At 44.3% G+C, this 55,922-nt stretch carries 62 protein-coding genes; 40 read left to right on the forward strand and 22 right to left on the reverse strand.

Translation table 11 applies throughout. The annotated features are described in order from the left end of the window. Positions 1–7: 7 nt before the first annotated feature. From soxZ to soxC, 5 genes are read right to left on the reverse strand one after another with little or no spacing between them, the layout of a single operon-like run. Entirely contained in the window at positions 8–307 is a 300-nt protein-coding gene (soxZ, locus tag QWZ13_RS02540; protein WP_216000968.1) for a thiosulfate oxidation carrier complex protein SoxZ, read from the reverse strand. A 20-nt stretch (positions 308–327) separates the two neighbouring features. Beyond that, the gene (gene soxY, locus QWZ13_RS02545) at positions 328–786 is read right to left on the reverse strand and encodes a thiosulfate oxidation carrier protein SoxY (RefSeq protein WP_290280397.1); all 459 of its coding nucleotides are present in this window, start codon (positions 784–786) and stop codon (positions 328–330) included. Between the two features lie 12 nt (positions 787–798). Then, on the reverse strand, positions 799–1,143 hold the full coding sequence (gene soxX / locus QWZ13_RS02550; protein WP_290280398.1) for a sulfur oxidation c-type cytochrome SoxX: 345 nt from the start codon (positions 1,141–1,143) through the stop codon (positions 799–801). Positions 1,144–1,183: 40 nt separating this feature from the next. Further along, the gene (locus tag QWZ13_RS02555; RefSeq protein WP_290280399.1) at positions 1,184–2,152 is read right to left on the reverse strand and encodes a c-type cytochrome; all 969 of its coding nucleotides are present in this window, start codon (positions 2,150–2,152) and stop codon (positions 1,184–1,186) included. Then, a complete protein-coding gene (gene soxC / locus QWZ13_RS02560) occupies positions 2,136–3,455 on the reverse strand; it encodes a sulfite dehydrogenase (RefSeq protein WP_290280400.1) in 1,320 nt (439 codons plus the stop codon). The genes QWZ13_RS02555 and soxC overlap by 17 nt, the downstream gene beginning before the upstream one ends. 275 nt (positions 3,456–3,730) lie before the next feature. Here soxC and QWZ13_RS02565 point away from each other — a divergent pair, with 275 nt between their 5' ends. The 5 genes from QWZ13_RS02565 to QWZ13_RS02585 all read left to right on the forward strand — a co-directional run bounded on the left by QWZ13_RS02565 (position 3,731) and on the right by QWZ13_RS02585 (position 7,360). Further along, positions 3,731–4,543: a helix-turn-helix domain-containing protein gene (locus QWZ13_RS02565; protein ID WP_290280401.1), complete on the forward strand. Its 813-nt coding sequence runs from the start codon at positions 3,731–3,733 to the stop codon at positions 4,541–4,543. Positions 4,544–4,552: 9 nt separating this feature from the next. Next, the gene (locus tag QWZ13_RS02570; RefSeq protein ID WP_290280402.1) at positions 4,553–4,999 is read left to right on the forward strand and encodes an NfeD family protein; all 447 of its coding nucleotides are present in this window, start codon (positions 4,553–4,555) and stop codon (positions 4,997–4,999) included. A 1-nt stretch (position 5,000) separates the two neighbouring features. Then, entirely contained in the window at positions 5,001–5,909 is a 909-nt protein-coding gene (locus QWZ13_RS02575; protein ID WP_290280403.1) for an SPFH domain-containing protein, read from the forward strand. 11 nt (positions 5,910–5,920) lie between these two features. Further along, positions 5,921–6,862, forward strand: a complete 942-nt coding sequence (locus QWZ13_RS02580) for an SPFH domain-containing protein (protein WP_290280404.1) — start codon at positions 5,921–5,923, stop codon at positions 6,860–6,862. Between the two features lie 72 nt (positions 6,863–6,934). After that, a complete protein-coding gene (locus tag QWZ13_RS02585) occupies positions 6,935–7,360 on the forward strand; it encodes a GNAT family N-acetyltransferase (protein ID WP_290280405.1) in 426 nt (141 codons plus the stop codon). A gap of 23 nt (positions 7,361–7,383) precedes the next feature. Here the strand turns inward: QWZ13_RS02585 and QWZ13_RS02590 are convergent, their stop codons facing one another. Both QWZ13_RS02590 and rep read right to left on the reverse strand, forming a co-directional pair. After that, on the reverse strand, positions 7,384–8,937 hold the full coding sequence (locus tag QWZ13_RS02590; protein WP_290280406.1) for an EAL domain-containing protein: 1,554 nt from the start codon (positions 8,935–8,937) through the stop codon (positions 7,384–7,386). A 121-nt stretch (positions 8,938–9,058) separates the two neighbouring features. Further along, on the reverse strand, positions 9,059–11,086 hold the full coding sequence (gene rep / locus QWZ13_RS02595) for a DNA helicase Rep (RefSeq protein WP_290280407.1): 2,028 nt from the start codon (positions 11,084–11,086) through the stop codon (positions 9,059–9,061). Positions 11,087–11,252: 166 nt separating this feature from the next. Here rep and QWZ13_RS02600 point away from each other — a divergent pair, with 166 nt between their 5' ends. Further along, positions 11,253–11,504 (forward strand): hypothetical protein, encoded by a 252-nt coding sequence (locus QWZ13_RS02600; RefSeq protein WP_216000980.1) that lies wholly within the window; start codon positions 11,253–11,255, stop codon positions 11,502–11,504. A 43-nt stretch (positions 11,505–11,547) separates the two neighbouring features. Here the strand turns inward: QWZ13_RS02600 and QWZ13_RS02605 are convergent, their stop codons facing one another. Then, entirely contained in the window at positions 11,548–12,378 is an 831-nt protein-coding gene (locus tag QWZ13_RS02605) for a CvfB family protein (protein ID WP_290280408.1), read from the reverse strand. Positions 12,379–12,520: 142 nt separating this feature from the next. Here QWZ13_RS02605 and QWZ13_RS02610 point away from each other — a divergent pair, with 142 nt between their 5' ends. The 8 genes from QWZ13_RS02610 (at position 12,521) to QWZ13_RS02645 (ending at position 20,816) form a co-directional block, all read left to right on the forward strand. Next, entirely contained in the window at positions 12,521–13,930 is a 1,410-nt protein-coding gene (locus QWZ13_RS02610) for a metallopeptidase TldD-related protein (RefSeq protein WP_290280409.1), read from the forward strand. After that, complete coding sequence (locus QWZ13_RS02615; RefSeq protein WP_290280410.1) at positions 13,905–14,066, forward strand: hypothetical protein; 162 nt, start codon at positions 13,905–13,907, stop codon at positions 14,064–14,066. The genes QWZ13_RS02610 and QWZ13_RS02615 overlap by 26 nt, the downstream gene beginning before the upstream one ends. A 589-nt stretch (positions 14,067–14,655) precedes the next feature. Continuing rightward, a complete protein-coding gene (locus QWZ13_RS02620; protein ID WP_290283251.1) occupies positions 14,656–15,513 on the forward strand; it encodes a TldD/PmbA family protein in 858 nt (285 codons plus the stop codon). 36 nt (positions 15,514–15,549) lie between these two features. Further along, a complete protein-coding gene (locus QWZ13_RS02625) occupies positions 15,550–16,869 on the forward strand; it encodes a mechanosensitive ion channel family protein (RefSeq protein WP_290280411.1) in 1,320 nt (439 codons plus the stop codon). Between the two features lie 132 nt (positions 16,870–17,001). Next, positions 17,002–17,310: a c-type cytochrome gene (locus tag QWZ13_RS02630; protein ID WP_216000984.1), complete on the forward strand. Its 309-nt coding sequence runs from the start codon at positions 17,002–17,004 to the stop codon at positions 17,308–17,310. Between the two features lie 161 nt (positions 17,311–17,471). Beyond that, positions 17,472–19,013: a glycerol-3-phosphate dehydrogenase/oxidase gene (locus QWZ13_RS02635; protein ID WP_290280412.1), complete on the forward strand. Its 1,542-nt coding sequence runs from the start codon at positions 17,472–17,474 to the stop codon at positions 19,011–19,013. A 64-nt stretch (positions 19,014–19,077) separates the two neighbouring features. Then, positions 19,078–19,920, forward strand: a complete 843-nt coding sequence (locus tag QWZ13_RS02640) for a TraB/GumN family protein (RefSeq protein WP_290280413.1) — start codon at positions 19,078–19,080, stop codon at positions 19,918–19,920. 38 nt (positions 19,921–19,958) lie between these two features. Beyond that, positions 19,959–20,816 (forward strand): phosphatase PAP2 family protein, encoded by an 858-nt coding sequence (locus tag QWZ13_RS02645; protein ID WP_290280414.1) that lies wholly within the window; start codon positions 19,959–19,961, stop codon positions 20,814–20,816. Between the two features lie 55 nt (positions 20,817–20,871). Here QWZ13_RS02645 and QWZ13_RS02650 read toward each other — a convergent pair whose 3' ends face one another. Next, positions 20,872–21,993 (reverse strand): succinylglutamate desuccinylase/aspartoacylase family protein, encoded by a 1,122-nt coding sequence (locus QWZ13_RS02650; protein ID WP_290280415.1) that lies wholly within the window; start codon positions 21,991–21,993, stop codon positions 20,872–20,874. 140 nt (positions 21,994–22,133) lie between these two features. Between QWZ13_RS02650 and QWZ13_RS02655 the strand changes: the two genes are divergently transcribed. The 4 genes from QWZ13_RS02655 to QWZ13_RS02670 all read left to right on the forward strand — a co-directional run bounded on the left by QWZ13_RS02655 (position 22,134) and on the right by QWZ13_RS02670 (position 25,672). Further along, entirely contained in the window at positions 22,134–22,460 is a 327-nt protein-coding gene (locus QWZ13_RS02655) for a hypothetical protein (protein ID WP_290280416.1), read from the forward strand. After that, positions 22,457–23,458: an ABC transporter substrate-binding protein gene (locus QWZ13_RS02660; RefSeq protein ID WP_290280417.1), complete on the forward strand. Its 1,002-nt coding sequence runs from the start codon at positions 22,457–22,459 to the stop codon at positions 23,456–23,458. The genes QWZ13_RS02655 and QWZ13_RS02660 overlap by 4 nt, the downstream gene beginning before the upstream one ends. Positions 23,459–23,583: 125 nt before the next feature. Next, positions 23,584–24,471, forward strand: a complete 888-nt coding sequence (locus tag QWZ13_RS02665; RefSeq protein ID WP_290280418.1) for an ABC transporter permease — start codon at positions 23,584–23,586, stop codon at positions 24,469–24,471. After that, on the forward strand, positions 24,464–25,672 hold the full coding sequence (locus tag QWZ13_RS02670) for a quaternary amine ABC transporter ATP-binding protein (protein WP_290283252.1): 1,209 nt from the start codon (positions 24,464–24,466) through the stop codon (positions 25,670–25,672). Before QWZ13_RS02665 ends, QWZ13_RS02670 begins: the two co-directional genes overlap by 8 nt. Before the next feature lie 133 nt (positions 25,673–25,805). Here QWZ13_RS02670 and QWZ13_RS02675 read toward each other — a convergent pair whose 3' ends face one another. After that, positions 25,806–26,414 carry a LysE family translocator gene (locus QWZ13_RS02675; protein WP_290280419.1) on the reverse strand — a complete coding sequence of 203 codons (609 nt, stop codon included), beginning with the start codon at positions 26,412–26,414 and terminating at the stop codon, positions 25,806–25,808. A gap of 370 nt (positions 26,415–26,784) precedes the next feature. Here QWZ13_RS02675 and QWZ13_RS02680 point away from each other — a divergent pair, with 370 nt between their 5' ends. Together QWZ13_RS02680 and QWZ13_RS02685 are read left to right on the forward strand one after the other, a co-directional pair. Further along, positions 26,785–27,198, forward strand: coding sequence for a VOC family protein (locus tag QWZ13_RS02680; RefSeq protein ID WP_290280420.1), 414 nt, complete (start codon positions 26,785–26,787; stop codon positions 27,196–27,198). Then, positions 27,195–28,139 (forward strand): 2-hydroxyacid dehydrogenase, encoded by a 945-nt coding sequence (locus QWZ13_RS02685; protein ID WP_290280421.1) that lies wholly within the window; start codon positions 27,195–27,197, stop codon positions 28,137–28,139. The genes QWZ13_RS02680 and QWZ13_RS02685 overlap by 4 nt, the downstream gene beginning before the upstream one ends. Positions 28,140–28,185: 46 nt before the next feature. Here the strand turns inward: QWZ13_RS02685 and QWZ13_RS02690 are convergent, their stop codons facing one another. Then, positions 28,186–28,413 (reverse strand): hypothetical protein, encoded by a 228-nt coding sequence (locus QWZ13_RS02690; protein WP_290280422.1) that lies wholly within the window; start codon positions 28,411–28,413, stop codon positions 28,186–28,188. A gap of 27 nt (positions 28,414–28,440) precedes the next feature. Here QWZ13_RS02690 and QWZ13_RS02695 point away from each other — a divergent pair, with 27 nt between their 5' ends. The 8 genes from QWZ13_RS02695 (at position 28,441) to QWZ13_RS02730 (ending at position 36,967) form a co-directional block, all read left to right on the forward strand. Further along, positions 28,441–28,713, forward strand: coding sequence for a DUF4212 domain-containing protein (locus tag QWZ13_RS02695; protein WP_216000997.1), 273 nt, complete (start codon positions 28,441–28,443; stop codon positions 28,711–28,713). A gap of 4 nt (positions 28,714–28,717) precedes the next feature. Next, positions 28,718–30,421: a sodium:solute symporter family protein gene (locus QWZ13_RS02700; RefSeq protein ID WP_290283253.1), complete on the forward strand. Its 1,704-nt coding sequence runs from the start codon at positions 28,718–28,720 to the stop codon at positions 30,419–30,421. A gap of 125 nt (positions 30,422–30,546) precedes the next feature. Continuing rightward, positions 30,547–32,406: a DUF294 nucleotidyltransferase-like domain-containing protein gene (locus QWZ13_RS02705; protein ID WP_290280423.1), complete on the forward strand. Its 1,860-nt coding sequence runs from the start codon at positions 30,547–30,549 to the stop codon at positions 32,404–32,406. 19 nt (positions 32,407–32,425) lie between these two features. Further along, positions 32,426–32,974 (forward strand): 3'-5' exonuclease, encoded by a 549-nt coding sequence (locus QWZ13_RS02710; protein WP_290280424.1) that lies wholly within the window; start codon positions 32,426–32,428, stop codon positions 32,972–32,974. Positions 32,975–32,992: 18 nt separating this feature from the next. Next, on the forward strand, positions 32,993–34,042 hold the full coding sequence (locus tag QWZ13_RS02715) for a diguanylate cyclase domain-containing protein (RefSeq protein ID WP_290280425.1): 1,050 nt from the start codon (positions 32,993–32,995) through the stop codon (positions 34,040–34,042). A gap of 74 nt (positions 34,043–34,116) precedes the next feature. Further along, on the forward strand, positions 34,117–34,938 hold the full coding sequence (locus QWZ13_RS02720) for an acyl-CoA thioesterase (protein ID WP_290280426.1): 822 nt from the start codon (positions 34,117–34,119) through the stop codon (positions 34,936–34,938). Between the two features lie 11 nt (positions 34,939–34,949). After that, positions 34,950–35,792 carry an AAA family ATPase gene (locus QWZ13_RS02725; RefSeq protein ID WP_290280427.1) on the forward strand — a complete coding sequence of 281 codons (843 nt, stop codon included), beginning with the start codon at positions 34,950–34,952 and terminating at the stop codon, positions 35,790–35,792. A 2-nt stretch (positions 35,793–35,794) separates the two neighbouring features. Then, positions 35,795–36,967 carry a vWA domain-containing protein gene (locus QWZ13_RS02730; RefSeq protein WP_290280428.1) on the forward strand — a complete coding sequence of 391 codons (1,173 nt, stop codon included), beginning with the start codon at positions 35,795–35,797 and terminating at the stop codon, positions 36,965–36,967. Here the strand turns inward: QWZ13_RS02730 and QWZ13_RS02735 are convergent. Both QWZ13_RS02735 and QWZ13_RS02740 read right to left on the reverse strand, forming a co-directional pair. Beyond that, complete coding sequence (locus QWZ13_RS02735; protein WP_290280429.1) at positions 36,964–37,449, reverse strand: methylated-DNA--[protein]-cysteine S-methyltransferase; 486 nt, start codon at positions 37,447–37,449, stop codon at positions 36,964–36,966. The two genes, QWZ13_RS02730 and QWZ13_RS02735, sit on opposite strands and share 4 nt — an antisense overlap. Before the next feature lie 14 nt (positions 37,450–37,463). Next, the gene (locus QWZ13_RS02740; RefSeq protein WP_290280430.1) at positions 37,464–38,846 is read right to left on the reverse strand and encodes a DNA-3-methyladenine glycosylase 2 family protein; all 1,383 of its coding nucleotides are present in this window, start codon (positions 38,844–38,846) and stop codon (positions 37,464–37,466) included. A 242-nt stretch (positions 38,847–39,088) separates the two neighbouring features. Between QWZ13_RS02740 and QWZ13_RS02745 the strand changes: the two genes are divergently transcribed. Genes QWZ13_RS02745 through QWZ13_RS02755 form a run of 3 tightly spaced genes read left to right on the forward strand, consistent with a single transcriptional unit; the run spans position 39,089 to position 41,900 of the window. Beyond that, positions 39,089–40,069, forward strand: a complete 981-nt coding sequence (locus tag QWZ13_RS02745) for an ABC transporter substrate-binding protein (protein ID WP_290280431.1) — start codon at positions 39,089–39,091, stop codon at positions 40,067–40,069. After that, a complete protein-coding gene (locus QWZ13_RS02750) occupies positions 40,066–41,349 on the forward strand; it encodes a diguanylate cyclase (RefSeq protein ID WP_290280432.1) in 1,284 nt (427 codons plus the stop codon). Before QWZ13_RS02745 ends, QWZ13_RS02750 begins: the two co-directional genes overlap by 4 nt. A 29-nt stretch (positions 41,350–41,378) precedes the next feature. Continuing rightward, complete coding sequence (locus tag QWZ13_RS02755; RefSeq protein ID WP_435406692.1) at positions 41,379–41,900, forward strand: NYN domain-containing protein; 522 nt, start codon at positions 41,379–41,381, stop codon at positions 41,898–41,900. 16 nt (positions 41,901–41,916) lie between these two features. Here QWZ13_RS02755 and QWZ13_RS02760 read toward each other — a convergent pair whose 3' ends face one another. After that, complete coding sequence (locus QWZ13_RS02760; RefSeq protein ID WP_290280433.1) at positions 41,917–42,717, reverse strand: NUDIX hydrolase; 801 nt, start codon at positions 42,715–42,717, stop codon at positions 41,917–41,919. A 9-nt stretch (positions 42,718–42,726) separates the two neighbouring features. Further along, positions 42,727–43,485: a hypothetical protein gene (locus QWZ13_RS02765; protein WP_290280434.1), complete on the reverse strand. Its 759-nt coding sequence runs from the start codon at positions 43,483–43,485 to the stop codon at positions 42,727–42,729. Positions 43,486–43,506: 21 nt separating this feature from the next. On the opposite strand from QWZ13_RS02765, the gene QWZ13_RS02770 reads away from it, so the two are divergent. Beyond that, on the forward strand, positions 43,507–43,812 hold the full coding sequence (locus tag QWZ13_RS02770) for a DUF5062 family protein (RefSeq protein WP_435406693.1): 306 nt from the start codon (positions 43,507–43,509) through the stop codon (positions 43,810–43,812). Between the two features lie 92 nt (positions 43,813–43,904). Here QWZ13_RS02770 and QWZ13_RS02775 read toward each other — a convergent pair whose 3' ends face one another. Next, the gene (locus QWZ13_RS02775) at positions 43,905–44,798 is read right to left on the reverse strand and encodes a hypothetical protein (protein WP_290280435.1); all 894 of its coding nucleotides are present in this window, start codon (positions 44,796–44,798) and stop codon (positions 43,905–43,907) included. Between QWZ13_RS02775 and QWZ13_RS02780 the strand changes: the two genes are divergently transcribed. Next, positions 44,797–44,928 carry a hypothetical protein gene (locus QWZ13_RS02780; RefSeq protein WP_290280436.1) on the forward strand — a complete coding sequence of 44 codons (132 nt, stop codon included), beginning with the start codon at positions 44,797–44,799 and terminating at the stop codon, positions 44,926–44,928. The genes QWZ13_RS02775 and QWZ13_RS02780 overlap by 2 nt on opposite strands. Before the next feature lie 96 nt (positions 44,929–45,024). Here QWZ13_RS02780 and QWZ13_RS02785 read toward each other — a convergent pair whose 3' ends face one another. Both QWZ13_RS02785 and QWZ13_RS02790 read right to left on the reverse strand, forming a co-directional pair. Then, the gene (locus tag QWZ13_RS02785; protein WP_290280437.1) at positions 45,025–45,927 is read right to left on the reverse strand and encodes a LysR family transcriptional regulator; all 903 of its coding nucleotides are present in this window, start codon (positions 45,925–45,927) and stop codon (positions 45,025–45,027) included. Next, positions 45,857–46,087: a hypothetical protein gene (locus QWZ13_RS02790; protein WP_290280438.1), complete on the reverse strand. Its 231-nt coding sequence runs from the start codon at positions 46,085–46,087 to the stop codon at positions 45,857–45,859. The genes QWZ13_RS02785 and QWZ13_RS02790 overlap by 71 nt, the downstream gene beginning before the upstream one ends. Between QWZ13_RS02790 and QWZ13_RS02795 the strand changes: the two genes are divergently transcribed. Both QWZ13_RS02795 and QWZ13_RS02800 read left to right on the forward strand, forming a co-directional pair. Then, positions 46,068–46,931: a pirin family protein gene (locus QWZ13_RS02795; protein WP_290280439.1), complete on the forward strand. Its 864-nt coding sequence runs from the start codon at positions 46,068–46,070 to the stop codon at positions 46,929–46,931. The genes QWZ13_RS02790 and QWZ13_RS02795 overlap by 20 nt on opposite strands. Before the next feature lie 13 nt (positions 46,932–46,944). After that, positions 46,945–47,922: a glutathione S-transferase family protein gene (locus QWZ13_RS02800; protein ID WP_290280440.1), complete on the forward strand. Its 978-nt coding sequence runs from the start codon at positions 46,945–46,947 to the stop codon at positions 47,920–47,922. Position 47,923: 1 nt separating this feature from the next. On the opposite strand, the gene QWZ13_RS02805 is transcribed toward QWZ13_RS02800, so the two are convergent. Continuing rightward, positions 47,924–48,856 (reverse strand): LysR family transcriptional regulator, encoded by a 933-nt coding sequence (locus tag QWZ13_RS02805; RefSeq protein ID WP_290280441.1) that lies wholly within the window; start codon positions 48,854–48,856, stop codon positions 47,924–47,926. A 125-nt stretch (positions 48,857–48,981) separates the two neighbouring features. On the opposite strand from QWZ13_RS02805, the gene QWZ13_RS02810 reads away from it, so the two are divergent. The 3 genes from QWZ13_RS02810 to QWZ13_RS02820 are packed head-to-tail and all read left to right on the forward strand — an operon-like array spanning position 48,982 to position 51,977. Next, positions 48,982–50,433: an NAD-dependent succinate-semialdehyde dehydrogenase gene (locus QWZ13_RS02810; RefSeq protein ID WP_290280442.1), complete on the forward strand. Its 1,452-nt coding sequence runs from the start codon at positions 48,982–48,984 to the stop codon at positions 50,431–50,433. Positions 50,434–50,449: 16 nt separating this feature from the next. Beyond that, positions 50,450–51,733, forward strand: a complete 1,284-nt coding sequence (gene gabT, locus QWZ13_RS02815) for a 4-aminobutyrate--2-oxoglutarate transaminase (RefSeq protein WP_290280443.1) — start codon at positions 50,450–50,452, stop codon at positions 51,731–51,733. A gap of 49 nt (positions 51,734–51,782) precedes the next feature. Continuing rightward, positions 51,783–51,977, forward strand: coding sequence for a hypothetical protein (locus QWZ13_RS02820; protein WP_290280444.1), 195 nt, complete (start codon positions 51,783–51,785; stop codon positions 51,975–51,977). Between the two features lies 1 nt (position 51,978). Here QWZ13_RS02820 and QWZ13_RS02825 read toward each other — a convergent pair whose 3' ends face one another. Then, entirely contained in the window at positions 51,979–52,101 is a 123-nt protein-coding gene (locus QWZ13_RS02825) for a hypothetical protein (RefSeq protein ID WP_290280445.1), read from the reverse strand. Further along, positions 52,079–52,228 (reverse strand): hypothetical protein, encoded by a 150-nt coding sequence (locus QWZ13_RS02830; RefSeq protein ID WP_290280446.1) that lies wholly within the window; start codon positions 52,226–52,228, stop codon positions 52,079–52,081. Before QWZ13_RS02830 ends, QWZ13_RS02825 begins: the two co-directional genes overlap by 23 nt. On the opposite strand from QWZ13_RS02830, the gene QWZ13_RS02835 reads away from it, so the two are divergent. Both QWZ13_RS02835 and QWZ13_RS02840 read left to right on the forward strand, forming a co-directional pair. Then, positions 52,212–53,063, forward strand: a complete 852-nt coding sequence (locus QWZ13_RS02835; protein ID WP_290280447.1) for a carbohydrate ABC transporter permease — start codon at positions 52,212–52,214, stop codon at positions 53,061–53,063. The genes QWZ13_RS02830 and QWZ13_RS02835 overlap by 17 nt on opposite strands. Then, the gene (locus QWZ13_RS02840) at positions 53,053–53,877 is read left to right on the forward strand and encodes a carbohydrate ABC transporter permease (RefSeq protein ID WP_290280448.1); all 825 of its coding nucleotides are present in this window, start codon (positions 53,053–53,055) and stop codon (positions 53,875–53,877) included. Before QWZ13_RS02835 ends, QWZ13_RS02840 begins: the two co-directional genes overlap by 11 nt. 4 nt (positions 53,878–53,881) lie before the next feature. Here the strand turns inward: QWZ13_RS02840 and QWZ13_RS02845 are convergent, their stop codons facing one another. Continuing rightward, entirely contained in the window at positions 53,882–55,831 is a 1,950-nt protein-coding gene (locus QWZ13_RS02845; RefSeq protein WP_290280449.1) for a sigma-54-dependent Fis family transcriptional regulator, read from the reverse strand. Positions 55,832–55,922: the final 91 nt, after the last annotated feature.

Genomic DNA, 55,922 nt, shown 5'->3' on the forward strand with positions numbered 1-55,922 from the left:
ATTTATTTTAGCGAATAGCAAACTCTGAAGATTCAGATTCACCTTTATTATCAACCCAAGATACAGTGAACATATCTCCAGAATTTGCACCACTGAACGAGAACGACAAGTACGGGTCTTTTGAAACGGCCGGTCCAAGTTCGCCATGAAAAACGATGTCATCGTTGTGCGTAGCTTTCACTTCCGTTATGTAATGCCCAGGAATGAGTTCACCGTTCTTATCTTTACGGCGACCGGTTTCCATTGGATGTTTCATCAGCATTTTTACCAACACCATGCCGTCTCTAACGCTTGCTTTTACTTTCATGATCTTCCCCTAATTCGTTGTTAACCGCCGCAACCGCCAATGGTTACTTTCACTTCTTGAGTGGTGCGGTACAGTTGACCGTCTGCTTGCGCCAGAACGATGATCTTTGAAGTTTCGCCCATACGAATTCGCGCCGAGACATCAGCGGCCATGCGTGATTGAATGTTAAATTTACAGGCTAATGGCGATGGATTTTTCTCAACGTAAATGCTGATGCTTTCGACAGGTAGGTTTGTTTTAACAGAAATGGGCACTACAGCTCCGTTTTCAGCAATACTGGGCGCCTTTAATGCGATTGCGTCAGAATCACTGATGGGCATGTCGCCATAGGTTTCGGAAATGGCCAGATTAATATCTTCAGCTGAAAATGCACTGGCATTCCAACTGGCCCAAACCACTCTAGGGAAATTAATAACGGCAACGAGCAGCCCAGTTGCTTTGGCTAAGCGCCCTAAAAATTGGCGTCGTGAATTTTGCATAGTAAACCTCTTCTATAGCGTATATAGGTATTCAACTAACCAATGAATTTCTTCTTCGGTTAGCATTTTGTGTGCTCCAAAAGGAGGCATAATGGTTTGCGCATTTTTAGTACGCGCATCGTAAATTTGCTGATATAAATCATCTGGATTCGGATAGCGCGCTTTCATCTGGAGCAACGGTGGCCCATAGTTGCCGGGTAAATTTCCTCCGGGCATCATGTGGCACGAAATACAATTGCCCTTAGTGCGCGTATACACCACGTCTTTACCTTTTTCGACCTCTTCTGGTCCTGCCCAGCTGGGCATCGATAAAAACAGGCACAGCAGGGTAGAACCCGCGATCTTTATTTTCATCATCTCCACCTTCTCTTATTGTTGTTATTTTGAAAGCGACGTATTACTCGCTGCTTTCGACCATATAGTGCACGGCATCGGTAACCGCTTGATCTGACAACTGCGTTTGCCCTCCTTTAGCCGGCATCACACCTTGCTCACCTTTAAACCCAAATAACGCATTATTGACTAACGTATCGAAACCTTTGGTAGAGCGAAGTGTCCACTGCTCGACATCGCCTAATTTCGGCGCGCCAGCAATGCCAGAGTCGTGGCAAGCGCGACAAGCAAGCTGATAAGTTTCTAGACCAGCCAGAGCTTGGGCTGAAAGTTCGCTTGATTCTTTTACGGCAACTTCTTCTTCAGCGTAAGCTACGCCGTCGTTGCCATCTTCTTTAAAGTGATCCGTAGGCGTTACGCCTCGTAAACTGTGTACGACTGTAATTGTGCTGACATCTTTGCAATTGCTCATGCAGCGCTCATTGTTCACATCGGGTCGGTCATCGCGATAGAAACTGTCGACATTGGGCATGGTTATGTCGGCTAGGTTTTGTTGCGTTAAAACGAAGTCGTCTTCAACCAGCTCGTTTAAATACAGTACATAGGCCGTTATGGCATAAACTTCGTCATCGCTAAGCGATTGTGGCGCTGTAAACGGCATGGCTCTGTGAATGTAATCCCACAAGGTAGATGCGTAAGGCCAATAGCTGCCCACTGTTTTATCTGGACGATCATTGGTGAGTGTGCCTTGGCCGCCAGCCAATTTGGGCCATCGTTTTTCACCTTCGCCAAACACCCCATGGCAACTGGCGCATTTTTCATCGTATAAAAACTCACCTTCTTCAACGCTGCCTTGGCCCGGAGGTAAACCTAACCCATCTGGTCGAATATCAATATCCCAGCCTTTGATTTCGGCATCTGTTGGCGTGGACCCAATGCTATAAACTTCGGCAAACGCCAGCCCGCTGCTAATTACGACCGTGCAAAGTGCTGTAGTGACGAGTTTTTTTGCTGTGTTATGAGAGTTGAACATTAAATACGCTCCCATCTTCTTTAACTTGCCAAGTGTGAATCGAGTTTTTGTGGTAAATAGAATTGCCGCCGCGTTCAGCGCGCAGTTGTTTCAAAGTGGGCTGTACATAACCGGTTTCATCCATGGCACGAGATTGTATTAACAATGGCTGGCCGTCCCACTTAAACATAAATGAGAATCGCGTCAGTGCTTTAGATAAAACTAAGCCTTTCAATGGCGCGTTTTGCCAGGTTGCACCGCCATCAAGAGACACGTCTACGGCTTTAATTTTTCCGTGACCTGACCAAGCAAAACCTTCAATTTCATGCCAGCCTTTTTCCATCCACGGGTTTTCCGGGCAGGGAGAGGTTACGACTGAGTTACACTCTTGAACCCAAGTGAATTCGCGACTGCGACCGTCGGGCATTAAGTCTGTGTATTTTGAGGTTTCTTCTCTGTGGTACCAGGGTTTATCGCCGATCTCTAAGCGCCTTAACCATTTAATGCTGGTGTTGCCTTCCCAACCAGGGTTTAGCAGTCGAATCGGGTAGCCTTGTTCAGGTCTTAAGGCTTCGCCGTTTTGGGCGTAAACAATGAGGGTATCATCAAGGGCTTTTTCCATAGGAATGCTTCGAGACATTGCAGCGCCATCGGCACCTTCGGCTAAAACCCACTTTCCTTCAGGCTTTACTCCTACTTCTTCCAGCAAAGTTGAGAGTTTGACGCCGGTCCATTCACAGCAAGACACCATTCCATGAGTAAACTGCAAGCCTTCCATTTGCGGGCCGCGCCATTCCATTCCACCATTGGCAGGGCACTCCAAAAATTTAATTTCTGAAACACTGGGAAAGCGTCGCAGTTGATCCATCGTGAAAATAAGCGGGCGCTCAACCAAACCATGAATGATCAGTCGGTGTTCATCGGGATTAATGGTGGGTACACCGGCATGGTAGCGCTCAAACACTAACCCATTTGGCGTAATAATGCCTTTAAGCTTATGTAAGGGTGAAAAACTGATCGATGAAATAGGGTCTGCGGTGAGCCAAGGCACGGTTCGACGAATCGTATCGGCTTCGTATTTAGATGGCATGCCATACGGGTTTGAAACAACCCCTTCACCTAAGCTAGACGTCCAACTGGGCACATTCGGAGGCAAATTGGCATTACCCAAAGCCATAGGGGAAAGAGCCGCAACTGATGCACCGCCTAGAGTTCCAATCGCTTGTTTTAAAAATAACCTTCTATCCAACCCTTTAAGCTGATCACCATCTTTTATGAGTCGAGACAAAAGGCGGTTTTCTTCTGCTCGTTTAAAACCGGGCATGCAACCTCCAGCATAATGTTGTTTTTGTTATATTTAAAAGTTATATGCTAATAACTAAAAACTCACACTACCCTATCAAAGAATCGACTAGCGCGTTAAATTGATTACTTATATCGGAAAGGCTTTTTAGCTTGAAAAGTAATATGTATTAGAAGTTTCTGATGTAGAAACCTCTAAAGTTAAGTGCAAAATATTTAGATTATCGTTGTGACGAAAGTAACAAAATCAGGTAGTTTGAGAAAAAATAGTTTTATAGAACGATTATTGAGCGTATCTTGGGTGTTATCAGCGAAGGAGCCAGTATGGAAGAACTAGAGCAAACCGTATTGAATAACTTAGTACGCTTTCGAAAAAAAGCCGGGTTATCGCAAAAGCAGGTTGAGCAACAGTTGGCGTTACGCACAAATACGTTGTACGACATAGAAAAGAATCGCCAAAAACTGCCTTTTGTTTTAGCCGTTCAACTCTCGGCGCTTTATCACATCGATATTGGTGAGTTGGTGCGCGGTGCCAGCGAAATGAAAGATACCGAAACCGCGCCAAACAACGTAGCGCCGCTGGAGTCTCTTGGTGTGTTGAGTGGCGCGTTTCACCCTTTAACGGAGTACATAGCACAAGACCCGGTCATAGTTGCAGAGATAGGCGTGGGTGAAATGGGTGCGCAGCCCATAATGGATTTGCTGTTGGCAAAGCTGACAGACGTTCAAAAGCAATACTTCGTTTTAGATCTTTATCGTTACATAAACTCTGTGATCAGCAGTGATGGGGAAATAAAAAACTCAGAGCTGAGTTTGCGTGACACCATTTTAGCTCAAGCAAAGATTGAGCTGACCGACAGCGAAAAACAAAGTATCAGTCGGGCGTTCCGAAAACTATTTTTTGGTAAATCTATGTCGAAAAGTTTGCCACGTGATGCCTATAAGCATTTTCTTATTTGGACTCTACATCTCGTGTCTAGAATCGATGGTCAACCGCACTTTAAAACACTCGATTATATTCAGCAGGTAGCTCAGCATATTCAGCTGCCGGTCAGTGCTTGGCGGTTTATTGAAGATAAGGTAGCACAAGCCTACCAAGATGAAATTTAAGGAGAGATTATGGAAACCTTACCTCTGATTTGGGTCATTATTGGCGCTGTTCTTATCGTCATTGAATTTTTAGTGCCTGGTGCTGTTTTTGGTTTTATTGGTGCTGCGGCCATGCTTACAGGTGTATTGATACACTTTGGTCACATAGAAGGCTTTGTGAATATCATGATGACATTTTTCATTGCGTCATTTGTATTCATTCTCTTCCTTCGATCGGCCTTGCTAAAACTATTTCCTGATAATTCAGTTGTTCAAAATACTGACGAGTTACAGGATGCTATTGGCCGAATTGTAGAAGTCACCGAAGACATCAGTCCTTATAAGCGAGGAAGAATTAAATATTTAGAGACCAGTTGGGAAGCGCAAGCCGAAACTGATTTTGTAGTAGGAGAACAGGCCGTTATCGCTGGTCAAGACGGTAATTGCTGGATCGTTAAATCAATAGAAGGAAATTAAGATGACGTTAATAACATTATTGGTGCTAGCCACCTTTGTTGTACTAAAAGTTTTACTGGTGGTGGTGCCCATGCGGGAATCATTTGTGATCGAGCGATTAGGGAAGTTTCGAACGGTTTTTCAGCCGGGGCTTCACTTTATGATCCCGTTCATTGATAACGTAGCGTATCGGCATGAGATACGTGAGCAGGTGTACGACATACCCGCTCAGCACTGTATTACCAAAGACAATATTCAAGTTGAAATTGATGGTTTAGTGTACTTAAAAGTCATGGACCCACAGTTGGCCAGTTATGGTATTGGCGATTACCGAAACGCTGCCATCAACTTGGCTCAAACAACCATGAGATCAGAAGTGGGTAAGTTGTCGCTGGGTGAAATCTTTGCAGAACGTGAAACGTTGAACGAAACCATTGTAAGAGAGATTGATAAAGCTTCTCAAAGCTGGGGGATTAAAGTCTACCGCTATGAAGTTGCCAACATCAGCCCTTCTGATCATGTTGTTTCAACACTTGAAAAGCAAATGGTTGCTGAGCGAGATCGTCGAGCGGATATCACCTTAGCCACGGCCGAAAAAGAAGCCAAGATTAATATGTCTGAAGGTGAGCGCCAAGAAGCAATTAACCACTCGGTGGGTGAGCGCCAACGTCGTATCAACATTGCCGAAGGTCGTGCGCAAGAAATTTCATTATTGGCTGAAGCCCAGGCCACTGGTATTGCGATGGTCGCTGAAGCCATTAACATGCCTGGTGGAAATAAAGCCATAAAAATGCGTTTAGTTGAACAATTTGTTGGTGAACTTGGCACCATTTTAGAAGGGGCTGATATTTCGGTATTGCCTAGTGAAATGGCGCGAGTGAAAGGCATCTTTGAAGGTGTTGACCAAGTAACTAAACAGTTTAAGAGCTAAGGAGAATTATCATGGACATAAATTCAATCAGTGATATTTTTAACGTCGGTGTTTGGTCAATTGCATTCTTGATTCTAATATTACAATTATTGCGATCGCTCTTTTTTGTACCGACAAAAAATGCCTACATCGTTGAGCGATTTGGTAAGTACTTACGAACGCTAGAGCCTGGTTTTCATGCAATAATTCCTTTTATCGACAAGGTTGTAGATAAAGTTAATTTAAAAGAAATGACCATAGATGTGCCGCCGCAGTATTGTTTTTCGAAAGATGAAATTAACTTGCAGGTCGATGGTGTAATTTATATGTCGGTAGAAGACCCAAGTAAGGCTTCCTACGGTATTGTCGATTACCACGATGCTGCCGTGCAACTGGCCAGAACCACAACACGTTCTGTTATTGGTACCTTAGATTTAGAACGTACTTTTGAAGAACGTGATTTAGTCAGCTCGAAAGTTGTGGAAGTACTAAACAGCGCTGGGCAATCTTGGGGTATTCGCGTACACCGTTTCGAGATTAAGAATATTTTGCCACCAATCAGTGTCAACGAAGCGATGGAGCGCCAGGTTACCGCGGAGCGTAATCGCCGAGCCATTTTGGCGAAGAGCTTAGGGGATAAACAAGCGCGCATTAACATTTCTGAAGGTGTGATGACCGAAACCATTAATGTTTCAGAAGGTGATAAGCAGCAACTTATTAATGAAGCCGAAGGTAAAGCGCAAGAGATATTAACCATTGCTAAGGCAACCGCTGAATCCATTCAAAAAATTGGTAAAGCCATTAATGAAGAAGGTGGTGAGGAATCAATCCGTTTGCAATTAGCTGAGAAACTGTTCTCAAAAGTGGGGACCTTAGGCGATGCAAAAACACGTGTTGTGTTGCCAGCAAACGTAGCGGATTTCCAAGGTTGGTTAAAGATGACCGATTTAGAAATGCTGCCTGACAATAAATAGAAAATAATAGTAAGTAAGAGGGTGCCATAGGGCACCCTTCGTTTTTATAGTACACCACTAAAATGGAATATTATGAATATAGAGTTTTCGCTATCACCGGCTGAAGATGATATTGAACTATTGCTCGATGGACTTCGTTCGTTCAATGCCCCCATTTTTCCCAATAGGAAAACCGACAGCTTTGGCCTATTTGTTCGAAATGATGAAGGTAAAGTCGTGGGCGGTTTGTCGGGTGAAATTACCTTTACTTCGATCTTTATTAAATACTTATGGCTTTCGGAGTCGCTACGAGGCTGCGGTATCGGGGAAAGGCTGATAAAACAACTGGAGCAAGAAGCCGTTAAGCTAGGTGTCGCTAACCTGTGTGTAGACACCTATACTTTTCAGGCACCCAAGTTTTATGAAAAAAATGGATTTAAACAGGTAGGTTGCTTTAAAGATTTCCCGCTGGAAGGGGTTGATCGACTGTTCTATCAAAAGAAACTAACGGTTAGTTAATAATAACCAAAGATAATTTTCTTTTAATCATTAACGTTGTGTTTAGTTTTACAGAGTTCTGCTAAGTCTTTAGCCGTCATAGGCTTACCAAAGCCCCAACCTTGACCAAATTCTACGCCGAGCTCTCGCAGTTCATTTTCTTGCATCACGTTTTCGATGCCTTCTGCAACAACTTTCAAATTAAGATCATTGGCAATTTTTATGATGTGAGGAATTAAGGAGGATTTAATACTGCCTTCCTCCATATCCATCACAAAACTACGATCAATTTTTAAAACATTACAGTGCATGCTTTTAACTTGATTGAGGCTGGAATAGCCGGTGCCAAAATCGTCTACTGCAATGGTAAAGCCTTGGTCCTTTAACCAAGCAAGCTGGCTGATGGCTTCTGATTCTTCAAGCTTCTCATCTTCAGTTATTTCAAATTCAATATTAAATCGAGAGTTTTTAACTTCGTGAATGTCTATCACTTTTTGAATTCGCCCGGACGATATGTCACTTGGAAACAAATTAAAATTGATTTTGAAGTTGGCTGGTAGCTCAGATTGCGCCCCTAAATCTAGAAGCGCTTTTTTGATGATTTGTTCAGTAAAGAGCCAAGAAAGTTCTAATTCTCGTACTACGGGTATGAATTGATCGGGGTAAATCGCCATACGTCTATCTTTAAAGCGCGCCAATGCCTCGCACCCAATAATCTCGCCCGAATTTAAATCGACAATAGGTTGATAAAGGCTAAAAAATTGATCTTTTCGTATGGCTCGAGTAACAATGGCGCGAGTCGAATAAAACTTTTTATACGCCAATAATACGAAGGTATGAACGCGAAACGAAACAATCAGTATTAGAAAAAAACTGATCAGCATTAACTTAGAATAAATGGAGAAAAAAGTCTGATAATTCGATGTTAAAGCAACGCAATAGTTAGAAGATTGCGGTATACAGTGCTCTGAATACTGGGTGATTAAAGAAAAGTCAAAACCTTTCAAACCATGTTTATTTTGATAAAGTCCCTCTTCACCGGCCAAATGATTGGGCCGATTATTACCATGATAAATTAGCTGCCAACGAAAGTCTTTAGGTGCAATGGCTGCAAGAACGGCTAAATCATAAACCGCGTTAAAGTCACCCTTCTTAGCAATAAGTGCATTGTATTTTTTATCGAACATTACTAAGGGTTGATCAACCCAAATCTCGAACCCCTTCTCAGTGACAAAGCTTGGTAACGAGGAAGGATAAGGATTATCAAGTACACCAATACCTGTAGTACATACTAATTCGAAATTCTTTAAGTAGCCTATATCTTTGATTGAGGCAGCAACGAATAAGGCCTGGCGCATGGCTAATAAAGTTTTAGGCGAGCAATCATTAAAACCATTCGAGTTCAAATTGTTTAAGGTAATTTCTATTTCAATGGCTGTTGCCGCGATCTCTTTAAAAATTTCGGCCGCATATTCAGTGTGAGTGCGTTTAAAATCCCAAAGCATGCCCCCAAAAGCTAATAAGGTGCCTAAGAGTAGTACGCTGATCGTGGCTAAATTGGCGCTTGAACGCATCCAATTTGAATAGTTAAAACTCATCTTTTATCAGAAGTAGGCACTTTAATGGAGGTCTATTTACTAAAGCTTATAAACCACTGTTTTGTCAACAAATGGTCTGATTTTAAACGGCTTTAGTTGTAGGGCGTTACTCATGTGTGTCTTAGTTGTTAAGTAGTGCTCTTAAATCGGATAAGGTTTGAGCGTTTTGCTCCTTATTAGCCGTTTGGCCGCCTTCTTCTTTGCCACCCACCCAAGTTACGTCCTCTTCAGGAAGCTCGTCTAAAAATCGGCTGGGAGTGCAATCAACCAGCTCGCCAAATTGTTTGCGCTTTGCCGCAAAGGTTAGGGTTAAGTTTTTCTTGGCTCGAGTAATGCCGACGTACATGAGTCGACGCTCTTCTTCAATGTCATCGCTTTCTATCGAGTTTCTGTGTGGCAGCAGCTCCTCTTCTAAACCGAGAATATAGACATAAGGGAACTCCAGCCCTTTAGAGGCGTGAAGGGTCATTAACTGAACCGCGTCTTCAACTTCATCTTCTTCTTGGCGATCCATTAAATCTCGCAACACTAACTTGCCGATGGCTTCTTCGATGGCAAGGTCTGAGTCATCCTCATCATTGCCGCGTTCTAACATGGATTGTAAGCCGTCTATCAATATATGGACATTGGCTAAGCGTTTTTCAGCTTGGCGATCCGTTTGACTGTCTTGACGCAACCATGCCTCGTAATTGATGTCTGTAATCAGTTCACGGATCACCATGACTGGGTTTTCATCGGTGTGCAGTTTTTTGATGGTGCGACTTAACCAACTTGAGAAACGCTCTAAACGTTCACCCGCTTTCGGTGTTAAATGTTGGCGCAGGCCAAGTTCTTCAGAAGCCGCAGCTAAGCTTACGCCTCGCACCGTAGCGTAATCGTTTAGCTTTTCTAACGTAGCTGCACCGATCTCCCGTCGCGGCGTATTGATGATGCGCAAAAAAGCGGCGTCATCATCAGGGTTAATCAGAAGGCGCAGATAGCTCATGACGTCTTTAATTTCTGCCTTAGCAAAAAATGAAGTACCACCATTTATTTTATAAGGAATGCGATTTTGTTGAAGCTTTAGTTCCATAATGCGAGCTTGATGGTTGCCGCGATAGAGTACGGCAAAGTCACTGTAACTGCCTTTAGTGACTAAGCGTTTATGGAGAATCTCATTGGCCACTCGTTCAGCTTCGGCCTCATCAGAAGGGCAGCGAACAATACGAATTGGGTCGCCAAAGCCCATCTCGCTCCATAAAGTCTTCTTAAATACGTGTGGGTTGTTGTCGATTACCGTGTTAGCGGCCTTTAAGATAAGCCCTGTTGAACGATAATTTTGCTCCAGCTTTACCAGCTTTAAATTGGGGAAGTCATCTTGCAGTTTGACTAGGTTTTCAGGGCGAGCACCACGCCAACTGTAAATAGATTGGTCGTCATCGCCAACTACGGTGAAACGAGGCTGGTCGCCAACAATGAGCTTGACTAACAAGTACTGAGAGATATTGGTGTCTTGATACTCATCCACTAACAAATATCGAATTCGGCGTTGCCATTTACCCAATACTTCTGGGTGGTTTAAAAATAATAGCGTGGGCAAACGAATTAAATCGTCAAAATCAACAGCGTTATAGGCCGTCAGCATGCGGTTATATTCTTCATACACAGAGATAGCCAACACTTCGCGGGCATCGTCTACTTTGCCGACCAATTCATTCGCTTCTATTAAATCGTTTTTCCAGAGGCTGATGGTGTTTCGAAAATAATCTACTTCATCAACCGCATTTGGTGCCGTTCGCAAGACAATATCTTTAATTAGGGCTTTTGAATCGTGGTCATCAAAAAGCGTAAAGGAGCTTTTTAAGCCAAGGTGCTCGGCTTCTTTACGTAAAATATTTAAACCAAGGTTGTGAAAAGTAGACACAATTAGACCGTGAGCCTTTTTACCGCTGACCAGCTTCATCACGCGGGCTTTCATTTCGCGTGCGGCTTTATTGGTGAATGTCACTGCAGCGATATTTCGGCCCAAATAGCCGCATTCTTCAATCAAATAGGCGATTTTAGTGGTAATAACCGACGTTTTACCCGAGCCAGCACCGGCCAACACCAATAATGGACCACTGATGTAGTCTACGGATTCTTTTTGACGCGGGTTTAAGCGGTTTGCCATGAATTTGGATGTCTTTAACGGTGGGCGGGCGATTTTAGCAGCACAGGTTCAATAGCCCAAGTGTTCATATGTAAATTACCGAGGTTACAAAAATACACTCAATTAGACCGCTACCAGGGCGTTAATCGACTACTTTGATAGGTGTAAACAGAGAAGGAGTTCAATTATGTTACCTAAGCCAGTCTATGAGGTGTTACCTATTGCCTATGTAGTTGGGTCTATCATCGCACTTGCCGTGGCAGATCATTTTATCGTTGTATTGCCAGTTGCCTTGTTGTTATCAACGGCAGCTTACATTATTTACTTACGGTACCATTTTCGACATTTAACGGCTCGAGAGCGAGCGGCGATGATGTCGGAGCGATTTAAATCACACACCAAACCGAAATATGTGCGTAAGCGCCATCACTCTTTTTAGTACCTACCGCAAATAGGGCTCACCAGTGAGCCCATATGCGTATTTACGGCAGTAAAATTCGGTCTGGCTCTATGATGATTTGCTTCTGTTTATATAAGCGGCCAATGGCTTTTTTGAAATTGCCTTTGCTGACTTGAAAGTGGGCATAAATATCATCGGGCGAGCTTTTATCGGACAGTAATAAGCAACCATCATGCTCTGCTAAGCGCTGTAAAATACGATCGCCAATATCAACACGTGCTTCATGGCCTTGCAGTTGCATTTGCACATCGAGTTTATTATCACTGCGCACATTCTTAATGTAACCCATTAACTTTTGGCCAGGTTTGAGTGGCTTTAAAACATCATCATTAAAGATTACACCCAAATAAAGTTGATCAATAATGACCTTGTAGCCGATGTTTGTGCGATTAACGACCATTAAACTGACGCGATCGTTCTTTTGATAATTGGTGGTTTCTTCACGCAAGAAGTTACTGAGTTTTGCCGTAGCGGCAACTCGATCAGTAAAATCATCTAAGTACAAATACACCACATGGCGTTCACCTACTTCCATGGGTTTACGCATTTGGTTGCTCGGTACCAGTAAGTCTTTATCTAAGCCCCAGTCTAAAAATGCCCCAAATTTGGTGACATCCTTAACTTCTAAGCAGGCGCATTCATTGACTTGGGCTTTTGCTTTAGCGGTTGTTGCAATGAGTCGATCTTCAGAATCGTGATAGATAAAAACGCTAATTTCATCGCCCACTTCGCAGCCTTCGGGTACTTGTCGCTTTGGCAATAACACGGTGTCTAGCGGACCCGCATCTAAATAAACGCCAAAATCAGCTTTGCTTACCACCGGAAGAGTATTGTATTTACCTATTTGCGCCATGAACAACCTAAATCTAAAACAAGAATTTGAATGCTCCATTGTAGTACGGAATGAACAGCGACGTAACAGAAAATCATTTGGCTAGGAGTTTTTGCTTTTCGAGCACTGTGTTAGTCTGGATTTATTCAATTGGAGAGCTGTTATGAATTGGTCGGAAGATTCAAACTACAACCAAATAGAACGACAAATAGAGCGGTTAACAGATCAGCATAAAGACTTAATGGGTTGGGCTATTAACGCTAAAGCCACACAATCGGTTCAAAGCCTAATGATGGCAAAAAAGCGTAATGAAATGCGGGTTTACCAATCCCGTGATGTTGACGATACCAGCTACAAAGTTACGCTTTATGTCACCGGAGAAGAGGGGGCAAAAACGGGTGCGTCCACGGCAACGATTCAACCGGCCGATGCGGTTGAGTCACAGCTTTTGCAAATTCTGGCGAATGCTCGTTTAGCGATGAACGCAGCCTACCCATTGGCCGAAAAACCAGACCAAGAATACCCCAATGTAGAGTCTTCTTGTCCGGAAATCAGTGCTAACATTGTCGAATCTCACCAGTCTATGGTGAAGCGAATTGAAGCGCACGTTGCAAGCTTGACTAATGTTCAGGTCAACAGTGCTGAGCTTTATTCTAACGTTCACTATCATGGCTTAAAAACCTCGACAGGTATCGAAGCGCAAAAAACCACCACCGATGTTTATTTTGAAGTGGCCATGGAACGAGTGCCGGGTCCAAACCTTCAAGAAGTTTTAAAGTATTGGCACTTTGTGGGCGTGGGAGATGCTAACCTAGAAGAGCGACTAGACGCCGTTGCTGAAGAAACCCAATTAACGACCGGGGCGTTGATGCCGCCCGCCCGTACCAGTGCGACAATACTAGTAGACAGCTACGCCATCAGTAAATTTGTTAGCGCAATCGCCACCCAATTGAGTGGAGAGGCCGAGTATGCTCAAGGTCCTCACTTAAAGCCGAACGATCAATTAACGATTTCCGATCGTGATGAACAGTCTGATACGTTGACGATAACCATCGACCCTACCTTAGCGCAGATGGCCAAATCTACGGCTTATACTGAAGAAGGCTTAGTTGCTCAGAAAGCGGATGTCATTGTTAATAACGAAGTAAAGCATCAACTACTCAATACCCGCTTTGCCCATATACTGGGAAAAGAACCGAATGGAATATATGGCAACCTAGTTGTGCCTGCGGGTTCAGCCACTCGTGAGTCGCTCTTGGAGAGTAAGGAGGAAGTTATAGAGGTATTGGACTTCTCTTCCTTATTGGTTAATCCGACTTCTTTAACGTGGAGCAGCGAAATAAAGCTAGGGCGGTTGTATCAACAGGGCAAGCCCGTAAAAACGTTAAAAGGTGGCATAGTTTCGGGCAATATACGTGAGTCTTTGGCAGGGTTTAAGTTCAGCCGTGACCTCACTCGACGTAACACCGCAGGGGGGTATTTCGAACCCGCGGGAGGTTATTTAGGGCCAGAGCATATGTTAATGTGGAAAGGCATCAGTATTGCGGGTGAATCCGAACAGGAGGCAGTATGAACAGCATAGCAACCGTGGCCGCATATCGGCCAGCCTTGCCAGAGCAAGCAAGCCAGTTAATCGAAAGCCTACAAAAAGCCGTTGCATTGATCGAAGGGTCGCCACAACCTGGCGTATATGCATTTGCCTGGTATGAGCATAAACAAACTAAAATGGTTGAAGCCAGACGAAACATAAGCACCTCGGTTGATGGCGATAGCGGCATTGTGCTCAGAGCTTATGTTGGCGGCGTTCATATTGAAAAGGCCACTAATACTATTAATCCAGAAACTATTCTTCGATCGGCGCAACAGTTGAGAGCACAAATTGATGCTTTAGCCGTGCAAACTCGTTCAGAAGAATATGAGCCAACAACATGGTCGCAAGAAATCGCCCATGGTTTACCTCAGGACATTCAGCAACAACTACCCGAAAACCTAGACGCGACTACGCCGGTGCATTTTGCGCCTCAGTGTCGCCAGCGGTTTGAAGACATTAATCTCGATTCCCTTGTTGAAATGGCCACTACATTTCGGCAAAAAATACTCAGCTTATCAACTCGTGCCGTCGAAGAAGAAAGTGTTTATAAACCCTTAGCCGACGCCATGGTGATGTTGCGTTTTAAAACCACGACACACATTTTTGTCGATCGAGAAAAAACACTGTCACAGGTATTACCTGTATCTATGTTGAATGCGATGGGTATGACCGCCAGTGGTCAAATGGCGAGGATATCCGATGGTGGTATGGGCACTTTTGAACTGATCCAGTTCGATGAAGATAAGTTACATGAACTGGCGATTACACCTTTGGAGTTATCTCAAGCTCCCAAGTTACCCGCCGGCCGCTATCAAGTAATTACGGGTCCGGGTATATCGGGAGTGATCGCTCACGAAGCCTTTGGTCACACCCAAGAAGGCGATACGTGGATGAAAGGCCGTAGTATTGCTACTCGATTGCGAGAAGAAGGCGTTCGAGTGGGAAATGACCAAGCCACCATTATGAATAATCCCGCCTTATATCAAATGGATGGAATGGCCGCGGGTTCAAATGGCAGCTATTACTTTGACCATGAAGGCCAGTTAGCTCGTCCACAAGCCATTTTAGATAAAGGCTATTTATCGACGCCGATGACAGATCTAACTTCAGCTAATGAGTTAGAGGTGGCTCGAACAGCCAATGGCAAGCGCGAGAGTTGGCGTCGTCCGTTGATGTCACGCCAAACCAATACCTATTTCACCCCCGGTGATAAATCGCTAGGTGAATTGATCAGTATGGTGCAAGATGGCTTTTTGGCGGTGCACCCGTTCGGTGGAATGGAAGATCCAAAAGGTGGTAGCTTAACAGTAGGGGCGGCCTATTTTGAAGAAATCAAAGACGGTGTCTTAACGGGTCAAAAATACCTCGGTCCGGCCGGTGGACATATTGAAATTACCGACTCCGTTTTTGATATTTTAGACCGCATCGTCGCAAAAACAAAAGTAGATGCGGACCATCAAATACCAAAGACGCAATTAGGTGGCTGTGGTAAATATCACAAAGAGTTAGTCGATGCAGGTGTCGGCGGTCCATATATACTTTGGGAAAGTGTCGCCTGTGGGTAGGTATAAGGCGAGCTGAAGCAAACAGTAGCAGAGTAGGTGAAGGTGTTGAGCATAGAGTTCCTTTTAAATTTTTATAACAGCAGCATGGCAGCGAACAGTGAACTTGTTCAATTGTTAATGGTGCTGTCATTGTGGCCAATTGCATGGTTGATGGCCATTTTTTCATCACGGCTCATCAACAAGCTGAAACAATCCAAATCGGGGTTTGTGTCGCAAATTTATGATTTTTTAGGCCACTCTTCAATTTTATTTTCTTGGTTTTTCTTAATCATCTTTCTGATCTATGGGCTAGAAGCTTACAAGCAGCCAACAAAAATTGTGCAGCTTTGTCAGTCGCTCATTCTGTTACTCATAGTGGTTAAATACAGCTTTACGTTTATCAAAACTAAGGCGTTTGCTCGGGTATTGTTGTACACCATCGCACCTCTGATTCTATTAGATGCCTTTAATGCATTAACACCCTTAACAACAGCGCTCGATGCCTATGATTTGAATCTTGGCAATTTCCATATATCCCTTTTTGATATCATTCGAGTGATCTATTTCGGGGGATTACTTTTTTGGTTGGGTAAAGAATCTAGCCGAATAGGTAAACAGGTTATTCGCAACCAATCGGGTGTCGATTCCAGCACACGTGAAGTCATTGCTAAGTTATTTGAAGTAGCCTTGTACGTGTTTATGTTCTTAATACTGCTTAACGTATTGGGCATTAACCTAACCACCTTAGCCGTTTTTGGTGGCGCAATAGGTGTAGGTATTGGCTTTGGCCTACAGTCGATCGCGTCAAACTTCATTTCAGGTTTAATTATTTTATTGGATCGATCGTTATCGATAGGCGATTACATTGAATTTGAAGACGGCCGTTCAGGCACCATTCGTGAGCTCAACTTACGCGCCATCACGCTTGAGACTTTTGATGGGAAAGACATCGTGGTTCCAAATGATGTGTTCTCGACAGAAACCTTCATTAATTGGACTCATAAAAACGATCGTCAACGCTACTCCATAGATTACAGTGTGGCCTACCATACAGATCTCGATCAGCTGTTTCCTTTAATTAAAGACATGTTGTGCGCTCACCCAAAAGTATTGTCGGGAAGTGACTATAGTTTCGAGGAACAACCCGATGTTGAAATCTCAGGGTTTGGTGATAACGGCATAGATTTGCATATTGAGTTTTGGATGGAAGCCATCGACGATGGTGAGCATCGAGTAGGGGGAGATTTACTGTACGAACTTTGGAAATTAATGAACAAGCACGGGTTCGAATTTCCATTCCCGCAACGCGAAGTGCGGTTGCTCAAAGATAAACCTAATGATTCAGCCGCCTCCTCGTTTAGAGAGCCTTCAAACTAGAAAACTACCCTTTTCGAGGTAGTCGCTGTGATTTATATTATTATTTTCTAAATTAAGTGCTTAAACTGTTTGAATTTTAAATAGGATTCTGGAACAGTAACGGTTCAACTTTTATTTCTTTTAGGATGGCCAATGAAAAAATTATTGTTATTAGCAGCCGCGAGCTTATTTGCAGCCACCACTTTTGCCGCTGATATCGAAGCGGGAAAAGCCAAAGCCGCGGTATGTGCAGGTTGTCATGGTGCTAACGGCATTTCTGCTATTCCTACTTATCCAAACCTTGCTGGGCAAAAAGCAGCCTACTTAGTGTCTTCTATGAAAGCTTACAAAGCGCAAGAACGCACCGGCGGCCAGGCACCTGTTATGTACGGCATGGTTGCAGCCTTGTCTGATGCAGACATTGAAAACTTAGCCGCTTATTTTGAAAGCCTAGGTAATTAACCTCACTGTTCAAGAGAAATAGCCTTTCAAAACCCTAGCTAATGCTGGGGTTTTTTCTGCGTCTTAAATGTTCGTTTTTTGATTAACGAACATAAAGCGAAAATATATTGCTAATATCGAACATCTCCGTAAGCTCTGCTAAAAACAATTAGGGAGTGAACATGTCGGCAAAAGCACCATATCAGCCTTGGTCTCGGGCTGAGCAATTGGCTCAAATCGCCAACAATGAGTTCGATGTATTAATCATTGGTGCTGGAGCCAGTGGTGCTGGCGTATTTTTAGATGCGCTCAGTCGTGGTCTCAGTGCGGCTATCATAGATAAGCAAGACTTTATGGCGGGTACCTCAAGCCGTTCAACTAAGTTGGTGCATGGTGGCGTTCGTTACTTAGAGCAAGCGGTAAAAGAACTGAACATCGGTAAATATCAGTTAGTTAAAGAGGCCTTAAGTGAGCGTAAGCGGATGCTGAATATGGCGCCGCATTTAGCGTGGCCATTAAACTTAGTAACGCCGGTTAAAGGTTTCATTGCGTTGCCATATTTCCGAATTGGCTTAGGGGTATACGACTTTTTATCGGGCAGCGAAAAGATCGGGCCGTCAAAAATAGAAAGCAAAGCCACGTTAAGCCAAATTTGTCCCGATTTAGATACCCAATCTTTATCTGGCGGGGTGAGTTACTTCGATGGTCAATTCGACGATGCGCGTTTTGGTGTTTCTATGATAAGAACTGGCATCGAAATGGGCGGAAATGCCGCAAACTATATTGATGTGCTCGAGTTGAAAAAGACCGATGGACGAGTTTCAGGCGCCCGTTGTAAAAACCTAAAGAGCCAAGAACAATTTGAGGTCAACGCAAAGGTTGTTATTAACACTACAGGCCCTTGGACAGATAAGCTAAGAGCTATGGCAGACCCCGACTATAAAAAATTGATGACAGTGTCCAGTGGCGTGCATGTTCTTGTTGATCGTGAATTATTACCGCAAGGCCGGGGTATCTTAGTCCCTGAAACGCCCGATGGACGAGTGCTGTTTATATTGCCATGGCTTGGTAAAACTCTTATTGGCACCACCGATGACCCTGCAACCTTATCCGAAGAACCCGGGGTAAGTGACGTTGAAATAGACTATGTGTTAGAAACGGCAAACGCATGGCTGAGTAAGCCCATCGTGCGCAGTGAAATTACCTCGGTTTGGTCAGGCTTGCGGCCGTTAGTATCAGACCCAGATGCACAATCCACGGCATCGATCAGTCGAGACCATGTCGTGTTAGACGATAACGGTCTGATCAGTTTAACGGGCGGCAAGTGGACAACTTGGCGGCGCATGGCAGAAGATTGTATGGACCATGTCGTAAAAAATAACTTAATCAGTGCGCGGCCTTGCGCAACTTATCAACTTAAGCTGGTCGGCGCACAAGACAACGCCGATGCCGCAAAACGTGCGTTGGCTCACTTGCCAAATGACATACAGCAACACCTTTGGCAGGCCTACGGGGATCGAGCCCCGCAAGTTATCTTTCGCGGTGGCGAAGAGCGCTTAGTTGAAGGCCAGCCTTACATCAAAGCCGAAATTGATTGGGCTTTGCAGTATGAAGGCGCGGTTACCGCAGATGATGTGCTTAATCGGCGATTAAGAGTTGCCATGCTAGATACCAAAGTGGCCGAGCAAATTCGATCACAGATTGAGAGTTTGCTAGCGGCCTAATCGTAAGTTTGAAAGATTTCTGTGGTAAGGTAGCGCGCATTATTATTTGATTAAGGAAAATCCGATGCGCTCTATCTTTACCGCTTTTCTATTGGTACTTACTACGGCCCATGCCGCTTCTATTTGGCATGTAACAGGAGACCAAGAGTACTATCTGTTTGGCACCATTCATGTCATGAAACCAGAATCTTACCCACTCCCCAAGGTATATGAGGAAGCCTTCTCTCAATGCGATCAGCTGTGGTTAGAAATCGACCAAAAGGAAATGGAAGACACCGCGTTGCTTTTAGAAGCGCAAAAAATGATGCTATTGCCCGCCGGTGAAATATTAGACCAACAGGTGTCTGAAAACAGTCTTAACCAAATGAAAGAGTTAGCCGAAATAGCGGGCATAAACTTAGGGCTTTTTCAAGGGTTGAAGCCTTGGGCTGCGGTCAATGTTTTAACGCTTACGGTCATGCAGATGCAAGGGTTTGATGTCGAACGAGGGTTAGACGAACACCTAGCAGGCTGGGCAGAACGTGATGGCATACCGACGCAAGGGTTTGAATCATTGTTGTGGCAAATGCGTATGCTTGATAATCTTGGTACGACATACACCGAAGAGTTCATAGAATTTTCAACCAATGAAATGGACAACGTTGAACAATTAGTCGAGCAACTTGTTTCCTATTGGCAGCAGGGCGATGTCGAAAGCTTATACCAGCAAGCCGCGTTCGAAAACTACCGTGAGATCGAACAAGCCATGCTTACCGATCGTAATAATAATTGGATGGGCATACTGACAAACTCACCACAACAAAACAGTACGGTTTGCGTTGCCGTAGGTGCCTTACACATGGCGGGTGAGTTTGGCTTGATCGAACAATTTAAACAAAAAGGCTTCCAGGTTAAACGGCTTAATTGATATAAAAACAAATAAAAAACAGCAGTAAGGGTTAGATTATGGAGTGGCAATTAGAGTTACTGACATGGATTCAAAGCTTTAAAACCCCGATTTTGGATGCATTTTTTTTGGTTGTCACCGCCTCGGCTGAAGAGTTCTTTTTTATTGCAGCAGCGGCTTGGTTTATGTGGTGCCAAAATAAACAGCTTGCACAGCGTGTAGGGTTTGCTTTTTTAACGAGCACCGTATTTAACCCCACGTTAAAAGAATTGTTTGCTGTAGAGCGTCCAATTGGTGCTTACGGTATTGAATCTATGCGAGTAGAAACGGCGCCGGGATATTCATTCCCAAGTGGTCATACACAAAGTGCGACCTCATTTTGGTTTGCAGCGGCGTTAGGCATCAAAGCAAATTGGATCAGAATATTAGCGGTCGTCATGATCTCACTGGTTGCTTTTTCTCGTCTGTATTTGGGAGTGCACTGGTTTACCGATGTTATTGCTGGGGTTTTCTTTGGGTTGTTGTGGGTGTTTGCCATTGATCGGTTTTATAGCTACTGCGTAAAGAACAATAAGCTGAGCTTACTTTGGTTGGTCCTCTTGCCTTTTACCATCGCTTACCTGCTTTATCCAGAGAATAAACCGCTTATAGTTTCGTTTGGCGCGTCTATTGGTTTTTTAGCGGGTATACAGCTAGAACATAGGTTTATTCAATTTAATGTGCAAGGCGCACTTTGGAAAAAATTAGTTCGGTTTGCAATTGGTTTATTGATTCTATTGCTCATCAAATCAGGCTTAAAACCTATCTTACCGTTCAATGAAGCCCTCAATGATTTAATTCGATATACCTGTATCGGACTATGGATAACAGCAGGGGCTCCTTGGTTGTTTCAACACATCAAGCCGTTAAATGATTAACTCGTTATTTAACTGTAAAAAAAGGGGCGTTTAAAACGCCCCTTTTTTTGCGCCACTAAAACGCCAGTTGTTCACCAGCAGATTGTTGGTTTTTATCCGTTGCGAGCATGGCGATGGTTTGCCCTGGTGATACAAAGTAATGTTGAGTGTGACTAAAAACGTAACCGTCGCAGGGTGCGAGCACGTCTATTTCGGTTGGTTTTTCTTGGTCTAACACAACTATTTTTGCAATTAACTGATTGCCTTTCACGAAATCACCTAACTCACAGTTGTAAGTAATGATTCCTGTGCCAGGCGCGGTCACCATTTTAACCTGCTCAACACCAATGGTTTTAGTGGGTTCGGGTGCAATTTTTTCTGCCGCTTGTTGAATAAGCCCCTTATGTTTAAAGAAATTTATCAGGCCAGAGGCATCTTGATTTGCTAGCGCAAGATTTACGTCGGTATGGCCGCGTAACTCTACAGTTGCGGCGAAGCAAGGCTGGCTAAACAGTGTTTTGTTGCTTTGCTTTTGAGCTAACACCCATGGTTGAGTATGCGTGCCATCAAATGCAACCGTACCTGTGACATCTTCTTCAAGCGCCACATTGGCAGCCATACACCTCGTTAAAAGCTGGCCATCGTCTGGTTGATGCTTGCCATAGAAAATATGAGGCAAGGCGACATCATCGCAATGGAGGTCAAGCATGCAGTGAGCATCTATCGATAAGCTTAGTAATAATTTGTGCAGTGCAGAAATTTCAAACTCGGCGGATCTAGTGTCTATTTGTTCTTTAAGCCAACGTCTAAATATCTCGTCATTTTCTCTCGGGTCATGGCAAAGTGTGTTTAATACTTCATCGTTTATTGCGGAAGGATCAATAGACATGCCTCGGTTGAAGTTTTGCCCGGTGCCTAGGTCGCAGCGCCCATTTACATGACCGAAAATACGTTGCTTTAAGCCGATAGGATTTGCAAAAGGCACAATGATGAATTGCCCCAGTAGCTGGTCTTGATCTTCCAAATACTGAAGTTGTTCGATGAGCTTCTGCGCCACCAATAAACCAGGGTGTTCATCGGCGTGAAGACCCGCTTGAATGTATACCTTTTGGCCGGTACTTGGGCCAAAACGATGAACCGCCACGGTGGTTTGCTGGCCAGGAATTTGTGAAGGGAGTGCTATACGCTCAAAAGCCATTCTTGAATCCTATGGGTTAACTCATTTTCTCAGTGTACACAAACATTAGACGCATTTTTTAGCGTAGACTTTTATAAAAATTGCGTTAAAGAATCGCAGTATATTAGCCATTTTGATAAATATAAATACCCGGGTCGCATTTGCGGAACACAGGGTGCAATGCTAAGGTGAAGGTTAATAACAAAGAGGAAAACCATTGGGGCTATAGCAGTGAAGTAAAGCCTCACACTTTATCAGTCGTGTTTACGTCGAAAGGCTGCTCATTAGCCTATTCTTGCCTATATTGCATTGCACCATTGGCTAACATCATTTTGAGTCAATGGAGCCGATGTTATCAAGCGTTGTTAAGCCTGTTAACAACGATGTCACCATTCAACCTACAACTTTTACTTAACCTTGTTTGTCTAGGGTTAATGCTGTTGACCCATCTAAAAAGAACTAATAAACAGATATTGGAGATCTCATGAAAAAAACAACACTTAAACTTGCTGCAACTACAGCAATGGCACTCGGTGGTTCATTGGCTTTTGCGGCCGATGAATGTGGCGATGTAAGCATTGCTGATATGAACTGGAGCTCAGCTACACTTTTAGCCTATGTCGATGCGTTCATTTTAGAAGAAGGCTACGGCTGTAATGTAGAAATTGTACCCGGCGATACTATGCCAACGGGTACCTCGATGATTGAAAAGGGTGAGCCTGATATTGCACCTGAGTTCTGGATTGGTAACTTCCGTGAAGCTTTAGACAAAGGTGTTGCAGACAAGCGCTTACGATACGCAGGTCGCTCTTTGACTGACGGGGGCGATGAAGGTTGGTGGGTACCTAAGTACTTAGTAGATAAAGATCCAGCACTTGCGACAATTGAAGGCATTAAAGCCAATGTCGCACTCTTTGAGCATCCTGAAGACCCAGATAAATCTATGTTTATGGGTTGCCCTGCGGGCTGGGGTTGCCAAATCAATAACGAAAACTTATTCAGAGCGCTAGAAATGGAAGACGCGGGCTTTGAGCTAGTTGATCCAGGCTCAAGTGCGGGTTTAGCTGGTGCGATAGCAAAATCCTATGAGCGCGGTGAAGCATGGTTGGGGTATTACTGGGCGCCTTCCGCTATTTTGGGTAAATACGAAATGGTTAAAGTAGACTTTGGTTCAGGCATTGATGAAGAGCATTTCTATGGCTGTATTACACAAGCCGATTGCTTAGAACCAAAGCCAACAATGTATCCACCATCAGAAATTTTCAGCATTACGACTGAGTCTTTCGCGTCGAAATCACCAACCGCTTACAACTACATTACGCAGCGTTCTGTTAAAAATAATGTGATGAATAAAGTGTTAGCGTGGATGGAAGAAAACCAAGCCGATGGCGAGTACGCGGCGGTGTATTTCTTAGAAAATCATGAAGAGCTATGGTCAACCTGGGTGTCTAAAGAAGCCGCCCAAAAGATAAAGTCTGCGCTTTAATTGTTAAGCAGATAAGCACAATGAGCCAGCCAAAGGTTGGCTCATTTACATAGGTGTTAGATATCACCTGATTTTAGATAAAATCACTGATTTTGACGTTTCTATAATTTATCAGAAGAGATCTTATGTCTTGGATTAAAGAATTTCCTCAACTGAGCCGGTCCCAGCTTTTAGAAATCAGAAAAACACTCGATGGTGCGTATCGTGAATTTTCGCGTGAATATGGCGAAGTCATCGAATCGTTTTTCGACCCGCTCTTGGCGTTTCTTATTTGGTTTGAAAAATTACTCCTAGCCACCCCTTGGTGGTTAATGATTGCAATATTACTGACCATTACCCATGTTGCAGCACGCTCTATTAAATTGACCGTCGGTGTTGGCGTAGCGCTTTTCTTAATTGGTTACTTTGGTATGTGGGAAGACACCATGCGTACTTTAAGTATCATCACGATTTGTACCTTATTAGCCGTAGGTATGGGTGTTCCTATTGGTATTGTGATGGCACGTTCTAATCGAGTTCAGTCTGTAATCACCCCCATTCTCGATATTATGCAAACCATGCCTGCGTTTGTTTATTTAATTCCAGTCGTGATGTTGCTCGGTATTGGTAAAATACCTGGCCTTATCGCGGTGATTATTTATGCGATTCCTCCAGTGATTCGACTCACCAATTTAGGTATTCGCTTGGTCGATAGAGAAGTACTCGAAGCCTCTGATGCCTTTGGCGCTTCTTCGTGGCTGAAGCTATGGCGAGTGCAGCTACCGTTGGCCATGCCCAATATTATGGCGGGTATTAACCAAACTATTATGATGGCGTTGGCGATGGTGGTTATTGCTTCCATGATTGGTGTAAAAGGTTTAGGTCAGCCGGTTCTAAAATCTATTACCAACCAGTACTTCACCTTAGGGCTGCTCAATGGTTTAGCCATTGTGGTGCTCGCTATTATTTTTGATCGCGTTTCACAAGCCTATGCGCAGCGTTCACAGCAGCATTTGGGAGGTCGGCATGACTGATTCGTTGATTACAATTAAAGGCCTATACAAGCTGTTTGGCGATAAAGCCGAAAAGCACATGCCACTGGTAAAAAGTGGCGCTACCAAATCTGATGTACTGGCTCAAACAGGTCATACATTGGGGCTTAAAGCGATTGATTTAGATATTAAACGCGGTGAGATTTTTGTCATCATGGGGTTATCGGGTTCGGGTAAGTCGACACTCATTCGTCACTTTAACCGCCTTATCGACCCTACAGAGGGCGAGATTATTGTTGAAGGCCAAAATATAATGGACCTCGACAAAAATGAATTGCGCTTATTTCGGCAACAAAAAATGTCGATGGTTTTCCAGCGCTTTGGTTTGCTGCCGCATTATACCGTGCTCGATAACGTCGCTTTCGGCCTGCAAGCACAAGGCATTGATAAAAAAACACGTCAAGAAAAAGCTTCAGTCTGGTTAAAAGATGTTGGCTTAGACGGATACGAAAATCAGTACCCGTCTCAGCTTTCTGGTGGCCAGCAGCAACGCGTTGGTTTAGCACGAGCCTTGTGTACCGATGCAGAGATCTTGTTAATGGATGAAGCGTTTTCAGCACTGGACCCACTAATACGTTCTGAAATGCAAGATCAGTTAATTAGCCTGCAGGATAAACTGCATAAAACCATCGTCTTCATTACCCACGATCTCGATGAAGCCTTGCGCATCGGTGACAGAATTGCGGTGCTTAAAGATGGCGAACTTATTCAAGTGGGTAAGCCGGCCGATATTTTATTGCACCCCGTAGATGATTATGTCGAGAAGTTTGTTCGCGATGTAAACCGCGCCCGCGCATTAACCGTTGATACGGTTATGCAACCCGCCGCGTACCGCATATCGGCCGAAACCGTAGGTGAAGCCTTAAAACAAATGCGTACCTCCAGGCAAGAATACGCCTACCACGTTGATGAAGACGGCTTTCAAGGCGCTGTTGTATTGCAGCAGTTAGAAGAAGTGGATCAATCACAGCACGGTGAAAAGCTTTCAACCGAATACTACGACACCGAACAATCTTTATCGCCCGATGCTCAGCTAGAAGACGTAATTCCAGAAACGTTGGACAACGATTATCCGCTGCCAGTCGTCGATGAGGAAGGGGAATTGCAAGGTGAATTAAGCCGTGAAAATTTAGCGGAAGTATTAAGTTCTAGTAGTAATCAGGTAGACAAACCGAAAGACTAGTTTTAATAACTCTAGATAACAAAATTATAAAAAGGCTCGGAGCTATTTAGCTTCGAGCCTTTTTTGCTTTAGAAGGTCAAATTAGTTGAATTGAGCTTAACCCTTGAAAGCTAGTATGGAGCTTAAGCACGCTTTAGCCCAAGCTAAACGCCAACTTTCCAGCCAAGGCCAGCAATATGACCCCAAAGATGCGATCGAGCAGCGTGGCTTTTTGTTGTAGTTTTTCTAGCCAGCGCTCGTTTGAAAACATCCATGCAACGATCAAATACCAACCCATGTCGATCAGCATGGCGGTTGTGGCGTAAACAGCTTTGCCAAGCAGACTGGTTTCAGGTCCTATAACTTGGCTAAACAAGGCGATAAAAAATACAGCAATTTTGGGGTTAAAGAATACGATGAAAAACCCATCTTTGGCCGCTTGGGTTGCGGTGACGTCGGCCAACTTTTGGTTAGGGTTCGACTTGCTGGTTAGTCCTTTGATGCCCATCCACGCCAAATAAGCCGCGCCCGCCCACTGCAACAGAGTAAAAGCCCATTCAGATGCGATCAGTACAAAAGCTAGGCCAGAAATACAGGCAATGGCGTATAAGCCCACGCCAATACCGTGAGTGACGGCGGCGATGTAGCCTTGTTTTTTACCACCATTGAGCGTGTGTTTTAACACCACGGCTAGAGAAGGGCCGGGTGACATAGCCCCTAATGCACAAATACCTACAATAGATAACCACGCAGCAAGAGTCATAATCTTCCTCTAAAACCTATTCATTAAGGCGCATAACCCTAATGATTAGCGTCTGTTAAATCCAGTGCTAAATCGCATTAAGTGGCTTATAAATAAGTTTTTTGGGGTTACTGTACGCGATCCGATTGCCGCTCCCTAAAGTGTGGTTTGTGGCAACGCGGGCAATCTCTTAAGGAACGCTGAGTTTTTGTCATATAAGCAAATTGTTTACGTAATGTATGGCTCACGCTTTAATCTCATTTCTGACGGACCTACTTCATTATAGGTCGATAGACAACCATCCGCATTGACTTGAGTATGAGAATCCCTCAGCTTGCTCCAAACCCTAAGGCGGTGATAGCCTTAAATCTGAATTTTCAGGGTAAATGTTATGACACCAATTTTTCATTTAGCATGCCATATAACCAACATTAACGAAGCCAAAGCGTTTTACGGAACGCTACTGGGGTGCGAACAAGGCCGAGAAACTGAAACCTGGGTTGATTTTAATTTTTTCGGGCATCAGCTTTCGTTGCATTTGGGTGAACCGTTCCAAGTTGAAAACTCAGGGCAAGTCGCGGAAGTAAAAGTACCGATGCCTCACTTCGGGGCTATATTACCCATGCAACAATGGCAAGCGTTAGCCGACCGTTTGACGAAAGCGGGCATCTCATTTGAATATGGCCCAACCATTCGATACCAAGGCGAACCGGGAGAACAAGGCACCATGTTTTTTAGAGACCCATCTGGGAATCCTATCGAGTTAAAAGGTTTTGAATCGTTCGAAGGTGTTTTCGAAAAATGAACAACCCAATTGCGCTAGTCGGAGAGTTGAATGAACAGCAAACTAATCACTGGTTAAATTTGCTTAATAACGCAATGCCAGGCGAGAACATTATTGCTTTTGAACAATTAACGGAGCAGCAAAAGCAGGAATGTGAAATAGCCATTGTCGCAAATCCAGAGCCAAAAGATATAGCCCAACTCCCAAATTTAGTTTGGCTGCACAGTCTTTGGGCCGGAGTTGAAAAACTAGTGGCCGCCTTTAAAAATAGCTCATTAAATATTGTCCGGTTAATTGACCCAAACTTAACCAATGCAATGAGTGAAGCCGTATTAACTTGGACACTATACTTGCACAGAGACATGCCTCACTACATAGCCGCGCAGAAAAAATGCAGTTGGCAGAGCAAACCCTATACCTTACCCAACGAACGGACCGTGGGTGTGTTGGGGTTGGGAGAGTTAGGTAAAACGGCCGCCGAGCGCCTAGCAAATAATAACTTCAATGTCTTAGGTTGGAGTCGAAGCCAAAAAAACGCGAAAGGGGTAACAACCTTCCACGGTGAAGACGGCTTAAATCAAGTATTAGCCGCGAGTGATATTCTCGTGATATTGGTGCCGCTGACTGAGAACACTCACAATCTGATCAATAGCAAACGAATAGCGCTCATGAAACCAAGTTCGAGCATTATTAATTTTGCACGCGGTGCTATTATTGAAACAGATTCTCTGCTAGATGCTTTAAATAAAAATAAATTAAACCATGCCGTTTTAGATGTATTCGAACAAGAGCCATTACCCGAGCAAAGCTCACTGTGGCAACACGAAAAAATAACGGTGCTCCCACACATATCGGCTCAAACAAATCCGAAATCTGCCAGCGAAATCGTCGCGAAAAATATTAGAACCTATCGAGAAACCAACACAGTTCCACCAACGGTAAATTTAAAAGTTGGCTATTAAATGACAATAAAATTAACCAAAAACTAAAAACTAAAAACCGCTTCCATCACCAGACTAAGCACCGTACCCCCTCTTGTGATGCTCGGAAATCTGAGCCATGGATGGCGAAGTTTAGCGTGCATGGATGCACTCGCAGCCACCGAGAATCACAAGAGGGGGTGCGGTGCGATCCAGCCACAAAGCTAAATCCCTTATTATCCTTTAGTCTAGTATCGACCAAAGTCGAACAGCCACCAAACGTTTCAATTGATAGCTTTAGAGTGCTTATCTCCATCACAAAAACAATATCGGAGGGGACGCGATGAGCTTTGAATCAAAAGAACACGCCAAACAGTATTGGCGAGAAAACGTAAAACTGATGCTGACTTTACTCGTAGTATGGTTTGCAGTCTCATACGGCGCTGGCATTTTGCTGGTAGACGTACTGAACGAAATCCGCTTCTTTGGCTTCAAACTGGGTTTCTGGTTTGCACAGCAAGGGTCAATTTATACATTTATCGTATTAATCTTCGTCTATGTGAAAAAGATGAATGCGCTTGATCGTAAATATAACGTTCAAGAAGACGAGGAGTAATAGAATGGATGTACAAACACTCACTTACTTATTAGTTGGCGCATCTTTCGCGTTGTATATCGGTATTGCCATTTGGGCACGTGCCGGATCAACATCCGACTTCTACGTTGCCGGTGGAGGCATTCCGCCCGTCGCTAATGGCATGGCGACAGCGGCCGATTGGATGTCAGCCGCGTCTTGGATATCTATGGCCGGTATCATTTCATTTGCCGGTTACGATGGCTCGGTTTATCTCATGGGTTGGACAGGTGGCTACGTGTTACTCGCGTTATGCTTAGCGCCTTACTTGCGCAAATTTGGCAAGTTTACCGTCCCAGATTTTATCGGCGATCGTTACTATAGCCAAACGGCAAGAACCATTGCTGTTGTCTGTGCCATCTTCATATCATTCACATACGTTGCCGGTCAGATGCGCGGCGTAGGGGTGGTATTTTCTCGCTTCTTAGAAGTACCAGTGAATACCGGTGTTGTCATTGGTATGATCATCGTATTTTTCTACGCTGTATTAGGTGGCATGAAAGGCATTACCTACACCCAGGTTGCGCAGTACTGCGTACTTATTTTTGCTTTCATGGTACCCGCCATATTCATCTCGTTGTTGATGACGGGCAATCCAATTCCACAGTTTGGGTTTGGTGGTGAAGTCGCAGAAGGTGGCGTTTATTTGTTGGATAAACTCGATGGTTTATCAACTGAGCTAGGGTTTGCAGAATACACAGAAGGCACCAAGCCGATGATAGATGTGTTCTTCATCACGGCCGCACTAATGGTGGGTACGGCAGGCTTACCACACGTTATTGTTCGCTTCTTTACGGTACCTTCGGTAGCAGGTGCTCGTCGTTCAGCGGGTTGGGCATTGATCTTCATCGCGATTTTATACACAACGGCACCTGCGGTCGCTGTATTCGCTCGAGTGAATATGATTAATACCATCAACGGTGCCGACGGAGCGGGAGCGCTTTATTCGGAAGCGCCAAGCTGGATCAACAGTTGGGAAACCACAGGCTTAATCAGCTGGGAAGACAAAAACAATGATGGTCGCATGTTTTATGCCGCAGATGAGCGGAATGAAATGAAAATTGACCGCGACATCATGGTACTGGCTAACCCTGAAATTGCTGAATTGCCAAATTGGGTGATCGCCCTAGTTGCAGCCGGTGGCTTAGCTGCTGCGTTATCAACAGCGGCTGGCTTGTTACTGGTGATATCAACCTCGATCTCCCATGATTTACTGAAACGGAACTTGATGCCAAACATAACCGAAAAGCAGGAACTGCTCTTTGCCAGGTTGAGCGCAGCCGCCGCGGTGATGGTAGCGGGTTACCTAGGCATCAACCCACCAGGTTTTGTTGCACAGGTAGTCGCCTTTGCCTTCGGCCTAGCCGCATCCAGTTTCTTCCCGGCCATAATCTTAGGTATTTTCCACAAGACCATGAACAAAGAAGGTGCGCTCAGCGGAATGATCGTCGGTATCACATTCACTGCGGCTTATATCATCTACTTTAAGTTCGTAAACCCAGCGGCCAACATTGCTGATAACTGGTGGTTCGGAATTTCACCAGAAGGCATTGGTACCCTAGGCATGATCCTAAACTTCATCGTTGCATTCACGGTTCATAAAGTAACTGGCAATGCACCAGAAGAAGTTCAAGACGTGGTAGAGAGTATTCGTTATCCAAAAGGCTCGGGCAGTGCGACGGCGCATTAACCCTCACGCTAACTAAAAACAAAAGCGCGCAGTTTAATAGCTTCGCGCTTTTTTTGTTTTAGTTCTAACATAATTCATCTAGATTAAACCACCATCTTCTATGGCAAAGATTTAAAGGTGTTTCGATGACCGCTAACGCAGACGACTTAAAAGACATTACCGATTTTCTTGCTCAGACTCTGCCAATATCGGCTTTAACTGAAGCATCACAGCTAGCTTTAGCCAAGCAATTAACCATCGCTTACTTTCCTAAAAGAAATACCAAACCTATTCCTATAGAAAATAATGTTTACTTAGTGCGTTCCGGTGCATTTGAAATTGTAGATGAACATAAGAAGCTGGTAGACCGATTAGGGGAGGGAGAATTCTTTGGCGTATCCTCTTTTTTAAATGACAATAACCCAAATCATCAGGTCTACGCCATTGAAGATTCCCTCGTTTATCAAATATCCCACGAATCTTTCGAAGCGTTGTTAAAGCGTGAAAAAAAGGTTGCCTACTTTTTTAAAAAATTAGCGAGCTACCGGTCAAATTTTGGATTGCATGAGTATTATGAGTCCCCTGTTAATTTGCAAGTGACACAAACGGTTGAGTCGTTGATCGAACAAGCCTTGGTGGCTTGCAAAAGCCGCGATTCCATTCAACAAGCGGCCCGATTAATGCGCGACAAAAAGGTCAGTTGTATCGTGATCGTCGATAACAACTCCTTAACCGGCATTGTGACCGATCGTGATATCCGCAACCGAGTTGTCGCCAATGGTTTAGATATCGAATTGCCAGTCAGTACCGTAGCAACAACCGCACCCGTGACAATAAATTACGATGCCGCCACCCTTGAAGCACAATTGATGATGAGCCAAATGGGCGTTCATCATTTACCGGTCATAAAAAATAGCCAATTGATTGGTGTAATTACAGCTACCGATATTGTGCGCTCCCACAGTGTGAGCATGGTGCACTTAGTAGACCGTATACAAAGATCGGTGGGTTTAGAACAGGCCGAACAATTGCAATCAAAGGTGATTGGACTGTTGAGTCATTGGATCCAAATTAATGTCTCCCCTCATGAAATAGGTGAAGCATTAGCGGTGATAGGCGATGCAGTTGTACGTAAAGCTATTTCTATAGCGCAATCAGAGCTGGGCGATCCACCCATGGAGTTTGCTTGGTTGGCATTTGGTTCGCAAGCCCGTAAAGAGCAATCTTTTACCTCAGATCAAGATAATGGCCTTATACTCGAGCGTGAACCAAACGAAGCCGAATCCGAATACTTCTCTGTATTTTGCGAACGGGTATGCCAGATATTGGCGCAATTTGGTTACCCGTTATGCCCTGGTAATATTATGGCATCAAATCCGCGTTGGCGAAAAACCAAAGAGCAGTGGATTCATAATTTCAACCAATGGATCGAAACACCCAGCCCTGATGCTTTGCTCAATGCCAGTATCTTTTTTGATATGCGGGTGATTCATGGGCAAAGGCAATGGCTTATGGATATTCATGCGGTTTTAAATCCTCGGTTAGTCAAAGCCGATTTATTTTTAATGCATCTGACCAAAAATGCGTTGCGCACCAGACCCCCGTTAGGCTTTTTTAGATCATTTATTGTTAAAGACAGTGGCGAGCATGAGCATGAGTTAGATATAAAACATCAAGGCATTGCACTGATCAATGATATTGCGCGTATCGTTGCTTTGTCTGAGCAATGTACCGAAGCAGGAACCATAGAAAGATTAAATACCCTAGGCCATGCTGTGTTGTCGAGTTCAATTAAATCGAGCTTAATAGAGGCTTGGCTGTTGCTGAATGATCTCAAGCTAGAAAGCCAAGTAGAAAAAATCACCCGTGGCGAACAAGGCTCTAATTTTATAAACCCACAAGATTTAACCCCGTTACGAAAAGCGCATTTGAAAAACGCATTTAAAGCGATTGAAGGCGCGCAAAAATCATTAGCACTAACCTACTTAAGAGCGGGTGGGCTCTAACGTGTTTTTCAAAAAACAAGTGCCGTTTCTAACTTCAACCTATTTAGTCTGCGATTTAGAACTTACCGGGCTAAACCCAGAAGAAGACAGTATTATCAGTGCAGGTACGGTTTTGGTGCGTAATGGTCAAATTGAAGTTGCCAGTGCGGAGCATTACTACTTTTTGCCCACCACCTTGCTGGCCGATGACGTGACAAATTCAGCCCACATACACATGATTACCGATGAACAACGAGAACAAAATGGCATTGAAATTTCGGCTTGGTTGTCTGATCTCAGTACTCGACTGTTGGCCGACGCTTGGGTATTTCATCATGCACCCATTGATCTAAAATTTCTAACTATGGCCAGCCAAAGACTCAATATTTCACTGCCAAAGGTGCCCATTGTCGATACGCTCATTCAAGAGCAAAAGCGCCATAAAGCACAACTATTAGAAAGCCAATCTCAGCTGAGCTTGAACGCCTGCCGCGCACGATACGGTCTTCCCGTTTATCGGCAGCACCATGCCCTCAGCGATGCCTTAGCCACAGCCGAGTTATGGTTGGCTCAAAACAGCGTTCAATGAAATAGAACAGCGTTACTTTTGAAATTAAATGTAACCTCCCCTTTGCAGCTGGTTTCACCGACTATAATGCTCTGCTATCGCATCATGAAAAAGGAGCAGGTTATGGCCAACCTCGTGCAAATCAACCCCGATAATCAGAAGGAGCAAATGAGACTTGATGCTGTACATGCTCTAAAACTTGGAAACCTAGAAGTTCAGGAAAGGCTGGATAGAATCACGCGAATCGCCAAAAGAATGTTTGCCGTTAAAATGGCCGATTTTTCTTTAATTAGGCAGCGTGATCAACAAATGGTTTCAGTCTCTGGTGGGTTTCATTCTACCATTCCAAAGGAGCATTCTTTCGCAGCCTATGCACTGCATAAACATGAAATATTTTATGTCCCTGATACGCTAAAAGATGATCGCTTTTCAGGAAACCCGCAGGTTGTCAGCCAGCCTAAAATTCGGTTTTTTGCTACCTGTCCAATTCAAACCAGTACAGGTCAGCGCGTTGGTGCATTAACACTTTCCGATACCGAGCCGCGAACCCTCAATGCACACGAACAATCGATACTGAAAGACTTAGCTGAAATGTTTGAAAATGAATTGTCGTTTTCAAGTCTTGCAACGCTCGATCGATCCACCAACATGGTTATGAACCAAGGCTTTTATTCGATAGCGGAACAAAGTTTAAAAGGATGCCATCGTAATCATAACCCAGCAGTGATGATTGTTTTTAAATTACACGATGCCGTGGCGAACATATCTGAACCAAGATCCGTAAATACAGAAAAAAATGTTAAAACATTTGCAGAACACTTAAAGCGAATGTTTCGTCAGTCGGATGTAGTCGGACGTCTAGATCAAGATGAATTTGCGGCATTACTCATTAACGCTCGGTGCGAGCAAGTGCTGTTTATGATTAAAAAATTACAAGCACGCCTAGATGCTTATAACAAAGATGCCAAATTAAAGATTCCCCTTGAATTTTCATATTCAATGGCCGAATTCGATCCAGAGCACCCTGTAAAAACAGAATTGTTGATGGCTAACGCCCATGGTAAATCAGCAGCAGCGGTCGGCTTTTAAAGTCTCAAGGAAATAAGCCTTACTCTTGAGCAAAAGTTAACAGTACTTGGCAAAAGCACTGAGGGTGATTAGAGTTGCTGTACTTTAATCATCAGCAGAACTTTATGACCACACTTGATTCATTATTGCAGCAAGCCAAACATGGCCAAACTATGTCTGTACCGGCTTCTTGGGGCCAAGGCCGTACGGTTTTTGGCGGGCTCAGTGCAGCATTATTAAACAGTGCAATGGCACACGAGTTGGCCGATTCTCGGCATTTAAGAGCACAAACGACCCAGTTTATTGGTCCATTAAATTTAGACGAGCCCTTTTTGGTTGAAGTTGAGCACTTACGCGATGGTAAAAACGTGACTCAAATGCAGGCTCGGTTGCTGCAACGCGATAGAGTCGCAGTGCAGGCTATGGCTGCATTTGGAACCGATCGTGAATCTAAAGCGAAGTTTCAACCCGAAGTTGCAGTGCTTTCTGAGCCGCCGTTAAAACCAAACTGGATCCCTCAGATTCCGAAAGTTACGCCGAAGTTTCAGCGTTATATCGATTTAAAGATAGACGAAGGCGGTTACCCCTTCACAGGCAAATCTAACCCTTACTATCGAGGATGGATGCGACTGAGTACAGCGCCCTCTGTGCTCACTGATGCGCATATCATCGCGCTGTTAGACGTTTGGCCGCCGACTGTATTGCAAATGTTAAAGTGGCCCGCTCCGGCAAGCACATTAAGCTGGAATGTAGAGTTCACCCACCCTCACCCAGAAATTGCAAATGACGACTGGCTTGCTTACGAGTGTAAAACTCGCCAAGCAGGCGAAGGGTATGCGCATACCGAAGCCACCATTTGTGCCCCAAATGGACAAATGATTGCTCTGAGCCGTCAAACCGTTACCGTTTTTGATTAAAAGGCACTCTTATGAGTTTTGAAAGTACCGAAAAATATATCGCCTCATCTGAACTTAGTGCAGCTGTTAACGCTGCTGTAGCATTGGAGCGTCCGCTTCTTATTAAGGGAGAGCCAGGAACGGGTAAAACCCTATTAGCAGAAGAAGTGGCGAAATCCTTAGGTCTTGAATTAATTCAATGGCACGTAAAATCGACAACCAAAGCGCAGCAGGGCTTGTACGAATACGATGCTGTGACACGACTACGAGACAGTCAGCTCGGTGTCGAAGGGGTAGATGATGTTAGAAATTACATTCGCAAAGGTAAAATCTGGCAAGCATTTGCCAGTGAAAAGCGGACGGTGTTGTTAATTGATGAAGTAGACAAGGCCGACATTGAATTCCCAAATGATTTGTTAGTTGAATTAGATCGTATGGAGTTCCATGTTTATGAAACCGGCGAGACAATAAAAGCCATTCATCGACCGATTATCATTATTACATCCAACAATGAAAAAGAGCTGCCCGATGCTTTCTTGCGCCGCTGCTTTTTTCACTACATTAATTTCCCAGACGCCCAAACCCTAAAAAGCATTGTTGATGTGCATTACCCGCATGCTCAAGGCATGCTAGTTAAACGGGCGTTGGAGATATTTTTTGATATTCGCAATGTGCCAGGTTTAAAAAAGCGTCCATCAACGTCAGAATTAATCGACTGGTTAAAGTTATTGATTAGCGATGAGCTGAGCGCTGAAGAAATTAAAACAGGCACTTTTTCTTCAGCATTGCCACCCTTGTTTGGCGCTTTGCTTAAAAATGAACAAGATGTGCAACTTTTAGAGCGGTTAGCCTTTATGTCTCGTCGGGAAAGTTAAGCATGTTGGTTCAGTTTTTACTGCACATGAAACACAGCGGACTAAAGGTAACAACGACTGAGTGGCTTGATCTTATTGCCGCACTGCAAGTGTGTGAAAAGATCAATACGGTCGACGGCTTTTATCAGTTAGCGCGCACCTGTTTGGTGAAAGATGAGAGTCTATACGATAAATTTGACCAAGCCTTTGGTCGATTCTTTGAAGGGGTTAGGGCGTTGCCAGACCCCTTTGATTTTGACTTACCTGAAGATTGGCTCAATAACCCAACGTTAAACCACTTCAGTGAAGAGGAAAAAGCCGCAATAGAAGCGATGGGCGGTCTCGAAAAACTCATTGAAGTGCTCAACGAACGCTTAAAGGAACAAAAAGAGCGTCATGAGGGCGGTTCTAAATGGATCGGCACCGGCGGAACCAGTCCTTTCGGGCATTCCGGCTATAACCCTGAAGGCGTTCGAATTGGCGGGCCGTCTAAGCATAAAAGGGCGGTTAAGGTTTGGGAGCAACGGCAATATAAAAACTTAGACAGTGACATAGAGTTGGGCACCCGAAATATTAAAGTAGCCCTAAGGGCGTTGCGAAACTTTGCTCGAACAGGCAGCTCAGTAGAGCTCGACTTAGACGATACTATCCGTTCGACCGCCAAAAATGCCGGCCTCCTCGACGTAAAAATGAGACCAGAGCGGCACAATGCGGTCAAAGTTTTACTGTTATTGGATGTTGGCGGCTCTATGGATTTCCACGTCAAAGAAAGTGAAGAATTATTTTCAGCGTGCCAAAGTGAGTTTAAGCACCTTAAACATTATTACTTCCATAATTTTATCTACGACCATTTGTGGCAAGACAACAAGTTGCATCGCCAACACCTAACGTCTTTAGTTGATGTTTTACGTACCTACGGAAAAGACTATAAGCTTATCATTGTCGGTGATGCAGCAATGTCACCCTATGAAATTGTCTCGCCGTTTGGCAGTATCGATTTCATGAATGAACGTCCAGGTAGCTACTATTTTAAGCAGTTATTTGAGCATTTTGACAAAGCCATTTGGTTAAACCCGACACCGGAATCTCAATGGAATTACGTACAAAGCATTGGTATTGTCGATAAGCTTATGGATAAGAAAATGTATCCCCTAACTGTCGAGGGCATCACTCAAGGCATTAGGTCGCTCACTTAAATATCCAACAAGCAACCTTCGTGTTTTAACAACCAAAGCTTGCGCTCTAACCCGCCAGCATAACCAGTCAGTGTACCGTTTGAGCCTATCACTCGGTGGCATGGAACGATAATGGAGATTGGATTTTTACCGTTTGCCGCCCCAACCGCTCGAACCGCCTTTGGGTTTTGGATCAGGGTGGCGAGTTCGGCATAGCTTGCGGACCGACCGAAAGGGATTTCAGTGAGCGCATGCCAAACCGATTGTTGAAAGGCTGTGCCATTAGCCGCCAACGGTAAATTAAACTGAGTAAGAGTGCCGTTAAAATAGCCTTCAAGTTGAGCAACGGTTTCCGACAACACTGGGTGAGTGGAACTGAATTCACCCAACGAATTCGCTTTCGTGGTGTGTGTTTCAAACCAGGCTCCCGCTAAACCCTGGTCATTGGCAAGCAGTGTAATTTCACCCAAAGGTGAGTTCATAAAACAATGAAAAAGTTGCATCTTATAATTACCTATTAATCACTTTGTTGTTGCCATAATTGGAATGTTGCATAACTGCCCCAGGGTGAGAGTTGCTTCGCTGTGGGTATGCATTCAAGTTTTGCGATTGAGTTTTTTATAACCAAATCGGTCTCTAGAAAACAATCTGGGTTGTTAATGCCTCGCAGTTTTACGTAACCGACAGTCCAAGGACCAATACCCTTAATCGATAACCAATCGTCAATCTGATCAACACCGTGTTCGGCCACATATTCGCTGAATCTTAGTAACGTTGCTTTTCGGCTTTCAGGCATTTTTAGAAACGAGAAGTCTGCTTGAGCCAAGACATCGGGTGTTGGAAATAAGTAAGGCGTTTGAGCAAAATTGGGGTGCACCATGTTCAGTTTAATACGGTACTTCTCGGTTACGGCATTTAAATTTGAAATGGCGGCTTTGACAGAGACTTGTTGCCCAAGAATTGCTCTCACGCCCGCTTCAAACGGGTTGCCGATACCCGGTATTCTGATGCCTTTTTGGATAGGCAGACCAAATTGTTGTAAATGCTGTTCGATGGCGTCAGTATCGGCATCAAGATCAAATTGGCGTCGAACATGACTGATCAGTTTTTGCAGCCCCGCAAAGTGATCAATGCTTACTTCAAACTTTATCAATCTTGGATGGGTGTCGTGCTGCGATAAACGGTACACGCCACTGGCACCTTGAATATTAAAGCTTCGTTGATAGCTCGTTTCATCAACAAACTCAATGCCAGCCATGTCACGGCGCTTATAAAAAGCCAGTAAGTGAGAAAAATTTAGACTTCCTCTAACCGGCAGGTCTAGACAAATAATATTGTTGCCGGTTTTTTTTCTTCGAATGTCACTAGGCGTGAGCTGAAGGTGTTGTTTAAAAGCATCGTTAAATCGCCGAACGCTACTAAAGCCGCTGCTAAAAGCAATGTCTTGAATACTCAGTTGGCTGCCATGCAACAACTGTTTGGCTAGCATGAGTTGTTGATATTGACTGTAAGCTTTAGGAGATAAGCCTAAATATTGTTGAAATAATTTACGTAAGTATCGGTCGCTGATGCCTAAACGTTCGGCAAGTGCCACCAAGCTTCCTTCGCTAAGCGCACCCTCTTCAATGAGCTGTAAAGCACGCTGAAAGGTTGTTTCTACACCTTTCCAAGCCCAAGAGCCCGGCGCACTTTCTGGGCGGCATCGTAAACAAGGGCGATACCGAGCCTGAAGCGCTTGGCTGCTGTGCTGGAAATACTCTACATTTTCTTCTTTAGGTAAATTGGCTGGGCATATTGGCCGACAAAAGATGCCCGTAGACTTTACCGCCACAACGAAGGAGCCATCGTAACGTACATCCCTTGATTTTCTGGCCGCTTCGCACTGGTTTGGCGTTAACATAATGAGTACTCTGTTTTAATCAGACCCTCAGTGTAGTGTTAACTCGTATTGAAACCTAGCCAAAAACGGAACTCGATAGTGGCATCAAGCGAACCATAAATAGGACTAGATCACAAAGTTAGAACAATTTTAACTTTTATATCCGAAAAAAACCTGAAACATGAGAATATAACGCTGTTAGAACCTTTCTTTTTGACAAGTCAGGTCTACGCTTAGTTTGAATACTCTCTGTGGGTTTGTAGATGTCTGCTTGTTACAAAACTATCCTAATTGTTGTGATGGCCTGTTTGTTTTTTGTCGCCTGCGATTCGAACAAATCTGAAGCTATCCCTATCCGCATAGCGGTGTCTAAAACGCCGTTATCAAGCCCGGTGTATATTGCCCATGAACAAGGGATCTTTGAGCAATGTGGCCTAGACGTTTCCATTATAGAATACGCAGGCGGCCTGCGCAGCTTCAATGCCTTAGTTAATGATAAAGCAGACTTTGCAACCTCTTCAGATACGCTGGTGGCTTTCAAGGCTATGGAGCACAAAGATATTTCCCTTATTGCCAGTTTTTCTTCATCGGATCACGATACAAAAGTTCTAGAAAATACCTCAGCCAATTTAGGGGCAACGTATCGAATAGGTTATTACCCCGATACCGCGTCAGAGTATTTAATGCGCATGTATTTAGCGTTGTCGCCACCCATTTCCAATATTGAGCTAGTGCCTCTTACGCCAGAAGAGATGATGAACCAGTGGCAACAAGGCTTGCTGAATAAGGCCGTTATTTGGGAGCCATATGTCTATAAAATTGTAGCGAATAACCCCGCTAATACCAAAGTAGTTGATACAAAAGGTTTGTATAAGCTGAGCTTTCAAATGGTGTCTCGATCATCCATATTGGACGCGAAACCCAACTCAGATGAGCGAATGATACATGCGATTAATATAGCAACTCACTTCATTGCTCAAAATCCAGAGACCGCCAAAAGAATGATCATGAATCAGCTTTTCTTAGACGATGAATTCATGGCGTGGGATTGGCCAAACAATCAATTTAAATTAAATATTGGTCGGCAGTTACTGTTGAATGCTCAAGAAAACGCTCGTTGGCTGAAAAAAGTTTCGGCGGCTCGCCATAGCCTATCAGTCGATGCCTCTCAAATTAGTCGTAAAACCATGAGTATGGACCCGCCAACAATTGAGGACTCATTGGCGTATTGTGAGAACCTATGAAGTTAGCGGTTAGACTTAAAATTCTTAGCGTTTTATCTCTCGTTTCTTTGCTACTCGTGTTGGGGTACTTGGTCGCGAGTAATTATTTATTTTTATCACTAAAGCAAAAACAAAAAACCATGCATCAGGTTAACGTGTTGTTAAGTGAATTAACGGTGAATGCAGACCTTTACCTAGAAATACGCGATGAAGAATTGCTTAATACACAACGGCTACTCAGTGAGCGAGCAAAAAAAGCGCTATCGGATTTAAGCAGCCACTCTTCAGGGGTACGTCTGCATATCGACAGCATATGTCGGATAATCGAGAGCAATGAAGCCCTGCTGAATCAGATCAGTTCGAGCTTTAAGTCGATACCAAATATGAATGGCAGTGCCGCTGTCGTTAGCCATTTAAAAGCAAGGTTATCTAACGCCTATATATCGGCACAAAATGATGCCACTACGCTCAGCGATGAGCTGTGGGTAGAGCAATTGGGCATCATTCAGCTTTGGGGCATGACCTTGGCATTGCTCATTGTGGTGTCGATTGCCTTTGTCATTTATAGCCACATTAACTTTGCTAATCGGTTTAAACGAGCGGTGGCAAAAGTATTAGATGGGTTAGCCAACATTCGCGATGGTGATTTAAAAACGGCCATTAATTTAGAACAAAATGATGAGCTAACCGATATCGCTCGGCAAATAAATAGCATGGCCAAAAATTTAAACGAGTTAACAGTATCCAAAACCGAACTCGAAGCTCAAATTATGGCACGCACCATAGAGTTACAAGTTGAAACCCGGACAGACACACTGACGGGTGTTCATAATCGGCGCTCATTAGAGCGGGTCGGCGAGCGTGAACTCAACATGGCATTACGTTATGGTCAGACCCTCAGTATGTTAATGATCGATCTCGATGGCTTTAAACCTGTAAACGACACTTACGGCCACAGCTTTGGCGACATTGTGCTTATTCAAGCGGCGCAAACCATTGCTACTGAACTAAGAGACTCAGACTTTTTAGCCCGATACGGTGGTGAAGAGTTTACGGTGATTCTGCCACATACCGACTTTAGGTCCGCCTATGAAACCGCCGAGCGCATTCGAAAAGCCTTCGAATGCAAGTTGTTCGGTGATTCAGAACATCGCATACAACAAACCATCAGTGTTGGCATTGCAGAAATGAGCGAAAGAGAAGCGACCTTGCAAGAGTTGATAGAACTCGCCGATAAACGGCTTTATCAGGCCAAAAATAAGGGTAGGAATAGAAGCTACCCGACGCAACAAGAAAACTAATCGACTATTTTTATTAAAAAATAATTGGTATGGTTAAATTAAGCCTTCCTATAATTCTTAGCAAACTTGGTGTAAAAATGAAAACGACCTCCATCATAGTGGATGTACAAAATGTGTATTACACCACGCGGCAAGCGTTTCAGAAAAACTTTAACTACAACGCTTTTTGGGCTGAGGCTTTAGAAAATCGTACTTTGGTGAATGCCAGCGCTTTTGCCATAGACCGAGGTGATGAAAAGCAAAAGCAGTTTCAAAATATACTCCGAGCCATTGGATTTGATGTTCGTCTAAAACCATATATTCAACGAGCCGATGGATCATCTAAAGGGGATTGGGATGTGGGTATTGCAGTAGAAGCCTTAGAGCAAGCCCCTCATTGCGATGAAATTATTCTGGTTTCTGGTGACGGAGATTTCGACATTCTGGCAAAAACTATTCGTGAAAAGCACGGATGTGAAGTAGTGGTGTATGGTGTGAAAGCACTCACGGCTAATGCCCTAATTAAAGAGGCCAGCCGTTACAGAGAGATAGATGCCAGTTTACTGATGTAATGCATGTAAACCTTAATTACAGCAAAAACATTTCTTTGTCGCCGGGTGGGTAGGGCTCGAATTCATAATCGGCCGTTTTCAATCCAAGCGTGTTTAAGCAGTGAGCCACAATGTGACGGTGAAAACGGCTACTGGTTTCATCATTAATGAAGGTCTCCGGGTTTACCCAGCAAGCAAAATCGATCTCATCGGTGTCTTGAACATTTATCTCGAAAGTAGAGGGCTTTAAACGACACACAATAAAAAAATTGCCTTTTTCATACTGGTGTGGGTACTTTGTTACGAACCCGACAATATCAGTAAAGGTGGCTTGTATTCCGGTTTCCTCAAATACTTCGCGTTCGGCTGCGTGTAAAACTTGCTCACCCATATCAATATAACCGCCCGGCAATTTTAAGCCCACGCCATTCATAATACGCTCTCTCACTAAAAGAACATCGCCATTTTCACGCTGCACTAGTGTCCCAACGCCAGCCGTATGAGTGGGTGAAAAAGGAGCGTAAGCATTGGGTTGTAATCGGCAAATTAAGGTCAGCGCTTGTTCGGTGCATAGATGAAAAACAAAACCGGCTCGCGTTAATAACGGTACTAGATGCGCATGCGCTATGGGCAGTGTTACCCAAACCAGTGCTTTGTTTTGGCGGCGTAAATCATCGAGCAGAGTTTCAATGTCGCTCAAGCCAATACTGAGTTGTTCAATGGTCACTTCTGCGCCATTAAAGGGGTTAAAGTGAATGGTAAAGCGGTCCAACATTACAAGGCTCCTTTTTGTGCGGTTATTGTGCCACGAAGCGCGCGGAAACAACATGCACAGCATTAAGCCCCTTTAAAACGAGTAGCTGACTAATGAAAAAACGTTGACATGAAGTTCCTTCAAACCATCCACTTGAGTTTGTTGTGAACGATCGGCCTTTCTAAATGTTACTGAGTTAATGAAGGTTAAATTGTCGCTGACTGGGCTAATGGCGAAGAAGTTAACATCTATATCGGTATAAATACCCTCGGTTAAGGGCGTGTTGAGTTTTAAACGGTCGCTTTTAAAGGCGGCACTGCTGTTGCGTACACTTATTTTACCGATCACGGCTAACGGAATTTTATCACCAAGGAACACAGGTGCGCCCAATGCCACAACATTCATATAGGCATCGGAACTTGAAGAAAAGCCTTTATGGTGTTCCAAGCTAAGTGGACCCACGGTTGCGCCTACATTAGCACGAGTGCCGTTGGTAAATTCTGCGCCTGCGTAAACCCCATATCGAAACCAACCTTGTTGGCCGCTGACACTCAAACTGCTTTGTGGAAAGCCTAGTTGAACTCGCGTCATAATTGGCGCATCAGATTTAGATTGCCAGCTAAGACCCGATGTTCCTAATGCCCATTGAGACCACTGGTATTTGAGATCGGGAATAACCATCGCTGTCTTTGAACCGATACTTGCCGCGGGGAAGAAGCCAGAAGATTGAGCCTGATCTGGGTAGTTGTCTGAAGTTACCAGCCCCAACCCAACAGACCACCCTTCGTTGGCTTGGGCTTGCAAGCCTAGAATCAGTGCTAAAAAAGCCACTGAGAGAGATTTAAATTTCATATCTTCCCTAATAGAGTGCTAATGTGTTGTGAATGGTTTTACGTTCGAAAGCCAAGATTGGATGACCAAAGTGTACCTTGGAGCTTAAGTATGAAGAAACTAAAGAATGAAAAGGAGCTCGTAAAAAAAGCCATCGCCGAAGGCGTGAAATACGGTGAAAGCCGTGGGGTGGTGGAGTTTGAACCGACGGATTCAGCGGCCGACAAAATTGAGTATATTTATAGGTTACTCGTGCACGATAAAGTTATTCTACCGTTGCCGAATGACCAAATTTCGCAGCAATCCATGCGCCACCGATTGGCGATTTGGGCGTCTAAGATGGATTAGCTGAAATCTGCTATTCAACTGTTTTCGCTTATTAAAAAATCAATAAAAAGGTTAGCGTTGCATTGGCATTGCTAACCTGTGGGAGAAGAGCTTTAGTTATCTGTTAAAACCTTAACTTCGCCGTAGGTTTTATGACGCCACCAATTTGAAGCTCCGTTCACAATGGCGCTGGTACCTTCCATATCGTCCAAAGATATCCAAGAAAACTTTTTAATATCGGCATAATCATACCCATCGGAAAAAAGAATGGATTCCTTAGCAACAACATAAGTCTCTGTTGTGCCGACATTATCACTCAATGCCGTAGTCTTATCTTCTGGAATCCACGCTATGGCCTTGTCTTCAGTGTTAAAAAAGAATAATTGATAAACGCGAGTGCGTTCGTCTTGTGGTGTATATTCAATACTTATTGCAGTACTTGATTTTGTGTTTTTGTCGTCTGTTAAAGTGGGCGTCACTAATGTACTGACACCATTTGCCTTGTCGGAACCGTCATACCGCGAAGAATACAAAAATGTTTCATTCACATCAGGCGTTTCTAAGTTTGGTAGAACAAAATCAAAAGACTTAGTGGCGACATTGCCAGCACTGTCGGTCACAGTCATGGTCCAGCCTTTAAGCTCAATTCTATGCAAATTGGTTTCGGAAACAGCATTACTAGTTTCATAGCGCTGGGTGCTTTCTTGAATGTAGTTAATGTTGTCCTCGGATTTCAAGATATAGACATCACCTAACGTGTTAGTGAAGCGAATATCGACGATATCATCATGACCTTCAGGGTCATCCACATCTAACGTTACCATTCGGCTTATGGAGTAATTTTGGGTTTCACCAACGGCCAGCAAATAGGAAGGGTGGTATTCTATGGCATCAGCCAATATCCAATTAATGACCGGTGCACCATTGCCTGCACTCCCTCCAGGCTTGCTGCACGAAAACAGCACCAAAGCAGCCAAGATGGGAACCCAAAATTTAAGATTTTTCATGCAGAGTCTTCCTTTTAAACGGCAAAATTATAATTTTATTAATGAGAAAACGTTGCTGGATAGATGTAGAGAAGTAGTCAGAAGGTTAATTCAACATCACCAAAACGATCGATTTAGTGCGCTAGATTAATATATAGCTCAAAATTCTGCCAACAAAACGTCTATTTATCGTCCAAAAATAGGGTGAGTATGCTTTATACGCCGCTATTCGCAGAAAGTTGACGCTTTAAGCATCCCAATGGGGTGTTGTTTGGAAGTGTTGTGCTAAAAAGTCGATTAAGGCACGGGCTCTAAGTGGCAGAAACTTGTTCTTTGGGTACACGCAATAAGCATTAACACTGGGAATAGTGAATTCGGGTAGCAATTTAACTAATTTACCCTGCTCTACGGCTTGCCACGCCATAAAATTGGGCAGCGCGACAATACCATGCCCTGCAATGGCTAACTGCATTAAGAAATCGCCATTATTGGCTGACAGTTTGGAATGTAAATTTAAGCGATGTTGCTGTGTGGCGGAATCGAGCAGTGTTACGTGCGCTGTATTCCCCGTACCATAATGAATAAAATCATGCTGGTGCAAATCATCTGGTTGCGCAGGCTTACCACGAGATTCAATATAACTCGGGCTGGCTAACAGAGCATGATTTGATTGAAACAGCTTACGTGCTTGTGTGCTCGAGTCTTTTAAATTGGCAATGCGTAAGGCTAAATCGAACCCTTCTTCGATGATGTCTACCTGACGGTCTGAAAAATCGATATGAATTTTAAGATCAGGGTGCTGCGCCATAAATTGTTCAATAGCTGGGCTAAGGTGCATGATTCCAAAGGTAAGCGGCGCCGCTAGGCGTAAGGTACCGTTTAAATTTGTTGCATCGTTGGTGGAGCTGGCATTCATCTCATTGACTTGATCAAGCAACTTAAGTGCTTGTCTATAATAGTCTGAACCCGCCTCTGTTAGGCTAGAAGTACGTGTAGTACGGTTAATCAACCTTCGGCTGAGTCGATCTTCTAAGGCATTTAAACGTCGGCTAACGGCCGATTTAGCAATGCCGAGCTGCTCAGCGGCGCGGCCAATGCCTCCGGCTTCTACCACTCTCACAAAAGTCTGAATGTCTTCTAATTGCCCCATGGTTCAACCCTTTTACGAACAACTTTTTATTGTTCTTATTTAGAGAATTATAATTTGCAATTATTGCTGTTTTTCTGGCTAGTGGCAAACGGTAGCATGGGGGAATTGAAACAAACACTACGAATCGTAAGGAGGTTGCCATGTCGCAATCACAACACACTCCGCCAACCTATCGGAACATTCGAACCCTCAGCCGAGGCTTGCCCGCTACCGATGGTGACGGTGTCAAACTCACGCGCATAATCGGTACGCCAACCTTAGATATGTTGGACCCGTTTTTATTGCTCGATGTGTTTGAATCCGATCAGCCGCAAGATTACATCGGCGGGTTTCCTACACACCCACACCGCGGCTTTGAAACGGTAACTTATTTGTTAGCAGGTAACATGCGCCACAAAGACAGTGCCGGCAATGAAGGCGTTATTACTCCCGGAGGTGTGCAGTGGATGACCGCCGGGCGAGGAATAGAGCACTCTGAAATGCCCGAGCAAGTAGAAGGGTTGATGAAGGGCTTTCAGCTTTGGGTCAATTTACCAAGCCACGCCAAAATGGTGTCGCCCAGTTACCAAGAGTTTCCGCCCGAGCAAGTAGCCGTAGAGCAACACGAAAGTGGCTCGAGTATCCGAGTGATTTCAGGCACTACGAACAATGGCACCACTGGCCCAGTGATCAATGAATTTGTACGACCCAATTATATGGATGTGCAGCTGGTGGCAGGTGATGTTTTTGAGCAAAGGTTGCAGCACACCGATAACGCTTTCATTTATATGGTGGCAGGACAAGGCCAGTTAGAAGGCTCAGAACAGATGATCGAAGAAGGCATGCTGGCGGTTTTAAGTGCCGGAGATACCGTACGAATTAAAGCGCAAAGTAACAGCCGGTTTCTATTTATTTCAGGCGCACCTTTGAATGAACCCGTAGCTCGTGGTGGGCCTTTTGTAATGAATACTAAAGCCGAAGTGTTGCAAGCATTTGCCGATTACCAAAACGGCCAGTTTTTATAATTAGGAGAATGGAATGGGTTTATTAGTAGAAGGCCAATGGCACACAGACTGGTACGATACCAAAGCCACCAACGGCCGATTTAAACGCAAAGACTCAAGCTTTCGTCACTGGGTGACCAAAGATGGTTCGGCAGGGCCAACCGGTGACGCTGGTTTTAAAGCCGAGAAAGATCGATATCACCTTTATGTTTCGTTGGCTTGCCCTTGGGCGCATCGAACCTTAATTATTAGATCGTTAAAGGGGCTAGAAGATTTCATTTCGGTATCGGTGGTCAATGCTTATATGGCCGATGAAGGGTGGACCTTTAATGCTGGCAATGAGGTGGTGGCAGATTTTATAAACCACAAGCAGCGCTTACATGAAATTTATACCTTAGCGAAGCCAGATTACACCGGCCGTGTAACTGTACCGGTGTTATGGGATAAAAAACACAACACCATCGTCAGCAATGAGTCGTCAGAAATTATTCGCATGTTTAACAGTGCCTTTGATGATTTAGGAGCCAAAGAGGGTGACTTTTACCCCAAAGCACTGCGCTCAAACATTGATGCGGTTAACGAATTTGTGTACCCCAATATTAACAATGGCGTGTATCGCGCTGGCTTTGCGACAACACCAGAAGCCTATGAAGAAGCCGTAACGGAACTGTTTGAAGCGCTCGATTCTGTGGAAAACATACTGAGTAAGCAGCGGTATTTAACCGGGCCGAGCATTACTGAAGCCGATTGGCGCTTGTTTACCACCTTAGTACGCTTTGATGCCGTTTACGTTGGGCATTTTAAGTGCAATATTCGCCGCATTGTCGATTACCCAAATATTTGGGGTTACTTGAAAGAGTTGTACCAAGTGGAAGGCGTGGCCGCAACGGTAAGTATTCCCAATATCAAAGAACATTACTACGCGAGCCACGATATGATAAACCCAACTCGTATCATCCCTGTTGGGCCAATGTTAGATTTCACCGAACCGCATGGTCGGGATGCATTGTAACTTAGAGTGAAGACGCCTGAGCCGTTGCAAAGGCGTCTAAAAATAGGTTAACTTTTTGATCCGTGCGGCCTGTATTTCGTGTCACCAGTACATGGTCAACGCTGTAAAAGCGGCGTTCGGGTTGTAGTAGGCGTATATCACCGCGGTCTATAAAAGTTTGAATAAAGCTCAATGGGAAAAAGCCCAAATACTTTCCCGATAAAATGAGTGGGGTGCGGGTTTCAAACTGATAAGCGCGCGCGGCCAAATTCATTTTTTCAAACTGCTTTAAACCGCTCAGGTTAACATCAACACCAGGGTGAACAGTTTGGCAGTTGTAAACCTCATCGTCGCTGATGTGTTGATCTTCTTTTTCAAACAAAGGGTGCTGTTTGCCAATGCACAAATAATAGGGTTCGGTGTAGCATTGTTGATAACTTAAACCGTCTATATGGCGGTATTCTGGAATAATACCGATATCTGCTTCGGCGTTTAAAATGGCTTGTTCAATATTGGGAATGGTGTCGGCATTTATTGCCGGTTGTACATTGGGCGCACGTTCTTGCATTTGAGCGATCACGTCGGCTAATCGTAATTGGTTCGATAGTGCAACTTGATCGGAACATAAAATTGAAATTTCGCCGTTTAGCTCGTTGTCTAAGTTTTGCACTTGCAAAGCAAAATCGTTTAACGCCCTAAACATCACTAAAGAGGCTTCGTAAACGGCTTTGCCTTCCTCGGTTAACGAAAACCCACCGCGACCACGGCTGGCCAATTTAACATTCATCCGAGTTTCTAAATTAGACATGTGCACACTGATGGTTGAACGCGTTATATTAAGAACCGGTTCGGCTGCAGCGAAACCACCGCAATCAACAACAACTTTAAAAATACGCAGCAGCCTTAAATCGTATTCAGAGACAGGGCGCGGAATGAGCGCGTGTTTGGAAGCCATAGGTCTGTCGACATAATGTTTTAATTACATCAAACAATAGTTTGAATGTTTTATATTTACCAGAAGTATTTTTTACTTTTCAATAGGTGCAGCAATCTGCACATATCCGAAAGAGGAGCTTTACTGTGACGATTAACTCGAATTTACTGGGATTAGGTTCATTTGTAGATGGCCAATGGGTTCAAGCCGGTCCTAAATTCAGTGTGACCAACCCCGCTACGGGCGAAGAAATTGCAAAAGTGTCCGACGCAGATGCTCAACTTGCCGAGCAAGCCATCGCCGCCGCTAAAAAAGCATTGCCGGCTTGGCGTGCAAAATCGGCCGGAGAGCGTGCCTCAATTTTGCGTAAGTGGTTTAACCTCATGATGGAACACCAGCACGATCTGGGTGTCATCATGACGTTAGAGCAAGGCAAACCTTTAGCCGAAGCCAAAGGCGAAGTGGCCTATGGTGCTTCCTTTGTAGAGTGGTTTGCCGAAGAAGGAAAGCGCATTTACGGAGAAACCATTCCAGCGCCTTCTGGTGATAAACGTTTAATGGTTATCAAACAACCGGTTGGTGTCGTTGCATCCATTACGCCATGGAATTTTCCAAGCTCAATGATAACCCGTAAGGCCGCTCCGGCCTTAGCCGCTGGGTGTACATTTATCATTCGCCCCTCTGAATTAACGCCGCTGTCGGCTACGGCGCTGGCAAAATTGGCTGAGCAAGCTGGCATTCCTGCGGGCGTGTTCAATGTGATCGTAGGTACCGATGCCAAAGGCATTGGCGAAGTGTTTACGCAACACCCCGATGTAGCAAAATTCTCTTTTACCGGCTCTACCGCTGTAGGCAAGCAACTCATCGCGCAATCGGCCAGTACGGTTAAAAAAGTGTCAATGGAGCTGGGGGGTAACGCGCCCTTTATTGTTTTTGATGATGCCGACTTAGATGCCGCCGTTAAAGGTGCAATGGCATCAAAATACAGAAATGCCGGTCAAACCTGCGTTTGCGCAAATAGAATTTTAGTGCAGGAAAGCATTCACGATGCATTTGTTGAGAAATTTCAAGCCGCGGTGGCCGAATTAAAAGTAGGGCATGGCTTGGAAGATGGCACCACCATTGGGCCCTTAATTCACGAAAAGGCACTACAAAATATTCATAAGCGCATCGAAGAGTCGGTAGCACAGGGTGCAAAGGTACGCGTTGGCGGCCAGCCGCATGAGCGTGGCGGTTCATTTTATACACCAACCATTTTAACCGATGTCTCTAATGATATGCCTATTGCGTCTCAGGAAATATTCGGTCCTGTTGCGCCGATCATTAAATTCAAAACCGAAGCAGAAGCCATTGCCATTGCTAACGATACGGATTTTGGGTTGGCGGCGTATTTTTACGCGCGTGATATTGGCCGAGTATGGCGAGTGTCTGAAGGTTTGGAATACGGCATGGTGGGTATTAACGAAGGTATTTTATCGAATGTCGCGGCACCTTTCGGAGGCATGAAGTCTTCGGGCTTAGGCCGAGAAGGGTCGCGTCATGGCATCGAAGAGTATATTGAAATGAAGTACTTATGTTTAGGCGGTATAGACGCATAATATCGAGGATACAAGAGTGAGTAACAACCAAAAACTGCAAGAACGCAAAAGCAACGCTATTGCGCGAGGTATGGGTAACCTTTATTCATCGTTTGTCACACACGCAAAAAATGCAGAACTGTGGGATGCCGATGGAAACCGATACATCGACTTCGCCACAGGCATAGCGGTGTGTAACACCGGTCACAGTCACCCTAAGGTTGTCGAAGCCGTGCAAAAGCAAGTGGCTAATTTTTCACATACTTGTTTAATGGTAAACCCTTACGAGCAGGCCGTAGAATTGGCTGAAAAGCTCAACACTCTTGTACCGGGTGATACACCTAAAAAGTCTATTTTTGTAAGTACAGGTGCAGAAGCGGTCGAAAACGCCGTGAAAATTGCACGCGCTTACACCGGGCGGCGTGGAACCATTGCATTTGCCGGTGGTTTCCATGGCCGTACGAACCTCAGTATGGCGTTAACAGGGAAAACCGTCCCGTATAAACATTTATTCGGGCCGTTCCCTGGCGATATTTACCACGCACCTTACCCTATGGCGATGCATGGCATTACAGTAGAAGATTCGATTCGTGGCATTGAAACCCTGTTTAAAACCAGCATCGAAGCCCGCGATGTGGCGGCCATTATTATTGAACCTGTTCAAGGTGAAGGCGGCTTTTACGCCGCACCGGTTTCGCTGTTAACCTATTTGCGAAAGCTGTGTGATGAAGAAGGCATCGTCCTAATTATTGATGAAGTGCAATCGGGCTTTGGCCGCACGGGCACCTTCTTTAACTTGGAACGCGCCGGAATTGAAGCCGACATTATGACCATGGCCAAGGGGATAGCCGGTGGTTATCCCATTTCAGCCGTGTGTGGTAAAGCCGCCATTATGGACGCGCCGTTACCGGGTGGTTTAGGCGGCACCTATGGTGGTTCTCCTGTTGGTTGTGCGGCCGCGTTAGCCGTTTTAGATATCATCGAGGAAGAAGGATTGGTGCAAAGAGCCAATGAAATAGGCGCACAATTTGAAAAACGCATTCAAGCAGTATCCAAAAAATACCCAGACCTGGTTGGTGATATTCGCATTAACGGTGCCATGATCGCCATGGAGCTTGTGACTAACGGAGAGGCGAAGCAACCGAACACCGAGGTCACCCAACAAATTATTGCGCACGCGCAAGAAGCGGGACTCGTCTTATTATCTTGTGGTTACTACGGCAATGTCATTCGTTTCTTGCCAGCATTAACCATAACCGATGAATTGATCGCCGAAGGCTTTGATAAATTTGATGCGCTGCTAGCGAAGGTACTTACATAGGGCATTTTATGATGTCCGTAGAACCAGCCTACATACCTCGATAGGTTCATTGCAAATTGATGATGCGGTCGTTACGTTAACCAATAATGATCAGGGTGTTATTTCGTTAAAGCTCGGCCAATCAACGCAACTTAAAGGCTGTACCTTAACTTACTTATGGCGCAACGAGCCTTACCCAGTTAAAAAGGGTGTAAGTAACGAAAACCCAAAAGCGCACGTTCAGCTGCTTTATGATTGCCTTTAGGTTATCCAATGCTGATGTAGGTCCTATTGTTCAAAAATTCTGAACAGTTTGAACAATAGGGTGAACACTTCTTAGCTTTTAAAGCAGGTACCGGATCATAATTAAACGGTTTGGTTTTTAGCAAAGCCCCATGAACTATGGGGTTGCTCTAATCGAGTATTAACAGTTCGACGATTGAAAGTTTGGCCTAATTGTTGCAATTTTAACGCACTCTTTGGCAACTGGGCTTTAAGCATGACAAAAGTAAACAATAACCTTGCTTGGTTGCTCGTATTGCCAGCGTTGCTGCTGTTGGCCTTAGTTGTGTTAATACCACTTACAATGGTATTTAACTTTTCCTTTCACGATATCTTCACGCAAGATTTTAAAACTTGGGTCGGCGCTCAATGGTATCGTGATATTTTAGGTTCAAGCCACTTCTACGCAAGCTTGGGTCGCAGTCTGCTGTATTCATTGTTGGTCTTGATCATTGAAATACCATTAGGCATTTTATTAGCGTTATCACTGCCAAGGCGAAACGCTTTTGTTGCTTTATTTTTGGTCATTTTGTCGTTACCACTATTGGTGCCCTGGAATATTATTCCCATGCTCTGGCACGTGCTGATTAGTTCCGATTCGTTTGTTGCCGTGTTCGCGGCGTTTGGGGTTGATCTAGATTGGAAGTTCAATCCAATTCATACTTGGATTGTGTTGATTCTAATGGACGTTTGGCATTGGACCAGTTTAGTCTTGTTGCTGTGCTATGCCGGTTTATCGACCATTCCTAAAGAGTATTATCAGGCCGCTGCCATCGATAAGGCGTCACGTTGGACCGTTTTCAAAGTGGTTGAATTTCCGAGAATAATCGGCGTGTTACTTATGGCATTGCTATTGAGATTTATGGACAGTTTTATGAGCTACACCGAAGCCTTTAGCTTAAATGCAGGCGGACCTAAAAACGCAACCATGTTTTTAGCGATGGATTTAGCCGAATCTATCAAGGCGTTTGATTACGGCCCAGCTTCGGCAAGGTCTATGATTTACTTCATTATAATATTAACCGTCGTTTGGTTTTTCAAAGTGGCTCAGAAAAAATATGAACATTAATTCAAAAAACCAACGGGCTCTTTGGTCTGTATTAAAACGCATGCCGGTCGTTGCGTTTAGTTTTTTTGTCATTTGGCCGCTGGTGCCTATCTTTTATTTAAGCTTTCAATCGACGCTTGAGCATCCAAGTATTGAGGCAGGCCAATGGACACTCCTTAATTTCCAGCATCTATTTAAAAACGAAGCCTTAGTAAACTCTATAGTTAATTCCCTCACCTACGTAGCACTAAACATTGCAATAACCTTACCGGTTGCGTTGCCGGCCGCCTATGGTTTTGCAAGATACCGTTTTATAGGCGATAAACACGTGTTTTTGTGGTTGTTAGCCTGTCGAATGACACCGCCGGTGGTGATGGTTTTCCCGGTATTTCAGTTGTTCTCGGCTTTAGGGTTAGTCAACTCACCTCTGGCTATTGCGCTCGCACATTGCCTGTTTACGGTACCCATCACCATTTGGATTCTAGAAAGTTTTATTTCTGCGATTCCAAAAGAATTTGATGAAACGGCTTTTATCGATGGCTACTCATTTTTGGGATTCTTCTTTAAGTTACTGGTGCCAACGCTAAAGCCAGGCATTGCCGTTGCAGCCTTCTTTTGCTTTATGTTTTCTTGGGTAGAGGTCGTATTTGCACGCATTCTGACGGTAACCAACGGCAAGCCAATTAGCATGGCGATATCGTCATTATTTAGTTTTCAAACTGATATGGGGTTGGTCATGGCCATGTCGTTGTTGTCTATTGTACCCGGGGCCATTCTAATGTTTCTTATGCGCCACCATTTATCAGCCGGGTTCATGGTGGGTGGCGCACGTTAGCCTATTACTTGATGCCCAGTTCTCGTAAACGTTTATATAAGGTGTTTCGGCTAATATTAAGCGCCTTGGCGGTCTTTGATATATTGCCCTGATTCGCATTATAAACGGCCACAACATCGTTTCGATCCGTCGCATTGGTTTCCGCAGGCTGAGGCGCGCTTGCAGGCTCTGGCTTAAACTCGCCTTGCAATGGCCGGCTGGTCGATACGGTCGTTGAACCAATATCTTCAAAGAAATCGCTGGGTAAATCGGTTGGCTGAATGGGTTGGTTTTCGGCCATCGCCAGTGCAATTTGCAACACACTCACCAACTGGCGAATGTTGCCTGGCCAAGGGTGCTTTTGAAACAATTCAATAATGTTTTCAGGCAGGTGTTCAGGTTGTTCATTGGTGCGATACAAATTGTAAATTTCTTTAAACAATTCAACCTGATCTGTTCGTTCTCTCAGTGCGGGCAGCTCTATATTTAAGCCGCTGACTCGATAATATAAATCTTGTCGAAACAATCCCTTTTCAACATCTTCCCGCAACGATCGGTTAGTGGCGGAAATGAGTTTAATATCAACAGGGTAAGACTCCGTAGAGCCAAGCGGGTATACCTTTCGTTCTTGAAGCACTCTTAATAAACGCGCCTGTACTTTTAATGGCATTTCGCCGATTTCATCTAAAAATAAAGTGCCTTTGTGCGCCTTACGAATAAGGCCGGTTGCCCCTTTGTTGCTCGCACCGGTAAAGGCTCCTTTTTCGTAACCAAATAATTCGGATTCTACTAACTCCGCCGGAATGGCCGCGCAATTGACCGCTACCAAAGGATAGGTTTTACGAGAACTGTATTCATGCAAGGCGTTTACGAACACCTCTTTACCAACGCCGGTTTCACCAAATATGAGCAGAGGGATATCTTTTTCGATGATCTTTTTAGCTTGTTTGATGCAATGTTCAATACGAGGATCGCCAAAGCTGTAACGGTCTAAGGTAATCTGTGTGTCTTCCTTTTTACGCTTTTTGATTAACCGCTGGCGAAAATCGATGGCTTGTATTGCCTTTTCAGTGGGTCGCTTTAATACACCGTGCATCTGAAAGCGCCCTAAAGCAGGCAGTTTAATGGGCATAGATTCTGGGTGGTTTTTAAGTTCAAGAAGTGGGAAGTCGAATATATCGCTGATATTTGTTAAGGCTAAATCGTAGCCTAACAGCAGTTCTGCGCGTCGATTTGCAGAGATAATGGTGCCATCTTCGTTAAAAACGATCAAACCTGCCCATTGGCTATCGATGTTGTCGATATTCGTGTTAAAACTGAGCAAATAGTTCTCAGCCGAAAACATTTTAACAATGAGCCGGTTTTCAACGGCTTGAGACATCAGCTTAACCATGCCCAAAGTATGAGAATGCGGCAAATAGGTATCACTCGATACGTCAATAACGCCCAATAAATCATGGTTTACATTAAAAATTGGGGCGGCCGAACCCACCATAAAGCGATTCGATTTTAAAAAGTGCTCATCTTTCTGAACCTGAACGGCATGCCCCAACTCCATAGCGGTGCCAATGGCATTGGTGCCGTTCACGTTTTCGCCCCAGTAGGTCCCGGGTTCAAAAAATGCTTTTTGTTGCTTATTTAGAAACCGTCGATCGCCCCAGCTGTTTAACATTTGGCCACGACTATCCGTCAACATGATCATGCATTGGCTGTTCGACAGTATATTTTCATAATAGGGCAGCACTTCGTTGTTGGTGGTTTCTACCAAAAAGTGATGCTCTTCTTTAAGGCTGCTGACATCACCGGTGCCTAATCGTTCAATCACTGGTTCAGAAGAGGGGTCTAGCCCGTAATTTCTGCATCGCTCCCAAGAAGCTTCGATGATCGTTTGATGATCAAGAGGTGCCTCATTCGTGGGCGAGCTTTTAGCCGAAAAACGGCTTTTTCCTAAGGTATCGATAATCGAACTGCTCATAGGGAACTCAATTTTTGTTGTTTTAATTAGGCAAATCTAGAGTGGCCTTGTGTTCACATAGTAGTGTTCAGCGCTGAACAAAGTCAACAAT

This window comes from Reinekea marina (genome assembly GCF_030409715.1).
Taxonomy (GTDB): domain Bacteria; phylum Pseudomonadota; class Gammaproteobacteria; order Pseudomonadales; family Natronospirillaceae; genus Reinekea; species Reinekea marina.

What these genes read in the sequence shown, in the direction of transcription:
- soxZ (WP_216000968.1), bottom strand. Translation starts at nt 307, where the DNA reads ATGAAAGTAAAAGCAAGCGTTAGAGACGGCATGGTGTTGGTAAAAATG.
- soxY (WP_290280397.1), bottom strand. Translation starts at nt 786, where the DNA reads ATGCAAAATTCACGACGCCAATTTTTAGGGCGCTTAGCCAAAGCAACT.
- soxX (WP_290280398.1), bottom strand. Translation starts at nt 1,143, where the DNA reads ATGATGAAAATAAAGATCGCGGGTTCTACCCTGCTGTGCCTGTTTTTA.
- QWZ13_RS02555 (WP_290280399.1), bottom strand. Translation starts at nt 2,152, where the DNA reads ATGTTCAACTCTCATAACACAGCAAAAAAACTCGTCACTACAGCACTT.
- soxC (WP_290280400.1), bottom strand. Translation starts at nt 3,455, where the DNA reads ATGCCCGGTTTTAAACGAGCAGAAGAAAACCGCCTTTTGTCTCGACTC.
- QWZ13_RS02570 (WP_290280402.1), top strand. Translation starts at nt 4,553, where the DNA reads ATGGAAACCTTACCTCTGATTTGGGTCATTATTGGCGCTGTTCTTATC.
- QWZ13_RS02575 (WP_290280403.1), top strand. Translation starts at nt 5,001, where the DNA reads ATGACGTTAATAACATTATTGGTGCTAGCCACCTTTGTTGTACTAAAA.
- QWZ13_RS02580 (WP_290280404.1), top strand. Translation starts at nt 5,921, where the DNA reads ATGGACATAAATTCAATCAGTGATATTTTTAACGTCGGTGTTTGGTCA.
- QWZ13_RS02585 (WP_290280405.1), top strand. Translation starts at nt 6,935, where the DNA reads ATGAATATAGAGTTTTCGCTATCACCGGCTGAAGATGATATTGAACTA.
- QWZ13_RS02590 (WP_290280406.1), bottom strand. Translation starts at nt 8,937, where the DNA reads ATGAGTTTTAACTATTCAAATTGGATGCGTTCAAGCGCCAATTTAGCC.
- rep (WP_290280407.1), bottom strand. Translation starts at nt 11,086, where the DNA reads ATGGCAAACCGCTTAAACCCGCGTCAAAAAGAATCCGTAGACTACATC.
- QWZ13_RS02600 (WP_216000980.1), top strand. Translation starts at nt 11,253, where the DNA reads ATGTTACCTAAGCCAGTCTATGAGGTGTTACCTATTGCCTATGTAGTT.
- QWZ13_RS02605 (WP_290280408.1), bottom strand. Translation starts at nt 12,378, where the DNA reads ATGGCGCAAATAGGTAAATACAATACTCTTCCGGTGGTAAGCAAAGCT.
- QWZ13_RS02610 (WP_290280409.1), top strand. Translation starts at nt 12,521, where the DNA reads ATGAATTGGTCGGAAGATTCAAACTACAACCAAATAGAACGACAAATA.
- QWZ13_RS02620 (WP_290283251.1), top strand. Translation starts at nt 14,656, where the DNA reads ATGGGCACTTTTGAACTGATCCAGTTCGATGAAGATAAGTTACATGAA.
- QWZ13_RS02630 (WP_216000984.1), top strand. Translation starts at nt 17,002, where the DNA reads ATGAAAAAATTATTGTTATTAGCAGCCGCGAGCTTATTTGCAGCCACC.
- QWZ13_RS02635 (WP_290280412.1), top strand. Translation starts at nt 17,472, where the DNA reads ATGTCGGCAAAAGCACCATATCAGCCTTGGTCTCGGGCTGAGCAATTG.
- QWZ13_RS02640 (WP_290280413.1), top strand. Translation starts at nt 19,078, where the DNA reads ATGCGCTCTATCTTTACCGCTTTTCTATTGGTACTTACTACGGCCCAT.
- QWZ13_RS02645 (WP_290280414.1), top strand. Translation starts at nt 19,959, where the DNA reads ATGGAGTGGCAATTAGAGTTACTGACATGGATTCAAAGCTTTAAAACC.
- QWZ13_RS02650 (WP_290280415.1), bottom strand. Translation starts at nt 21,993, where the DNA reads ATGGCTTTTGAGCGTATAGCACTCCCTTCACAAATTCCTGGCCAGCAA.
- QWZ13_RS02660 (WP_290280417.1), top strand. Translation starts at nt 22,457, where the DNA reads ATGAAAAAAACAACACTTAAACTTGCTGCAACTACAGCAATGGCACTC.
- QWZ13_RS02665 (WP_290280418.1), top strand. Translation starts at nt 23,584, where the DNA reads ATGTCTTGGATTAAAGAATTTCCTCAACTGAGCCGGTCCCAGCTTTTA.
- QWZ13_RS02670 (WP_290283252.1), top strand. Translation starts at nt 24,464, where the DNA reads ATGACTGATTCGTTGATTACAATTAAAGGCCTATACAAGCTGTTTGGC.
- QWZ13_RS02675 (WP_290280419.1), bottom strand. Translation starts at nt 26,414, where the DNA reads ATGACTCTTGCTGCGTGGTTATCTATTGTAGGTATTTGTGCATTAGGG.
- QWZ13_RS02680 (WP_290280420.1), top strand. Translation starts at nt 26,785, where the DNA reads ATGACACCAATTTTTCATTTAGCATGCCATATAACCAACATTAACGAA.
- QWZ13_RS02685 (WP_290280421.1), top strand. Translation starts at nt 27,195, where the DNA reads ATGAACAACCCAATTGCGCTAGTCGGAGAGTTGAATGAACAGCAAACT.
- QWZ13_RS02690 (WP_290280422.1), bottom strand. Translation starts at nt 28,413, where the DNA reads ATGGAGATAAGCACTCTAAAGCTATCAATTGAAACGTTTGGTGGCTGT.
- QWZ13_RS02695 (WP_216000997.1), top strand. Translation starts at nt 28,441, where the DNA reads ATGAGCTTTGAATCAAAAGAACACGCCAAACAGTATTGGCGAGAAAAC.
- QWZ13_RS02700 (WP_290283253.1), top strand. Translation starts at nt 28,718, where the DNA reads ATGGATGTACAAACACTCACTTACTTATTAGTTGGCGCATCTTTCGCG.
- QWZ13_RS02705 (WP_290280423.1), top strand. Translation starts at nt 30,547, where the DNA reads ATGACCGCTAACGCAGACGACTTAAAAGACATTACCGATTTTCTTGCT.
- QWZ13_RS02725 (WP_290280427.1), top strand. Translation starts at nt 34,950, where the DNA reads ATGAGTTTTGAAAGTACCGAAAAATATATCGCCTCATCTGAACTTAGT.
- QWZ13_RS02730 (WP_290280428.1), top strand. Translation starts at nt 35,795, where the DNA reads ATGTTGGTTCAGTTTTTACTGCACATGAAACACAGCGGACTAAAGGTA.
- QWZ13_RS02735 (WP_290280429.1), bottom strand. Translation starts at nt 37,449, where the DNA reads ATGCAACTTTTTCATTGTTTTATGAACTCACCTTTGGGTGAAATTACA.
- QWZ13_RS02740 (WP_290280430.1), bottom strand. Translation starts at nt 38,846, where the DNA reads ATGTTAACGCCAAACCAGTGCGAAGCGGCCAGAAAATCAAGGGATGTA.
- QWZ13_RS02745 (WP_290280431.1), top strand. Translation starts at nt 39,089, where the DNA reads ATGTCTGCTTGTTACAAAACTATCCTAATTGTTGTGATGGCCTGTTTG.
- QWZ13_RS02750 (WP_290280432.1), top strand. Translation starts at nt 40,066, where the DNA reads ATGAAGTTAGCGGTTAGACTTAAAATTCTTAGCGTTTTATCTCTCGTT.
- QWZ13_RS02755 (WP_435406692.1), top strand. Translation starts at nt 41,379, where the DNA reads ATGGTTAAATTAAGCCTTCCTATAATTCTTAGCAAACTTGGTGTAAAA.
- QWZ13_RS02760 (WP_290280433.1), bottom strand. Translation starts at nt 42,717, where the DNA reads ATGCTGTGCATGTTGTTTCCGCGCGCTTCGTGGCACAATAACCGCACA.
- QWZ13_RS02765 (WP_290280434.1), bottom strand. Translation starts at nt 43,485, where the DNA reads ATGAAATTTAAATCTCTCTCAGTGGCTTTTTTAGCACTGATTCTAGGC.
- QWZ13_RS02770 (WP_435406693.1), top strand. Translation starts at nt 43,507, where the DNA reads ATGTGTTGTGAATGGTTTTACGTTCGAAAGCCAAGATTGGATGACCAA.
- QWZ13_RS02780 (WP_290280436.1), top strand. Translation starts at nt 44,797, where the DNA reads ATGCAGAGTCTTCCTTTTAAACGGCAAAATTATAATTTTATTAATGAG.
- QWZ13_RS02775 (WP_290280435.1), bottom strand. Translation starts at nt 44,798, where the DNA reads ATGAAAAATCTTAAATTTTGGGTTCCCATCTTGGCTGCTTTGGTGCTG.
- QWZ13_RS02785 (WP_290280437.1), bottom strand. Translation starts at nt 45,927, where the DNA reads ATGGGGCAATTAGAAGACATTCAGACTTTTGTGAGAGTGGTAGAAGCC.
- QWZ13_RS02795 (WP_290280439.1), top strand. Translation starts at nt 46,068, where the DNA reads ATGTCGCAATCACAACACACTCCGCCAACCTATCGGAACATTCGAACC.
- QWZ13_RS02800 (WP_290280440.1), top strand. Translation starts at nt 46,945, where the DNA reads ATGGGTTTATTAGTAGAAGGCCAATGGCACACAGACTGGTACGATACC.
- QWZ13_RS02805 (WP_290280441.1), bottom strand. Translation starts at nt 48,856, where the DNA reads ATGGCTTCCAAACACGCGCTCATTCCGCGCCCTGTCTCTGAATACGAT.
- QWZ13_RS02835 (WP_290280447.1), top strand. Translation starts at nt 52,212, where the DNA reads ATGACAAAAGTAAACAATAACCTTGCTTGGTTGCTCGTATTGCCAGCG.
- QWZ13_RS02840 (WP_290280448.1), top strand. Translation starts at nt 53,053, where the DNA reads ATGAACATTAATTCAAAAAACCAACGGGCTCTTTGGTCTGTATTAAAA.
- QWZ13_RS02845 (WP_290280449.1), bottom strand. Translation starts at nt 55,831, where the DNA reads ATGAGCAGTTCGATTATCGATACCTTAGGAAAAAGCCGTTTTTCGGCT.